This is a genomic window from Pontibacter amylolyticus, from assembly GCF_014638845.1.
In the GTDB taxonomy this organism is placed as follows: Bacteria; Bacteroidota; Bacteroidia; order Cytophagales; family Hymenobacteraceae; genus Pontibacter; species Pontibacter amylolyticus.
Genome location: NZ_BMFP01000001.1, coordinates 57,672 through 115,342, shown reverse-complemented (window position 1 = coordinate 115,342; position 57,671 = coordinate 57,672). Strand labels below are relative to the sequence as shown.

The 57,671-nt window shown below is 51.7% G+C and carries 51 protein-coding genes and 2 tRNA genes (1 of these 53 only partly in view); 25 read left to right on the top strand and 28 right to left on the bottom strand.

The window, feature by feature from the left end:
- Positions 1-32: 32 nt before the first annotated feature.
- Complete coding sequence (locus tag IEV97_RS00485; protein WP_188499557.1) at positions 33-719, bottom strand: MCP four helix bundle domain-containing protein; 687 nt, start codon at positions 717-719, stop codon at positions 33-35.
- A 197-nt stretch (positions 720-916) separates the two neighbouring features.
- Here IEV97_RS00485 and IEV97_RS00480 point away from each other — a divergent pair, with 197 nt between their 5' ends.
- The 7 genes from IEV97_RS00480 to IEV97_RS00450 all read left to right on the top strand — a co-directional run bounded on the left by IEV97_RS00480 (position 917) and on the right by IEV97_RS00450 (position 7,274).
- The gene (locus tag IEV97_RS00480; RefSeq protein ID WP_188499556.1) at positions 917-1,639 is read left to right on the top strand and encodes a C39 family peptidase; all 723 of its coding nucleotides are present in this window, start codon (positions 917-919) and stop codon (positions 1,637-1,639) included.
- A gap of 3 nt (positions 1,640-1,642) precedes the next feature.
- Positions 1,643-3,118 (top strand): RimK family ATP-grasp domain-containing protein, encoded by a 1,476-nt coding sequence (locus IEV97_RS00475; RefSeq protein ID WP_188499555.1) that lies wholly within the window; start codon positions 1,643-1,645, stop codon positions 3,116-3,118.
- Positions 3,108-4,364 (top strand): carboxylate-amine ligase, encoded by a 1,257-nt coding sequence (locus tag IEV97_RS00470; protein WP_188499554.1) that lies wholly within the window; start codon positions 3,108-3,110, stop codon positions 4,362-4,364. Before IEV97_RS00475 ends, IEV97_RS00470 begins: the two co-directional genes overlap by 11 nt.
- Positions 4,358-5,083, top strand: a complete 726-nt coding sequence (locus IEV97_RS00465) for an N-formylglutamate amidohydrolase (protein WP_188499553.1) — start codon at positions 4,358-4,360, stop codon at positions 5,081-5,083. Before IEV97_RS00470 ends, IEV97_RS00465 begins: the two co-directional genes overlap by 7 nt.
- A gap of 141 nt (positions 5,084-5,224) precedes the next feature.
- Positions 5,225-5,827 (top strand): YqaE/Pmp3 family membrane protein, encoded by a 603-nt coding sequence (locus tag IEV97_RS19990; protein ID WP_229733722.1) that lies wholly within the window; start codon positions 5,225-5,227, stop codon positions 5,825-5,827.
- Positions 5,828-5,955: 128 nt separating this feature from the next.
- Positions 5,956-6,888, top strand: coding sequence for a DnaJ C-terminal domain-containing protein (locus tag IEV97_RS00455; RefSeq protein ID WP_188499552.1), 933 nt, complete (start codon positions 5,956-5,958; stop codon positions 6,886-6,888).
- A gap of 29 nt (positions 6,889-6,917) precedes the next feature.
- Positions 6,918-7,274, top strand: coding sequence for a hypothetical protein (locus IEV97_RS00450; protein ID WP_229733721.1), 357 nt, complete (start codon positions 6,918-6,920; stop codon positions 7,272-7,274).
- Here the strand turns inward: IEV97_RS00450 and IEV97_RS00445 are convergent.
- A complete protein-coding gene (locus IEV97_RS00445) occupies positions 7,260-8,003 on the bottom strand; it encodes a pseudouridine synthase (protein WP_188499551.1) in 744 nt (247 codons plus the stop codon). The genes IEV97_RS00450 and IEV97_RS00445 overlap by 15 nt on opposite strands.
- 92 nt (positions 8,004-8,095) lie before the next feature.
- Between IEV97_RS00445 and IEV97_RS00440 the strand changes: the two genes are divergently transcribed.
- Entirely contained in the window at positions 8,096-8,296 is a 201-nt protein-coding gene (locus IEV97_RS00440; protein WP_188499550.1) for a hypothetical protein, read from the top strand.
- Between the two features lie 2 nt (positions 8,297-8,298).
- Here the strand turns inward: IEV97_RS00440 and IEV97_RS00435 are convergent, their stop codons facing one another.
- Entirely contained in the window at positions 8,299-8,562 is a 264-nt protein-coding gene (locus IEV97_RS00435; protein ID WP_188499549.1) for a hypothetical protein, read from the bottom strand.
- Positions 8,563-8,595: 33 nt separating this feature from the next.
- Positions 8,596-9,015: a hypothetical protein gene (locus tag IEV97_RS00430; protein WP_188499548.1), complete on the bottom strand. Its 420-nt coding sequence runs from the start codon at positions 9,013-9,015 to the stop codon at positions 8,596-8,598.
- A 180-nt stretch (positions 9,016-9,195) separates the two neighbouring features.
- On the opposite strand from IEV97_RS00430, the gene IEV97_RS00425 reads away from it, so the two are divergent.
- From IEV97_RS00425 to IEV97_RS00405, 5 genes are all read left to right on the top strand, one after another.
- Positions 9,196-9,606: a hypothetical protein gene (locus tag IEV97_RS00425; RefSeq protein ID WP_188499547.1), complete on the top strand. Its 411-nt coding sequence runs from the start codon at positions 9,196-9,198 to the stop codon at positions 9,604-9,606.
- A gap of 47 nt (positions 9,607-9,653) precedes the next feature.
- Entirely contained in the window at positions 9,654-9,935 is a 282-nt protein-coding gene (locus tag IEV97_RS00420) for a GIY-YIG nuclease family protein (protein ID WP_188499546.1), read from the top strand.
- Between the two features lie 120 nt (positions 9,936-10,055).
- A complete protein-coding gene (locus IEV97_RS00415) occupies positions 10,056-11,069 on the top strand; it encodes a cation diffusion facilitator family transporter (RefSeq protein ID WP_188499545.1) in 1,014 nt (337 codons plus the stop codon).
- 142 nt (positions 11,070-11,211) lie between these two features.
- On the top strand, positions 11,212-11,847 hold the full coding sequence (gene msrA, locus IEV97_RS00410) for a peptide-methionine (S)-S-oxide reductase MsrA (protein WP_229733720.1): 636 nt from the start codon (positions 11,212-11,214) through the stop codon (positions 11,845-11,847).
- A gap of 89 nt (positions 11,848-11,936) precedes the next feature.
- Positions 11,937-12,371 carry a phage holin family protein gene (locus tag IEV97_RS00405; RefSeq protein WP_188499543.1) on the top strand — a complete coding sequence of 145 codons (435 nt, stop codon included), beginning with the start codon at positions 11,937-11,939 and terminating at the stop codon, positions 12,369-12,371.
- Between the two features lie 468 nt (positions 12,372-12,839).
- On the opposite strand, the gene IEV97_RS00400 is transcribed toward IEV97_RS00405, so the two are convergent.
- The 10 genes from IEV97_RS00400 to IEV97_RS00355 all read right to left on the bottom strand — a co-directional run bounded on the left by IEV97_RS00400 (position 12,840) and on the right by IEV97_RS00355 (position 23,235).
- Positions 12,840-13,973, bottom strand: coding sequence for a tetratricopeptide repeat protein (locus IEV97_RS00400; RefSeq protein WP_188499542.1), 1,134 nt, complete (start codon positions 13,971-13,973; stop codon positions 12,840-12,842).
- Between the two features lie 69 nt (positions 13,974-14,042).
- The gene (gene gyrA, locus IEV97_RS00395; RefSeq protein WP_188500352.1) at positions 14,043-16,595 is read right to left on the bottom strand and encodes a DNA gyrase subunit A; all 2,553 of its coding nucleotides are present in this window, start codon (positions 16,593-16,595) and stop codon (positions 14,043-14,045) included.
- A gap of 67 nt (positions 16,596-16,662) precedes the next feature.
- Positions 16,663-16,905: a hypothetical protein gene (locus tag IEV97_RS00390; RefSeq protein ID WP_188499541.1), complete on the bottom strand. Its 243-nt coding sequence runs from the start codon at positions 16,903-16,905 to the stop codon at positions 16,663-16,665.
- A 147-nt stretch (positions 16,906-17,052) separates the two neighbouring features.
- The gene (locus IEV97_RS00385; protein WP_188499540.1) at positions 17,053-17,823 is read right to left on the bottom strand and encodes an SDR family oxidoreductase; all 771 of its coding nucleotides are present in this window, start codon (positions 17,821-17,823) and stop codon (positions 17,053-17,055) included.
- Positions 17,824-17,833: 10 nt separating this feature from the next.
- Complete coding sequence (locus IEV97_RS00380) at positions 17,834-18,853, bottom strand: metal-dependent hydrolase (RefSeq protein ID WP_188499539.1); 1,020 nt, start codon at positions 18,851-18,853, stop codon at positions 17,834-17,836.
- A gap of 2 nt (positions 18,854-18,855) precedes the next feature.
- The gene (locus IEV97_RS00375; RefSeq protein WP_188499538.1) at positions 18,856-20,022 is read right to left on the bottom strand and encodes a hypothetical protein; all 1,167 of its coding nucleotides are present in this window, start codon (positions 20,020-20,022) and stop codon (positions 18,856-18,858) included.
- A 167-nt stretch (positions 20,023-20,189) separates the two neighbouring features.
- Positions 20,190-20,262 (bottom strand) — tRNA-Thr (locus IEV97_RS00370).
- Between the two features lie 22 nt (positions 20,263-20,284).
- Positions 20,285-20,357: transfer RNA gene (locus IEV97_RS00365), tRNA-Thr, on the bottom strand.
- A gap of 131 nt (positions 20,358-20,488) precedes the next feature.
- The gene (locus IEV97_RS00360) at positions 20,489-22,639 is read right to left on the bottom strand and encodes a DUF349 domain-containing protein (protein WP_188499537.1); all 2,151 of its coding nucleotides are present in this window, start codon (positions 22,637-22,639) and stop codon (positions 20,489-20,491) included.
- Between the two features lie 26 nt (positions 22,640-22,665).
- A complete protein-coding gene (locus IEV97_RS00355; protein WP_188499536.1) occupies positions 22,666-23,235 on the bottom strand; it encodes a YqgE/AlgH family protein in 570 nt (189 codons plus the stop codon).
- 277 nt (positions 23,236-23,512) lie between these two features.
- On the opposite strand from IEV97_RS00355, the gene pdxH reads away from it, so the two are divergent.
- From pdxH to IEV97_RS00335, 4 genes are all read left to right on the top strand, one after another.
- Positions 23,513-24,163, top strand: a complete 651-nt coding sequence (pdxH, locus tag IEV97_RS00350) for a pyridoxamine 5'-phosphate oxidase (RefSeq protein WP_188499535.1) — start codon at positions 23,513-23,515, stop codon at positions 24,161-24,163.
- A 59-nt stretch (positions 24,164-24,222) separates the two neighbouring features.
- Positions 24,223-25,521, top strand: a complete 1,299-nt coding sequence (locus IEV97_RS00345; protein WP_188499534.1) for a DUF1015 domain-containing protein — start codon at positions 24,223-24,225, stop codon at positions 25,519-25,521.
- Positions 25,487-26,068, top strand: coding sequence for a Maf-like protein (locus IEV97_RS00340; protein ID WP_188499533.1), 582 nt, complete (start codon positions 25,487-25,489; stop codon positions 26,066-26,068). Before IEV97_RS00345 ends, IEV97_RS00340 begins: the two co-directional genes overlap by 35 nt.
- Before the next feature lie 166 nt (positions 26,069-26,234).
- On the top strand, positions 26,235-27,422 hold the full coding sequence (locus IEV97_RS00335) for a class I SAM-dependent rRNA methyltransferase (RefSeq protein WP_188499532.1): 1,188 nt from the start codon (positions 26,235-26,237) through the stop codon (positions 27,420-27,422).
- Positions 27,423-27,696: 274 nt separating this feature from the next.
- On the opposite strand, the gene IEV97_RS00330 is transcribed toward IEV97_RS00335, so the two are convergent.
- The 7 genes from IEV97_RS00330 to sdaAB form a co-directional block, all read right to left on the bottom strand.
- Positions 27,697-29,112 carry a methyltransferase RsmF C-terminal domain-like protein gene (locus IEV97_RS00330; protein WP_188499531.1) on the bottom strand — a complete coding sequence of 472 codons (1,416 nt, stop codon included), beginning with the start codon at positions 29,110-29,112 and terminating at the stop codon, positions 27,697-27,699.
- A gap of 63 nt (positions 29,113-29,175) precedes the next feature.
- Positions 29,176-29,568, bottom strand: coding sequence for a (deoxy)nucleoside triphosphate pyrophosphohydrolase (locus IEV97_RS00325; protein WP_188499530.1), 393 nt, complete (start codon positions 29,566-29,568; stop codon positions 29,176-29,178).
- Positions 29,569-29,605: 37 nt separating this feature from the next.
- Positions 29,606-30,595: an acyltransferase family protein gene (locus IEV97_RS00320; protein ID WP_188499529.1), complete on the bottom strand. Its 990-nt coding sequence runs from the start codon at positions 30,593-30,595 to the stop codon at positions 29,606-29,608.
- An 85-nt stretch (positions 30,596-30,680) separates the two neighbouring features.
- Positions 30,681-31,670 (bottom strand): NAD(P)H-dependent glycerol-3-phosphate dehydrogenase, encoded by a 990-nt coding sequence (locus tag IEV97_RS00315; protein ID WP_188499528.1) that lies wholly within the window; start codon positions 31,668-31,670, stop codon positions 30,681-30,683.
- Positions 31,671-31,679: 9 nt separating this feature from the next.
- Positions 31,680-33,071: an efflux RND transporter periplasmic adaptor subunit gene (locus IEV97_RS00310; protein ID WP_188499527.1), complete on the bottom strand. Its 1,392-nt coding sequence runs from the start codon at positions 33,069-33,071 to the stop codon at positions 31,680-31,682.
- A gap of 9 nt (positions 33,072-33,080) precedes the next feature.
- Entirely contained in the window at positions 33,081-34,547 is a 1,467-nt protein-coding gene (locus tag IEV97_RS00305; RefSeq protein ID WP_188499526.1) for a TolC family protein, read from the bottom strand.
- A gap of 14 nt (positions 34,548-34,561) precedes the next feature.
- Positions 34,562-35,239, bottom strand: coding sequence for an L-serine ammonia-lyase, iron-sulfur-dependent subunit beta (gene sdaAB / locus IEV97_RS00300; protein ID WP_188499525.1), 678 nt, complete (start codon positions 35,237-35,239; stop codon positions 34,562-34,564).
- Positions 35,240-35,605: 366 nt separating this feature from the next.
- On the opposite strand from sdaAB, the gene IEV97_RS00295 reads away from it, so the two are divergent.
- The 3 genes from IEV97_RS00295 to IEV97_RS00285 all read left to right on the top strand — a co-directional run bounded on the left by IEV97_RS00295 (position 35,606) and on the right by IEV97_RS00285 (position 38,827).
- Complete coding sequence (locus IEV97_RS00295; protein WP_188499524.1) at positions 35,606-36,574, top strand: tryptophan 2,3-dioxygenase family protein; 969 nt, start codon at positions 35,606-35,608, stop codon at positions 36,572-36,574.
- 222 nt (positions 36,575-36,796) lie between these two features.
- Positions 36,797-38,374, top strand: coding sequence for an NAD(P)/FAD-dependent oxidoreductase (locus IEV97_RS00290; RefSeq protein WP_188499523.1), 1,578 nt, complete (start codon positions 36,797-36,799; stop codon positions 38,372-38,374).
- 90 nt (positions 38,375-38,464) lie between these two features.
- Positions 38,465-38,827: a CoA-binding protein gene (locus IEV97_RS00285; protein ID WP_188499522.1), complete on the top strand. Its 363-nt coding sequence runs from the start codon at positions 38,465-38,467 to the stop codon at positions 38,825-38,827.
- 142 nt (positions 38,828-38,969) lie between these two features.
- Here the strand turns inward: IEV97_RS00285 and IEV97_RS00280 are convergent, their stop codons facing one another.
- Positions 38,970-41,480 (bottom strand): ABC transporter permease, encoded by a 2,511-nt coding sequence (locus tag IEV97_RS00280; protein WP_229733798.1) that lies wholly within the window; start codon positions 41,478-41,480, stop codon positions 38,970-38,972.
- 231 nt (positions 41,481-41,711) lie between these two features.
- Positions 41,712-42,428, bottom strand: coding sequence for an ABC transporter ATP-binding protein (locus tag IEV97_RS00275; protein WP_188499521.1), 717 nt, complete (start codon positions 42,426-42,428; stop codon positions 41,712-41,714).
- Positions 42,429-42,573: 145 nt separating this feature from the next.
- Here IEV97_RS00275 and IEV97_RS00270 point away from each other — a divergent pair, with 145 nt between their 5' ends.
- On the top strand, positions 42,574-43,293 hold the full coding sequence (locus IEV97_RS00270) for an arylesterase (RefSeq protein WP_188499520.1): 720 nt from the start codon (positions 42,574-42,576) through the stop codon (positions 43,291-43,293).
- A 183-nt stretch (positions 43,294-43,476) separates the two neighbouring features.
- Here the strand turns inward: IEV97_RS00270 and IEV97_RS00265 are convergent, their stop codons facing one another.
- The 3 genes from IEV97_RS00265 to IEV97_RS00255 all read right to left on the bottom strand — a co-directional run bounded on the left by IEV97_RS00265 (position 43,477) and on the right by IEV97_RS00255 (position 49,467).
- Positions 43,477-44,649 carry an efflux RND transporter periplasmic adaptor subunit gene (locus IEV97_RS00265; protein ID WP_188499519.1) on the bottom strand — a complete coding sequence of 391 codons (1,173 nt, stop codon included), beginning with the start codon at positions 44,647-44,649 and terminating at the stop codon, positions 43,477-43,479.
- A gap of 1 nt (position 44,650) precedes the next feature.
- Positions 44,651-49,048, bottom strand: coding sequence for a CusA/CzcA family heavy metal efflux RND transporter (locus tag IEV97_RS00260; protein ID WP_188499518.1), 4,398 nt, complete (start codon positions 49,046-49,048; stop codon positions 44,651-44,653).
- Positions 49,049-49,152: 104 nt separating this feature from the next.
- The gene (locus tag IEV97_RS00255; RefSeq protein ID WP_188499517.1) at positions 49,153-49,467 is read right to left on the bottom strand and encodes a DUF6660 family protein; all 315 of its coding nucleotides are present in this window, start codon (positions 49,465-49,467) and stop codon (positions 49,153-49,155) included.
- A 321-nt stretch (positions 49,468-49,788) separates the two neighbouring features.
- Here IEV97_RS00255 and IEV97_RS00250 point away from each other — a divergent pair, with 321 nt between their 5' ends.
- Genes IEV97_RS00250 through IEV97_RS00240 form a run of 3 tightly spaced genes read left to right on the top strand, consistent with a single transcriptional unit; the run spans position 49,789 to position 52,365 of the window.
- Complete coding sequence (locus tag IEV97_RS00250; RefSeq protein ID WP_188499516.1) at positions 49,789-50,322, top strand: RNA polymerase sigma factor; 534 nt, start codon at positions 49,789-49,791, stop codon at positions 50,320-50,322.
- Between the two features lie 18 nt (positions 50,323-50,340).
- The gene (locus tag IEV97_RS00245; RefSeq protein WP_188499515.1) at positions 50,341-51,225 is read left to right on the top strand and encodes a ribonuclease E domain-containing protein; all 885 of its coding nucleotides are present in this window, start codon (positions 50,341-50,343) and stop codon (positions 51,223-51,225) included.
- Positions 51,226-51,237: 12 nt separating this feature from the next.
- Complete coding sequence (locus tag IEV97_RS00240; protein ID WP_188499514.1) at positions 51,238-52,365, top strand: outer membrane beta-barrel protein; 1,128 nt, start codon at positions 51,238-51,240, stop codon at positions 52,363-52,365.
- A 65-nt stretch (positions 52,366-52,430) separates the two neighbouring features.
- Here IEV97_RS00240 and IEV97_RS00235 read toward each other — a convergent pair whose 3' ends face one another.
- Entirely contained in the window at positions 52,431-53,183 is a 753-nt protein-coding gene (locus tag IEV97_RS00235) for a TrmH family RNA methyltransferase (RefSeq protein ID WP_188499513.1), read from the bottom strand.
- Here IEV97_RS00235 and tamL point away from each other — a divergent pair.
- Positions 53,142-55,628, top strand: a complete 2,487-nt coding sequence (tamL, locus tag IEV97_RS00230) for a translocation and assembly module lipoprotein TamL (RefSeq protein WP_444543907.1) — start codon at positions 53,142-53,144, stop codon at positions 55,626-55,628. The two genes, IEV97_RS00235 and tamL, sit on opposite strands and share 42 nt — an antisense overlap.
- Positions 55,629-55,694: 66 nt before the next feature.
- Here the strand turns inward: tamL and IEV97_RS00225 are convergent, their stop codons facing one another.
- A protein-coding gene (locus tag IEV97_RS00225) for an alpha-ketoacid dehydrogenase subunit alpha/beta (RefSeq protein WP_188499511.1) crosses the window boundary here: on the bottom strand, positions 55,695-57,671 show its 3' portion. The gene runs 102 nt beyond the window's last position; only the last 1,977 of its 2,079 coding nucleotides appear in the window; its start codon lies off the right edge, out of view — the gene reads right to left on this strand; the stop codon is at positions 55,695-55,697.

Sequence of the window (57,671 nt, the reverse complement as noted above, 5' to 3'; positions counted from 1 at the left end):
TTTCTAACTTTCTGCCTTTTTAACTTCACACCTTAATTCATTCTGAAATTCTGGGGTTTGATATTGTTTAATTTGCGGGTTGCCTGCAGGAGCGTGGCCACCAGCAGGGCGATAAATACTGACATACCGATCACCAGGTATGAGAGCACCTTCAGGGTTTTCACTTGTCTATCAGCTGACTGGTACAATTCCTTTCCTACTTCCCCCTGCAATTTGATCAGTTCGTGCAGCGGCTCCAGCAAGTGCAGGAAGGCCTGATGCCCTTCTGTCCGGTACAGGTGCTCCGCCTGTGCTTTTTCTCCTTCGCTGCTCAGTTTTAAGATGCGGTCCTGCACCGCCACCAGCTTTCCGAACTCTTTATTATAGGTAGCAAGCCCGGCACTTTCGCGCTCGATCAAATACGTTTTCTCAAACTGGCTGATTAGTGCTTCGATCTCCATTGTATTCGCTTCCACGAGCTGTTGCAGACTGTCTTGCTGGGCGGCAGAGCCTGAAAGAATATGGTCCTCCAGCGTCAGGCGGTTCTGGTAGTAGCGTTCCATCACATCCGATATCACCAGCGAAGGCACCAAACGGTCGTGGTATACCTCACTGAACTGGTTGCTCACCCGCCCGATGCTGTAGCTGGCAAACCAGTTCGCCAGAATAATGATAGCAAACACTGACCCCAGCGCAAATGCCACTTTATCACGTTTTGTAATCCGATAGGCCCAGTTCATTCTAAACAAGCGTTATGTAAAAGACAAGATACGTTTTCGACTTATATTCCCCAATATAAACCGGAATTATTAAGCGCAGAAATGGCACTGATCCTGCGGCATACTGTTACTTCTTCTTTCTAAAATACAGATAACTTCTTTCATAGTCCGCGTATAACAGGCACACTGATATAAAGTGCAACACAAAATAGCTGCCTGTGATTCCAATCAAGATCCATACGCAACCTGACGACTCCACTTGCGGACCTACCAGTTTGCATGCGGTGTATCGTTATTTCAAAGATACCATCTCGCTCAGCGAGGTCATCAAAGAAGTGCCGTATCTGGACGAAGGGGGTACTTTGGAGGTTTTGCTGGCCTGCCATGCCCTGAAGCGGGGTTATAAGGCCCGCATCTATACCTACAACCTGCATATTTTTGATCCTACCTGGTTCCAACTCACCAACGAGGAGATTATCGTGAAACTGGAGGAACAGCTGGCTTTTAAGAAGGGCTCTAAGTTTAAAAGAGCCACACTGGCTTACATTGATTTTCTGGAAAGAGGCGGCGAGCTGCGCTGCACCGACCTGACCAAAGGCCTGCTGCGCGAGTATTTTGAGAAAGGCATTCCGCTGCTTACTGGACTCAGCGCTACTTACCTGTACCAGAGCGCCCGGGAAACGAGTGATGAAGCCGGCAACTCCATGTACGACGATGTGCGCGGCTACCCGATGGGGCACTTTGTGGTGCTGTGTGGCTTTGCAGATGATCAGAAACAGATTGTGGTGGCCGACCCTTATCAGGAGAATCCTTTTTTTCAAAACAATTACTACGAGGTGAAAGCATCGCACCTGCTCAACTCCATTATGCTGGGCATGGCTACTTTTGATGCCAACCTGCTGGCCATCAAGCCAGTGGACTCTGAACCCATCGACGAATAAACCATGCGAAAAATAGTTGTAGTGGATTATCCCAAAGACTGGGATGTGGCGATAGAAGACGTGGAAGTGGTGGATGTGCAAACCTACCTCACAGATACCGCCTATACGGACATAAAGAATGCCCGAATTTTTAACCTGTGCCGCTCTTACAAATACCAGAGCGCCGGTTACTACGTGTCCCTGCTGGCCGAGGCGCGGGGTCACAAGCCAATACCCAGTGTGGCCACCATGCAGGACCTCAAAAGCCCGACCATCGTACGGGCTATTACCGTGGAGCTTAACGACCTGATCCAGAAAACCCTCGGGAGTCTGCGGTCCAAGTCTTTTACCCTAAGCATTTACTTCGGGCAGAATGTGGCGCAGAAGTACGAGAAGCTGTGCAAGCAATTGCATGACCTGTTCCAGGCGCCCCTGCTGCGGGCGCAGTTTGTCTATAAGGATGAGTGGGTGCTGCAGAGCATTTCGGCCATACCTATCAACGACGTACCGGAGCACCACTGGCGCTACCTGCTGCGTTTTGCGAAGTCCTATTTCGCGAGGCACCGCTTTTCAGGCGCTAAAATCGGGCGCAACAAAATTTACGACCTGGCCATACTGGTTGATCCGGATGAAAAGGAACCGCCCTCTAACAAAAAGGCCCTGCAGCACTTTGTGGAGGCCGGTGAGAGCATGGGCTTCTACGTCGAGATGATCACGAAAGACGATTACCGCAGACTGGCTGAGTTTGATGCGCTCTTTATCCGCGAGACCACTTCGGTGAACCACCATACCTACAAATTCGCCCGCAAAGCGTATGCTGATGGATTGGTGGTGATCGACGATCCGATCTCGATCCTGCGCTGCACCAACAAGGTATACCTGGCGGAACTGCTTACAAAAGCCAAAGTACCTATACCTAAAACGATGATCATCCACAAAGACAACCGCGATCTGGTGGAGCAGGAGCTGGGTATACCTTGCGTGCTCAAGAAACCGGATAGTTCCTTTTCACAGGGCGTGGTGAAGGCCAAAGACAGTGAAGGGCTGCAGCGGGAACTGGATGCAATGCTGGTTGATTCGGAGCTGATTATCGGGCAGGAGTTCACCCCAACGGACTTCGACTGGCGCATCGGCATCATGGACAAGCAGCCGCTCTATGCCTGCAAGTACTTCATGGCCAAAGGGCACTGGCAGATCTATAACTGGGACGGTAAAAAGAATGATACCGAAGGTGATGCCGAAACGGTGCCTTTTGAAGAGGTACCCTTTGCGGTGCTGCACACGGCCATCAAGGCGGCGAACCTGATCGGCAATGGGCTATATGGAGTGGATATTAAGGAGATTGACGGAAAGGCCTACGTGATTGAAGTAAACGACAACCCCAGCATCGACGCCGGTTGTGAGGACCAGATACTCAAAAAAGAGCTTTATACCGCTATCCTTAAATCCATAAAGAAACGCATAGATGACAACAAGAACGTTAGAACAGATGAGTACTAAACCCGCGACACTGCACCTGTTTGAAGGCTATGGTGTGGAGATGGAATACATGATCGTGGACCGGGACACGCTGCAGGTGCGGCCCATCACTGACCAGCTGATCTATGACGAGGTAGGCGCCTACGTGTCGGATGTGGAGTTTGGCAAAATGGCCTGGTCCAATGAACTGGTGCTGCATGTGGTGGAACTGAAAACACAGTCCCCCGCCCATACCCTGGAAGGGCTGGAAAATGATTTCCAGGAGCATGTCCGGAAGATAAACCAGCTGCTCGCAAAGCACAACGCCATGCTGCTGCCGACAGGCGCCCACCCATTGATGGATCCCTTCAGGGAAACCAAACTATGGCCCCACGAGCACAATGCCGTGTACGAAGCCTACAACCGCATTTTTGACTGCCGCGGACATGGCTGGGCCAATTTGCAGAGTACGCACCTGAACCTGCCCTTTGGCAACGACGAGGAGTTCGGAAAGCTGCACGCTGCCATCCGGATGGTGCTGCCGCTTATACCTGCCCTGGCTGCCTCTTCGCCTGTTTTGGACGGTAAGGTGTCCGGTTTGCTGGACACCCGCCTGGAGGTATACCGCCACAACCAGAGCAAGATTCCGGCGATTGCAGGGAAGGTGGTACCAGAGGCCGTGTTCACACAAAAAGATTATCAGGAGCAGATCCTGAACCGGATGTATGAAGCCGTGGCACCCTACGATCCGGAGGGCGTACTGCAAGAGGAATTCCTGAACTCGCGCGGTGCCATCGCCCGCTTCGACCGCAGTGCCATCGAGATCCGCATCATCGATATTCAGGAGAGTCCGGTAGCCGACATGGCCGTGCTGCAGGCTGTGGTAGCCGCTATACAGGCGCTGGTTGGTGAGCGTTGGGTAGGTATAGACAAACTGAAGCAGTGGGACGAAAACCGATTGTCGGACCTGTTCCTGCAGGTGGTACGCAGTGGACAGGAAGTTGTGATCAACGACCGTGACTTTATCGACTGCTTTGGCTTCGACTGCCAGGATAACTGCACGGTAGGCGAACTGTGGAAGCACATCGTAGCCGAAACACTCAACCTCGAAGAGCAGCCCCATGTCGCCTATGCCCTGAATGTGATTTTGTCGCGCGGCTGTCTTTCCAAGCGCATCGTGGAGGCGATGGGCGAAAGCCCCGGAGAGCAGGACATCCGGCGGGTCTACCAAAGCCTTGCGCGTTGCCTGGAGTGGGGCGGCGTTTTTATACCTGAAAAACCATGCTGAGACTACTACTGACTTGTGAACACGGAGGAAACCTGATTCCCGCTGCCTATGCACCACTCTTTCAGGGGCACGAGGAAATACTGAATACGCACCAGGGCTCCGATATTGGCGCACTGGAACTGTATAATACCCTAAAACCAATCGCTGATGTAGGTTTCTATGCTGAGACCAGCCGGCTTCTGGTGGAGCTGAACCGTTCACTGCATCATGCCAAGCTTTTCTCATCCTATACCCAAGTACTGCCACCCGCAGAAAAGGAGCGCCTGCTTGAAAAACACTACAAACCCTACCGGGAGCAGGTAGAGCAAATGGTATCCGATTTCGTATCGGCGGGAAGGGGCGTGCTGCATGTGGCTGTTCATACCTTTACGCCGGTGCTGAACGGAGAGGAGCGCCAGGCTGACATCGGACTGCTCTATGACCCCAAGCGGAAGCACGAGCAGGCTTTCAGCAAAGATTGGAAAGCAGCGCTCAACAAAGCAGACAAAGACCTACTGGTCCGCTTCAACTACCCCTACCTGGGTATATCCGATGGCTTCCCAACCTACCTGCGTCGTAAATTCACAGCCAATGAGTATGTGGGCATCGAACTCGAGGTAAACCAGAAATTCCCGCAGCAGGGAGGTGCCCGCTGGCAGGAATTGCAGATGCTATTGGCCCGAACGCTTCAGGAATTGGTAAGCCGCAACGGGGCTTTGTTTTCGAAGCATACTATTTAGAGAACAAAATATGTTGGAATACAGTACTGTAAGTTATATATGAAGAGTTTTGCATATAACTAGAGCACTATCTCTCCATATAGCACTTGCCCTTAACCTGGGATCAATCTTTTTATTTTAATACCTTAAAATCCTAAAACTATGAAGATTAAAAGTTTACTTAACCTGGTATTTGTTCTGATAGCCGCGCAACTGATGTTCGCCTGTAGCTCAGCCAAGTACTACGAGTTTGCTGGCCACAAGCAGGCACCTTACCATGACTTGAAGAAGCCCGCAGCAAAGCAGGAAGTAGCTCCTGAGCTATCATTGAGTGAAGTTGCCATGGCTGCAGCCGAAGAGAAAGCCGCTGAAAAAGCAGTAGCGGAGCCAATGCTGGAGGCAAGCGCCGCCGTACCTGCCGCCCCTGTGGCGCCAGCTCCTAAAGTTGCCCCGATAGCACCTACCACCGAAGAGGTAACAATGACTGAAGCAGAGGCCCTGGCCATGGCAAAAGAGCGCCTTGCCAGTATGACCAAATTAGAGAAGAAGGAGTTTAAGAAAGAGGTTCGTGAAGCCCTGAAGCAAGACCGCCGCGGTGGTGATCTGAGCATCATTAAGATCATCCTGGCTGTATTACTTCCTCCATTGGCCGTGTTCCTGCACGTAGGTATAGGCACGCAGTTCTGGATCAGCCTTATCCTGACGCTACTCTTCTGGATTCCGGGTGTGATCTACGCACTGCTCGTCGTGACAGACACCATCTAACGTTCAGACATTTTTTAGACACCATAAGCACTGCCTCCCGGGGCGGTGCTTATTTGTTTTATACCTGCTTAACCCCTGGTGCAGGTTTGCGTTTTATACCTGTAGCTGACCTTTATACCTTTACGTGCATGGACTACAAGGACTATTACAAGATACTGGGCGTAGAGAAGTCTGCCTCCCAGGCCGATATCAAAAAGGCCTACCGTGCTTTAGCCAAGAAGTATCACCCGGATAAAACCAAAGGCGACAAAGCAGCCGAAGAGAAGTTCAAGGACATCAGTGAGGCCTACGAAGTGCTGGGAGATGAACAGAAGCGCAAGCAGTACGACGAACTGGGTGCCAACTGGCGGCATTTCCAGCAGCAGGGCGGACCCCACCAGGGAAGACCCGGCGGGGGGGGCGGCACTTACTACGAAGGCGACATGGGGGATATGTTCGGAGGAGGAAGCGGTTTTTCTGATTTCTTCGAGCAGTTCTTCGGAGGAGGTTTCGCGCAGCAGGGCGGTGGTTTCCGCTCCGGCAGGCGGGCGCCCAAAGGCCAGGACTATGAAGCCGAGATGCTCATCACCCTGCAGGAAGCCTACACTGGTACCTCCCGTTTGCTAACCGTCAACGGCCAGCAGCTTCGGATCACGACAAAGCCGGGCGTGGCGGACGGTCAGGTGCTCAAGATCAAGGGCAAAGGAGGCCCTGCCATGGCGGGCGGCACGGCCGGTGACCTGTACATACGGGTGCAGGTGCAGCCTCTTCCGGGCTTTGAGCGACAGGGGGATGATCTGCACACGAAGCTGAGCCTCGACATGTATACCGCCATATTGGGAGGGGAGGAGCACGTCAGTACACTGACCGGTAAGTTGAGGCTTAAAATACCAGCCGGCACACAGAATGGCAAGACCCTGCGCCTGCGCGGAAAGGGGATGTCCGTATACGGCAAAGCAGACCAGCACGGAGATTTGTACGTAAAGATAGAAGTGCAGCTACCAGTTCATCTCTCGGAGGAGGAGCGGGGCCTGATGGAGCGACTCAGGGAACTGCATCAGCGCAAGACAGCCAGCGTATAAAAGTGAAATAGAACTTTAAGCCGAATGCCATGTTAATGACCATCGACCATCTCAGCATCCATAGTCCAATCGATAGCTTTGTTGATAGCCTGGCCGAGAGCAACCTGACCTGCTACGCCAGCGACCTGCTCGAGCAGCAAGGCTGCCAAAATCTGCAGGAGCTAAGTGAGGCGGTAAAGCGGGCCACGGAGGTGTGTAATTGCATGCATGTGCCCCTCCATGAGAACTTCAAAGTAGTTTATCGCTCCAGAAACGGGGAAGTGGTGCAGGACTGGCGCATGTCCCGTATGGCCTATTTACTCACCGTCCTAAACGCCGATTCCCGCAATGCCTTTGTAGCTCAACTGCAGCTCGAAATGGTGAACCAGATGCTACGCCATACCTGAAACCGACACGTCTTCAAACCCCTCTTTTAGCAATGCCTCCTTCCAGCCGAACTGCAGGCACAAGCGCTCAAAGTGTTGTGGTAGTGGCGCTTTTATCTCAATGAAGCCTTTGTGGAAAGGGTGGGCAAATGCCAGCGAGGCCGAGTGCAGCAGCATGAACGGGGACTCGAGTTGTTCCCGGAACATCTGGTTGTGTCGCCAGTCGCCGTGCCGCTTATCGCCCACAATGTAATGCCTGATGTGTGCAAAATGCTTCCGGATCTGGTGCATGCGCCCCGTTTCGGGCTCCACCTTCACCAGCGAGTAGCGGGCCGTGCTGTAGCGGCCGACAGGTATAGGCAGCTCTACCGTAGCCAGGCGCTCGTATTGCGTCACGGCATCCTGAGGAGCCTTGTGCTTGTGGTCTTTATCGGGGCGGATGGGACTGTCGATCGTATCCTTTTCAGGGGTATAGCCGCGCACGATGGCATAGTATGCCTTGTCCACCTGCTTTTCTTCAAAGGCCTTTACCATGGGTGTAACGGCTTCCGGATTTTTTGCAAAGAGGAGCACGCCCGAAGTGCCGCGATCGAGCCGGTGAGCTGCGTATACTTGGTAGCCTAGCTGGTCGCGCAGCATCTGGAGAGCGAACTCTTTTTTCTCTTCTGCAATGCGCGTGCGGTGCACCAGCAAACCATTTGGTTTGTTCACCGCTACATAGCTTTCGTCCTCGTATATGATCTCTAGCACGTTAAATTATTTTTCAGCAAAGATAGCCTATCTGGTAAGAATTGAACGGAAAGCTGCCTATACTTGCCGAAAATCTTAGGAGAAGACACAGCATGGCCATATCGTTTGACAACCTTCGGAAAGGGAAAAAGTATGTGATGGAGAATTACGGCGAGCGCTTCGAGTTTCAGGTGCTGGACATCCCCGAAGAAGGCAGCTTTCTGGTGAAAGACCTGCATACGCTGGACGTGTTCATGCTGAACGACCTGATCCGGTATGGCCGCGGGAAAGATTTTGACATGCAGGAACTGTAGAATCAGGTGCTTCTGGTGACTTTTCCCTTCAGGTCCCAGTGGCTGCGCACTACTTTGCCGGTTTTGTTATCGCGCACGATCTTACGCACATAGCGCTCCCCTGAGATCGCACCGTCTTCCAGGCGTTTGCCTATAAACAAGGTAACCGCCTCGCCATTTTCGTTGGTGATAAAAGTCAGGTCCTTCCCATTGTAGTGCTGGTCGAGCTTACTGTCGGGTGCGTACAGTTTGTCAAGCTTTTCGACTAATTTGGGTCCAAGTGTCATGTGTTCAGCTTTGGTTTGCTTTAGTTTCGGAATTCAATTTACGCATAAATGACTTGCCAGCGTACCCCAGGTCTGGGCGTCTTTCGGGTCATGAAAAACCTCGAATTCGATTCGCTTTGTGCTCAAGTCGTTGATGTGATTGCATATTTTGTGCGTGACAATTTCCTGGAATACATCAATGGGCGTAACACGTGCAAACCGCTTCAGCGAAGTTTGCTGTAACCGGCTGGCTGCCAGTTGGGCCAGGGCGTGCTGCATCGATATATCTACCTGAAACCCAATGCTGCTATCAGTCACCCAACTCGCAGCCTGATTCGAAATGGCCATATCAAGGCCCTTTTCGTAGCTGCACAGGAGTGCCTGCTCATCTGGAGGAAGGAGCCATTTCAGGTATACCTGATTGGAGTTAGGGTCGTAGCTGATTTGGCAATAATTGTCTCTATATTGCTTCATGTATGTTTTCAAGTGAAGAGGCTGTATCAGTACAATGAAAATTAGAGGTGCTATAGTTCAATAAGCTTTACATTTAAAGATTTATAAGTAGGATAATTAAATGAATAGCCCGGCATAAGTAACTTTAAGTCAATCGATTGTGTAGAAAAATACAAGAAAAGGATAATCCAAACGATCGCTATGTTCCATGTACATGAAAATAAAGAACAATTGGTGCACAGCAGCGATTACCTTGAAATCAGGGTGAATGCAGGAGAAAAACTGTTGCTATCTGACTGGCAGGGCTGGCTGGACTCAGCAAAAGGGCATGCGGGGTGTATGAAAATCCTTGATTATGTGCATGAATATAAGATCACCAAAATCCTGAATGACAACTCGAAGGTGACAGGCCATTCGGGGGACACCAAATGGATGGGCAAGGTATGGATACCCGGTTTGCGAGAAGCAGGCGTGCAGTCTTTTGCCTGGGTGTATTCCTATGAATTCTTCACGCAGCTTGAGATTGACAACACGGTGGACAGTAGCTCCGGTATTGCCATGCGTACTTTCTTCCTTCCAGAGGATGCCCGCCAGTGGCTGCAGGCTTCCTAACCAGGTATATCTTCTTTCGTATACCTTGTTACAAACTCACCTTTGCTATGCAGCCAAACCAGCACATCAATCACTTCTATGTATACATCATGGGCGATCAGTCCCTGCCACAGCTGTTCATTGGCGTCTCTGAGGACCTGCTCCGGCAAATGGCTGCCAAAGATGGCCCTTCCAGTCAGGCCAAACTGGTGTATTACGAGCACTACGATCTGGAAGAAATAGCACGGGTGCGTGAACAGCGCATCAAATCGTCCGGCCCCGAGGAACATCTGCGTCTGGTGGAGTCCATGAATCCAAATTGGCTTGATCTGACAGACACACTGAGCTAGGTTAACTGGCCGCCTTTCTACCCACTATTTTACATTAAGTTTGTCTCAGGCGCCTGTACCTTGTATCTTGTAAGGTATAGGACGGTGTGCCATGCACCTGCCGGAATCCAGTTATCTGCAATGAATAAAATGCCGCCGCAGCAAAGCGAGAACGTACGCATGCAACTACTTGTGCTGGTAGTGGGTGTGTTGCTGCTTTTTGCCAAGTTCCTGGCCTATTATCTGACCAACTCCAATGCGATTCTCACCGATGCCTTAGAGTCCATTATCAATGTGGTGGCCGGTGGGTTTTCACTTTACAGCCTGGTGCTTTCTGCGCGACCGAAAGATCTCAACCACCCCTATGGGCACGGCAAGATAGAGTTTGTTGCCGCCACCCTGGAGGGCTCTTTGATTCTGGTGGCAGGAGGGGCCATTATTCTTAAATCCTTTTACAACCTGTTTGAGCCACAGGTCATTTCCAGGCTCGATTCAGGTATATACCTGATCGCCATTTCGGGTATCATCAATTTCATAGTTGGTTACGTAACTGAGCGCCGAGGCAACAGCGCCAATTCCATGGTACTGGTGGCCGGTGGCAAGCACCTCAAAACCGATGCCTATTCTACGGCAGGTATACTGATCGGCCTGCTACTGCTATACCTGACCGGACAGGTATGGCTGGACAGTGCGGTGGCCATTCTATTCGGTGCCTTCATCTGTTACACAGGCTATCGTATCCTGCGGGCCTCGCTGGCAGGGATTATGGATGAGGCTGACTATGAATTACTGAAGCGCATTGTACGGGTACTGAACGATAACCGGCGCGAAAACTGGATCGATATTCACAACCTGCGCGTGATCAAGTACGGCAACACATTGCACATAGACTGTCACCTGACTGTGCCCTGGTACCTCACCGTGCTGGAGGCGCACGAAGAAGTGGAGGCCGTTGGGGCGCTTGTGCGGGAACAGATCGATCCTGATATTGAGCTCTTTATTCATACCGACCCTTGTGTGGAAGTATCCTGTCCGATCTGCACCAAATCAGACTGTAACGTGCGGCGGGCGCCTCTCAAAAAGCGGGTGGAATGGGACCTGGACAAAGTGATCGCCGATAAAAAGCATGCGATTCAGGCACCGGATAACGGGTAAATGATAACCCGGGAGGGGATTGCTGAATTTTTTCAACAAAACCCATCCAACGCGGTTAAATTAGCGTAGCCAATAATAAGGCTTGTGGCGTATGGTTCGGAAATATACCTTTCTTTTGTTCCCTCTTTTACTCCTGCTTTGGATGTGCACAGAATCCGGAGGAGAGCAGCGAACTTATTTACAGCAAAGCGCCTACAGTTACGGTGACAGTCCGGATACTGTTGGGCTCAGCAAAGCTACTTTTGCCGGTGGATGTTTCTGGTGTACGGAGGCTTATTTCGAAAGACTAAAGGGAGTGGACCGCGTAGAGTCCGGCTATACCGGTGGGAGAGAGGAGCAACCTACCTATGAGCAGGTAAGCAACGGTAGAACGGGTCATGCCGAGGCGGTGCGCATCTGGTACAGGCCAAACGTCATTTCTTACAAGGAGTTGCTGGAGGTGTTCTTCGCCACGCACGATCCGACTACATTGAATCGCCAGGGCCCCGATGTAGGCAAGCAGTACCGATCCGCCATTTACTATCATGATGAGAAGCAGCGGAGTCAGGCCACTAATTACATTCGCGCACTGGAGGATGCGGGTACATTCCGCAACAAGATTGTGACTGAAATCAAACCGGCAGGCAAATTTTGGATTGCCGAAGATTACCACCAGGATTATTACCGCAACAATCCCGACGACCCCTATGTCGTATCCATTGCCAGGCCTAAGGTTTTAAAGTTCGAGGATTCTTTCCGTAACAAGCTGAAAGACGGCTATTTAAAACAGCAACCCTAGGCTAAACAACTTCGAAATTCCACCGCCGAATATCCATTAAAGTTTGTATGCGTATTAGGACAAAAAAATGTCACTAAAACAAACAAACTATGGACTTTTTACTCAACTTATTAGTAAGCGCCGGTGTCATTCTCTTATTGTCATACGCGCTGCCGCAGGTGCACGTGAAGAGCTTTCTGACAGCGCTTTGGGTGGCTTTTCTGATCGGTCTGTTCAATGCAACGATCGGCTGGTTGCTGCGCGGCGTGCTTAACCTGGTGTCTTTTTTTCTGCTTGAAGCCATTATCGGCCTGATCGTTACGGCACTGATGATCAAACTGGTAGACATGCTGGTGCGTAATTTCAAGGTAGACGGCTGGTGGCCTGCTTTCGTTATAGCCATCGCAACGGCCATCGCCCTGGCGGTGCTGGGCTGGGCAAGAGGTGGAGACGAAGAGTACGCCAGCCTTGATAATCAGCCGAAACTCGAGCAGTATTTTGCTCAGTCCACGATAGTCGAAGCAAATACGATTGTGATCGTTTAAGACCCATAACAGGTATAGAGGAAATAGCCAGGTGATACATCTGGCTACTTTTTTTATGTTAAGTAAGAATTTTCATACTGGTTTACTGGCCCGAGATAGCCAGAGGCGTACCCAGACAGCTGCGTGAACAGATGATAGAATCAGGGCTTAACCATTCGGAAGTGACAGAGGCGTTCAACAGACAGTTTGTTAACTTCAAAGTCCCTTATAGATACTAAAGTAGGTTACCGTGTAGCCACCATGTACAATATCCTGTCATTTCCGACATTCTGTAATCGATTTCTGGTTTAGAATTAAAAATACATCTACTTAACATAAAGTATATTATCAGTGACACTTATTGTAGAGTATAAATACTCGTATATAATCAGTCTTATAATTTATATTATGTTAAATAACACAGATGGCAATAAGAAAGGGAGTCTATTTTGGACTCCCTTTCTCTTCTCTTAAGCTTATGCTATCAGATTAGTTCTTCAGTTTCTTGCCGATTCTCTCCGCATCAGCCGTACGCTTCAGGCGCGTATATACACGCTGCAGGTTGGCAAGTGTGGCCTGATCTTCTGGCTGAATCTCAAGGGCTTTCTCAAAGTATGGCAATGAAGCTTCGTAGTGCTTTATGGCCTGCTTCTCCAATGCCGGACCTTTCTTCTTGTAAGTAGCGTAGTCCATCTTAGCAGCTTTGTTGTTGAACTCGCTGCCCTTGTTATACTCCAGTACGCCCAGGTTAAAGAATCCGTCGAAGTTGTTTGGATCTACCTCTACAGCTTTCTTGTAGTTATTGTAAGCCTCGTCGATGTTTCCTTTGCGCTCTTGCAGGTTACCACGAACGGCATACAGGCTGGCATTTTTAGGGTCGGCTTCGATCGCTTTGTCAAGCTTAGCCATCGCTTCGTCAGCACGGTCGTTTTTCAGGTAGTAACGCAGTTCTTCCTGCATCAGGTATACGCTGTTCGGATGCTTCTCCAGACCAGCAGCGATAGACGCCATTACCACATCATCCGGTGCTTCAATGGCCTGCTGCAACTGAATTTTGTTTTTGTATACATCTTCCGTTGTGTGACCAATGCTGATCAACTTATCATAATACTTCACCGCTGAGGCATAGTCCTGCTTGGCAGTCGAAGCGTAAGCAGCATAAAGCACGGCTGTTGTATCCTTAGGATTCACCATAGAAGCCATGTCATACTTGGCGATGGCGTTGTCCCAGTCCTGGCTGTTGTGGAATTCCACCGCCTGGTTCAGGATCTGGCCATACAGCATCTCCATACGCTCAGGCACCATTTTACCGAACTGACCGTTTTCACCGTCAATTTCCAGCGTTTTGTTAAATGAGGCAAGCGCCACTTCCGGCGTTTTCTCAGTAGCCAGTTTGCCATAGATCGGGTGACCGATCAGGTCCTGATTGATCACACCGTGGTAGAACCAGGTCTTTGCTTTATCCTGTGTCTTTTTGTGCTCAGTTGCCTTGTTAATGTCAGCCAGCGCTTTGTCCAGCGTGCCGTTCTTGTGGTTTAGCACGGCACTGTTCACGGCCGAGTTCTGAGCGACAGCAACCTGAACGCTTACGGCTGCCATGGCTGTCATCAATATTTTTTTCATACTGTTCAGAGATTGGTTTTTGTTTGTTTGTTAAACGATTAATAAATAAAATAAAATTCCATTTACAGCTTAAACTTCATCTTCAGCAACCTCAGGATCTATCTGAGTATCAGGCTGTAGAGAATCTTCCGGTTTCAGTTCTGACTGCTCCATCAGGGCTTCAGCTACTTCTTCCTCGTTCTCCATCTCTACTTTTGCCACAGATGAAATCTGGTCGCCTTCCGTCAGTTTGATCAGTCGTACCCCTTGCGTGGCACGGCCTATGACACGAATGTCAGCTACACGAAGACGGATCGTAATGCCCGAACGGTTAATGATCATCAGGTCATCGGTATCGACCACTCCTTTGATCGCCACCAGGTTACCGGTCTTTTCAGTCACGTTCAGGGTTTTTACGCCTTTTCCGCCACGGTTCGTGATGCGGTACTCTTCCAAGAGGGAGCGCTTTCCGTATCCGTTTTCAGAAACTACCAGCAGTTCTGTGCTTGCGTTTTCTACACAAACCATACCAACTACTTTATCGTCCGGTCCGGCTAGTGTTACGGCACGCACGCCCGCTGCGTTACGACCCATCGGTCGAACCTGTGTTTCGTTGAAGCGAATGGCGCGACCAGAGCTAAGGGCTATGATGATCTCACTGTTGCCGGTCGTCAGCTGCACATCCAGCAAACGGTCGCCCTCGTTGATCGTAATCGCGTTGATGCCGTTAGTACGAGGTCTGGAGTAAGCTTCCAGCACGGTCTTCTTGATGGTGCCTTTTTCTGTACAGAAGACCAGGTTGTGGTTCAGTACGAAATCCTGGTTCTTGAGGTCACGCACATTGATGACGGCACGGATCTTGTCGTCTTTCTCAATGTTGATCAGGTTCTGAATGGCGCGTCCTTTGGTGGTCTTCCCTCCTTCCGGAATCTCGTATACCTTCATCCAGAACACACGGCCAAACTCCGTGAAGAACAGCATGTGGTGGTGCGTGCTGGCCACGAAAAGGTGCTCTGTGAAATCGCTCTCCTTAGAAGCGGCCACGCCTCTTGAGCCTACACCGCCACGGCTCTGGCTTCGGTACTCACTGAGTGAGGTGCGCTTGATGTAGCCTTCATGCGAAATGGTGATCACCATGCTCTCTTCCGGAATCATGTCCTCATAAGAGATGTCGCCGGTGGAGGCTTCGATACTGGTGCGGCGCCCGTCACCGTAGCGCTCTTTTATTTCGTTTAACTCGTCTTTGATGATCTGCATACGCAGGCCTTCGTCGTTCAGAACAGAAGTCAGGTAGTCGATCAGTTTCATGATCTCCGCATACTCAGCCTGAATCTTGTCGCGCTCGAGGCCGGTCAGGCGCTGCAGACGCATATCAAGAATAGCACGCGCCTGGATCTCTGACAGCGCAAAGCGCTCCATCAAGCCATTGCGGGCAATCTCCGGGTCGCGTGACGAACGGATCAGGTTGATCACTTCGTCCAGGTTGTCGAGGGCGATCAGCAAGCCTTCCAAGATGTGGGCACGCTTCCTGGCTTCGTCCAGTTCAAACTGTGTTCTGCGTATCACCACTTCGTGTCTGTGCTCAACGAAATAATGAATCAGCTCTTTCAGGTTCAGCGTCATCGGGCGGCCTTTTACCAGAGCCACGTTGTTGACACCAAAAGAAGATTGCAGCGCTGTGTACTTGTATAAGTTGTTGAGTACTACGTTAGGTATAGCATCGCGCTTCAAGTCATACACGATGCGCATGCCGTCACGGTCCGACTCGTCTCGCAGGTCCGATATACCTTCTATTTTCTTGTCGTTGATCAGGGCGGCGGTCTTCTCGATCAGAGAAGCCTTATTCACCATGTAAGGGATTTCCGTTACAATGATCTGCTCCTTGCCAGCGGAATTCGTTTCAAAATTGGCGCGCGCGCGCATCAGCACCCGACCGCGCCCGGTCTCGAACGCAGCTTTCACACCGTCGTAACCATGGATGATACCACCTGTCGGGAAGTCAGGGGCCGTCACGTAGTGCATCAGTTCAGCTACGGTGATCTCTCTGTTGTCGATGTAAGCGATCGTTCCGTTGATCACCTCTGTCAGGTTGTGAGGCGCCATGTTGGTGGCCATACCTACCGCGATACCGGACGTGCCGTTCACGAGCAGGTTCGGGAACTTGGCCGGCATGACAGACGGCTCTTTCAGGGAGTCGTCGAAGTTTGGCACAAAGTCCACCGTGTTTTTCTCCAGGTCAGCCAGGATCTCGTCGGCAATGCGCTTGAGGCGGGCCTCCGTGTAACGCATCGCAGCCGGCGAGTCGCCGTCTATCGAGCCGTAGTTACCCTGGCCGTCTACCAATGGGTAGCGCAGCGACCACTCCTGTGCCATACGCACCATGGTCTCGTATACCGAGGAGTCACCGTGCGGGTGGTACTTACCCAGCACCTCTCCTACGATACGGGCTGACTTCTTATAGGCTTTGTTATAAGATACCCCCAGTTCGGACATACCGTACAGCACACGACGGTGTACGGGCTTCAGGCCGTCTCTCACGTCGGGTAAGGCTCTGGAAATGATAACAGACATTGAGTAGTCGATGTATGCACCGCGCATCTCGTCTTCAATGTTGATCGGTATTATTCGTTCGCCTTCGTTCATGTTCAAGGTCTAAATAATAGTTTTGTGTTGGATAATATACTGATCAGGCAACAGCCTGTACTATTCGTTAATTCTTGCGCTGGCTCTTGTCGTTGCTGCGCTTGCGCACCTCCCCTGTCTGCTTCGGCAGCTTTTCGCCTATCTTAGGGTTCTGCTTTTTGTAAATGGGTTGGCCGCGAAACTCCTGTTCGCCATGCAAGTGCTCCATGCGCACCTGGCAGGAAGAGATTGGACACATCGGTTTGCAGGATGAAACAGTCAGAAGCAGCAGAGCAGCGCTAAAGAGTAAAAGCAATCTAATTTTTGCCATGCATGTCGGGTTAAAAAGAGCACTGGGAACAGGTGTTTCGCTCTTGTATCCTTATCATACAAAAGTAGTGAAATTTGGATTAATAAACCAGCGTTTCAGGGGATAGTTTAGCTATCCTAAAAGCTGGAATTATACCTGTTTTGCAGCTTAGAGCGGGTGAAAACCATTTATGGTAAAACCGCCGTCAACTGCCAGTGTCTGCCCCGTGATATAGGCTGCCGCCGGCATGCAAAGAAAGGCCACGGCACCTGCCACATCCTCGGGCTTGCCGATCACACGCATCGGTGTTCTGACAAGTACTTCGTGCAGGTACTGTTCGTTCTGCAGCACCGCCTGGGCTAGCGGCGTGCTGATGTACCAGGGCGCGACGGCGTTCACGCGAATCCCATCCGCGGCCCACTCCCCTGCCAGGTTTTTGGTGAGTTGCACCAGTGCGGCTTTGGTCATGCCGTAAATAGCACCGGTGCGCACATGCGTCAGCCCTGCCACGGAAGTCATCTGGATGATATTGCCCTGTCCGGATGCTTTGAGCAAAGGGTAGAAACTACGGCTCAGTTCGAAGGCAGAGCGCAGGTTGGTGCTCATCACAAAATCGTATTCTGCCTCTGTGTAGTCGGTGGTTGGCTTCCGGATGTTAGTGCCTACGTTGTTCACCAGTATATCCAGCGCTCCCCAGTGGCAGTGCACTTTGTCAAGCAGCGCCTGTCGGCCTGCTGCAGTGCTAACATCGGCTACCAGTACCTCCAACCCGTCCGTAAAATTCGTCTTCAACTGTTGCAGGTCCTCTTCTTTGCGCGCCACCGCCAGCACTTCGGCGCCCAATCCGATAAATTCTTCCACTACGGCGGCGCCTATACCTTTGGAGCCACCCGTTACCACGGCTTTTTTGCCGCTAAGCAACCATCTCGCTGATGTCATACGCCTGACTTTAATTTTTATTACCCAGTATCCGGTGCAAATAAGCTTTCAGATAATTACCGTCTATTTTCGGACGGTTGTTGATCTCTTCGAATTGGAGGGAGCCATCCTGCTTGCGCCACACGTGGTATACGAACACATACTGCCCCTTGCCTTCCTGCCAGCCGTCAAACTGACCAAAACGCAGGTCTTTGATGTGAATGCCTTCAGGTGCCTCCTCTACCGCACGGTAGCCCTTGGTGATCTGCAGCAGACGCTCCATTTTCGGATCGCCCCGGTACGTGTCCAGCAATTGTTCCTGGCGGGGTTCGAAGCTATACCTGATGTTTTGGTCCTGGTCCAGCAAGGAGTAGAAGCCGTTGTAATAGCCGTCCTCCGTTGCCGCTGTGATAGACCAGAGCAGGGTGTTCATAGGAGTGGCTTTCACGATCTCCGAATCGTAACGTATACCTTGCGCTTCCAGGCTATCCCTGAAAACGCTTTTAGCATAGGCCTGTGCCCCGAACGAGAAAATGATGTAGAGCGAACTGATAAGCAATCCGGCATTGTTCCAGCGCCTCCTTTTGGGATTGCGCCGGTCATAGAACAGCACAGCAATCACGCAGATCAGGAAAGGAACCGTGTAAAATGGATCGATGACGAAGATGTTGTAAAACGCTACGCCATAGTTGCTGAAAGGCCAGAGGAGCTGGGTGCCCCAGGTGGTGAAGCTATCCAGTATGGCATGGGTCGTGAAGCCCAGGAAAAACAGTAGCGTCCAGTCCCGGAAGGTGGCATGCTCGTTTTTGTAGAGCCGCCAGAGCACCCAGCCCAGCAAGGGCGAGGCGATGACGGCAAAGAAGAAAGAGTGCGTAATGGAACGGTGAAAGCTCAGTTGCCCCACCATGTCCAGCAAAGGATTGGCCAGTACGTCCAGATCAGGTATGGTGCCAGCAATAGCGCCCCAAAGCAGGGCCTTGTTGCCCAGTTTACGGCCGGCTACCGCTTCGCCCACGGCGGCACCCAGTACGATCTGCGTCAGTGAATCCATACCTACTTGATGATCGGTGCGCGCTTAAACTCTTTCTCGCGGTCGAAGAGGAAGCGATAGGTGACATACGTTTTGAGGACGCGGCTGCCTACCTGCTCTACCACCTTCATCATTTTTGGGTTAAAGTCGCCGATCCAGTTCATCTGCAGATCATAGTAGGGTATGTTGGGGTTGCCTTGTACCAGTTTGGCTGCTGACACCACCATGGCGGCCTCCACGCCTTTTCCCTGGCACTCCGGCGTAATGCCGAACACAATGCCGTACATTGTCTTGCAAGACCCTCTCCAGCGGTGGTAGATAAATTTGATCTTGCCCCATGTGTCCAGTTTTCCGTTCACGTATTTGAAGAGTTGGTTCAGCTCAGGTATAGCGATGAAGAATCCGGCAGGCTCTCCTTTGTGGTAAGCGAACCAGATGATCTTTTCATCCAGCACAGGCTTCAGCGCTTTCATAATAGACTTAGCTTGCGCTTCGCCCATGGCTTTCACGCCCTCGTGTTTCACCCAGCCTTTGTTATATACGATCCGGAAATCCTCAGCGTATTTGTCCAAGTTGGACTTGTCGATATGCTGAAAGGTATAGTCCGGGTCAGAAAGGATGCGCTGCGCCTTATCATGGTATTCCGGCGTGAGCGGATCGTTTACGGTGCGATAGTAAACGTACTGGTTGAAGTAGAGCTTAAAGCCGTAGTTCTCGAACAGTTGCTGGTAGTAGGGATGATTGTAGTTCATGCAATAAGTGGGCTCCAGGAAGCCGTCAACCAGCAGTCCCCACCATTTATCACGCTCCCCGAAATTGATCGGGCCGTCCATGGCCTCCATACCCCGCTCCTGCAGCCAGTGGCGGCAAGCCTCGAAGAGTGTGTTGGCAGCTTGCTGATCGTTGATACAGTCAAAGAAACCCATGCCGCCGGTTGGCTGCTCAAAGGAGTTCGCAGTTTTCTTGTTGATGAAAGCGGCCACCCGGCCAATAGATTCCCCTTCTTCGTCCTTTAAAATCCAGCGGATCGCTTCACCGTCGCGCAGGAGTTTATTTTTCTTAGGGTCGAACACCTGGTTTACATCCTTGTCAAGCGGGCGGATATAATTCGGGTCTTTGCGATAAAGCCTTACTTGTACTTTAAGAAACTCTTCGGCCAGTTCGGGGGTGTTTACTTCAATCAGTCGCATAGGATGTGTTCGGAGCTTGGATGATTCCCCAAAATAAGTCATAAAACTTGATAAAGCATATATAGCCCGGAACCTTAAGGACCAAAAACGTTGAGAGGAGCAGTTAGGCGGGAATAAGGGGGGTATAAAAACAAAAAAGGCTTCAGATTTCTCTGAAGCCTTTTAAGAGCCCCCAGTCGGAATCGAACCAACGACCTACTGATTACAAGTCAGTTGCTCTACCAGCTGAGCTATGGAGGCGGTAAAAGTACAAATAAAGTTGAGCCCCCTGCCGGGATCGAACCAGCGACCTACTGATTACAAGTCAGTTGCTCTACCAGCTGAGCTAAGGAGGCGATACTTTATTTATGTTGCCCTATCGTTCTAAAGCGTTGCAAAGGTATAATAAGGTTTTTAATATACAAATACCCGTAACAGGATTTTTCGCGCTTTTACGATAAGCTTTTGAGTATCAAACAGAAATTTTTTATCTTCTGAAAGCGGCCAGCTGCCGCTGCAGGATGTCGATGCGTTTCTGCGTGTCTTCTATACGGCCTTCATATTCCTCGCGCAGCTTATCGGCGTTCTTGGAACGGGCAAAGAAGTCGAGGTTGGTGCGCAGGGTCTGTATGTCGTTCTGCAACTGGCCAATCTCGCGACGAATTGTCTGTTCTTTCTGGTATAGCTTCTGCGAGGCATCCGGACTGTTTTTCAGGCGGTCTACCTGCAGCTGAGCCACAATGGTCATACGCTCATCATAAGGCAGGTCAGGAACGCGCTCCAGGTACCGCTCCATCAGAGACAGGAATCGCTCCTCTACCCTTGTGTTCACACGCTTGTTGCCAGTATCCAGGGTGTCCCATTCCGCTACGATCCTGTTGAAATCATCCAGCGAAGTCGTCGTGTTGGGTTGTGTCAGCTCTTCTGTTATACGGTCGCAAAGGGCCAGTTTTTCTGAAGAGAGTTTTTCCATTTCGGCTCCCTTCTGCTGTTCCTGGGCCTGCTTGCGGTCGAAGAACTCGTTGCAAGCCGCTCTGAAGCGCTGCCAGATCTTATCGGAATGCTTATCCGGCACGCGGCCTATGGTCTTCCACTTCTTCTGAAGCTGGATCATCTTCTCTTTGGTCGTATTCCAGTCTGTGCTCTCCTTCAGACTCTCGGCCTGTTCGCACAGCTCCGTCTTCAGGCGCAAGTTCTGTGTTTTCTGCTCATCCAGGCCTTTAAAGAACTGGTTCTTGTGCTGGAAGAACGCCTTGTAATTGCCCCAGAAGTTTTTGTTGACCTCCTCGGCGTACTCTTTCGGTACAAGACCGGCGCTGTCCCACTCTTCCTTGAGTTTCTGGATCTCGTCTGTCTTGTCACGCCATTCGTTTATGCGGTCAGTGTTAAAGGTCTGGAACTCCTGCAAACGAGCCAATAGCCCGCGCTTCTTCTCCAGGTTGGCCATCTCGATGGTCTTGCGCTCCTCCATGTACGAACGGCGCTGCTCATGCACTTTTTCAGAAGCCTGAATAAAGCGCTCCCAGATCGCGTCACGCTGCTCGTTCGGAACAGGCCCAATGTTCTTCCATTCTTCATGCAAATGGCGCAGCTCCTGCAAGGCTTTGTTGATGGAAGGCTCGTTCTGAAGTGCTTCTGCACGTTCTATCAACTGCACTTTGGCATCCAGGTTACGGCGCCTGTCCAGCTCCTTCATTTCGAAGAACATGCTGCGGTTGTTGTAGAAGATGTCTAGCAGGGCATGGTACGAATCCCACAGTTCCTGCGCTTCTCCCGGTGGTACGGGTCCGATGCTCTTCCATTCTCCCTGCAGCTTCTTCAGTTCGTCGCTGCTGTTTTTGGTTTCGGCTGATTCTACCAGGGTACGCAACTGCTGCAGTAGCTCACGCTTGCGCTCCAGGTTGCGAACACGCTGTTCTTCACTGTGCTGTCGGTCCTGGTAGCGAGCCTCGCGGTAAGCGGCGTAGAGCTGCTCGAGCTCTGTGTGCGCTACGGGCGCATGGTAGTCAAAGTCTTCTTCGGTGCCTCCCTCCTGTCGGAAACGGTCAAGTGCCTGGCCCTTCTCAATCTGAAACTTATCCTCGTACTGGCGATGGATTTCCTGGATCTTTTTATACTTGCGTTTTGCGTCGGGCACTTTGAGAAGCTGGGTCAGATGATTGCGCAGATCCTCCAGGGGCATCTGGCTGTAGTCCGTGTGGTCATCCTCATCCAATTCTTCTTCGTCGTGGTGCTCATCAGCAGCGGCTACTGGTGTGTTCGGTTCAGTTGCCTCAGGTGTCGTGGTGGCAGACGAAGAGGTATCCGTTGTTTCTGTTGGAGTGGCTGCTTCTGTGGCAGGTGCTTCAGCCTCAGGGAGGTTGGCTTCTGCAAAAGCTTCAGTTATTTCTTCTGTCTCTGACGTCTCTGCTTCGGAAGCCAGTGCTGGGTTTATTTCAGGCTGGTCTTCTTTGGGCACACCTGTTTCGGATGGCTTGTCCTGTGCGCTTTCTTTCTGTGCGTTGATCTCGGCGAGGCGCTGTTCTACAATATCCATCGGAGACGAGGCCTGCTGCCCGTTGGCTTGTGCTTCGTCTTGTGGCCGGGGCTTGTTGGCCTCAGCTCCGTTTGCGTCGGTGTGCTGTTTATCAGTTGTCATGACTTCAGTTTTTAGTCCACTTATTGTCAGTTCAGGCGGGGATCTACCGGGTAGTTTGAAAGTACCTTGTATTTTCCGCCCATTTGGCGCAGAATGTTACGCCAAAGTGTATCTGCTTCCAAATTAAATAATTTATTCGCAGCATTGTTGTTTACGATCCAAACATTTTTGTCGATCTCCTCCTGCAGTTGGCCGGGTGTCCATCCGGAGTAGCCAAGAAAAAACTTGATATCCGCCGGTGTTACCTCGCCGGTGCCAATCAAAGTACGCAGGGATTCGAAGTCGCCTCCCCAATACAGGTTGTCGTTCAATTGCACTGCCTGGGGCAAGTCCGCTATCTGGTGCACGTAGTGCAGGGTGTTGTACTGCACCGGTCCCCCTATACCTAGCTCGGCCTCAAAGGTATCGTTATATACATCAACCACATCAGACAGCTTAAGGTTTGACAAACGGTTGAGTACCAGCCCAAACGTTCCCTCCCCCTCCACGTGGCTGCAGATCAAAACCACGGTGCGCTCAAAATTGGGATCGCCCAGGTATGGCTCCGATATCAGGATACTGCCGTTTTGTGGCTTATTTTCGCTTTCTTCCTCCATTGTTCTCCAGGGTTTAATTGCTATACCTTACATAAACTTCTGGCCTGGCAGGCCTGGCAATCGCTGTTTATACCTTCTTACGGAAACAACACATTAGGGTACAAATCCTGTAGAACGCCTTAGCTGGACAAAAACAACCAGCGGCCACACAAAGCCTGCCAACACTGGAAATAAGTCTTCTAATTTTATAAAATATTTTTAAATTATTGCAATATTAATTAAAATTTAAGCCTCAGCCGATTATTTTATAATTTTGGGGCAAATCATCGCATTCGCTATGGCGCTCCAACACGACATTGCCTCTATCCGGAAGAACTACTCCCGGCAGGCGCTTACAGAAGAGTCCGTCTCCAACGACCCGCTCGACCAGTTTAAGGTATGGCTCAACGAAGCCATTCTTTCAGAAGTGCTGGAGCCGACGGCGCTGGTGCTGTCCACCGTGTCGGCCGACTGCCGGCCTTCGGCGCGGGTAGTGCTTTTAAAAGAGGTCTCTTCGGATGGCTTTGTGTTCTTCACCAATTACGACAGCCGCAAAGGACAGCAGCTGGCTGAGAACCCATACGCTTCTATCACCTTTTTCTGGGCTGAATTGGAACGGCAGGTGCGTATAGAGGGAACGATCGGGAAAGTGGCAGCCGATGTGTCGGATGTATATTTTCACAGTCGGCCGCGCGGCAGCCAGATCGGGGCCTGGGCCTCGCCTCAGAGCCGTGAGATAAACAGTCGCGTAGAACTGGAGCAGGCGGAGGCAAGATTTGAAAAGGACTTTGCCAACCTGGACGTAGTGCCGCGCCCGCAGCACTGGGGAGGCTACGTACTGAAGCCCGAGCGCATCGAGTTCTGGCAGGGCCGCCCGAACCGTTTGCACGACCGCATTGTGTTTGAGCAGGCCGATACCCAATGGACCCGCAAACGACTTGCGCCCTGATCCTATACCTGATTAACCTATACCTCTAAGAGCTGTACCTATACCTGTAAGCAAACCTGATGGCCGAAATATTACCCATTAAAGCGTGGCGTTACAAAGAAGAGCTGAGCCAGTCGATCGAAGAACTGACCTCTCCCCTTTTCGATGTAGTGTCAGCAAAACAGCGGGAGGCGCTGTACCAGAACCCGATCAACAGCATCCACCTCTCGGTTCCTCGCGGCGACAAGCCAGCTGATACTGCAGCCGACATGCTGCAGGAATGGAAAGCCACCGGTACGATCGTTCAGGACCCGCTTCCCGGCATTTATGTGTATTACCAGTATTTCAGGCTGCCCGGCAACGAGCGCGAATACTGCCGCAAGGGTTTCATTTGCCACATCAAAGCCTACGACTGGAACGAAGGCGTGCTCCTGCGCCACGAAAACACGATTCCCAGTGCGGTGAACGATCGCATCGATCTCCTGGACAAGACGCTGATGAACACCAGCGCTACCCACGGCCTCTATACCGATCCTGATTTTGTACTGGAGCGCTACATGGACGAGAGCATCCAGTCGCCGCTTTATGTGACCGAAGACTACCAGGGTGTGCGCGACGTGCTGGCCGTGATTCACGACCACGACGTGATCAGGCACTTCCTGGAGGTGCTGGAATCACGTCAGGTGCTGCTGGCCGATGGGCACCATCGCTATGAGGGCTCGCTGGAGTACCGCAAAAAGCGCATGGCCGACAATCCGAACCACACCGGCAAGGAGGCCTACAACTACCACCTGATGTACCTCACCAACACCGAGGCCGACGACCTGCGCATCCTGCCAACACACCGGGTGCTGGAGAATATTGATCTCTCGGACGAGGAGTTTCTGGAGCGCCTGCGTGCCTACTTTGTGGTGACACCCAAAGAGGATGCTTACGAACTCAACGAGGTGATCGTGGGTAAGAACTGGGCCTTCGGGCTATACCTGTCGGGCAACGCCTATAAACTGCGCCTCAAGCCGGAAGTGCACCACCTGATCGATTGGCCGGTGCCCCAGGAAGTGAAAGACCTCGACCTGACCGTGATGCATTTTTTCGTTTTCGAGAAGGTGCTGGGAATTGGCCGCGAAGCGCAGCGTGACTACCCGGGCCTGAGCTATGTGCGCAACTTCACGGCCTGTGTCAGCCAGGTGGACTCCGGCAAAGCGCGCCTGGCCCTGATCACCAACGAGGTGTCGATGGAACAGGTGAAGCGGGTATGCTACAGCGGGGCCATCATGCCTCAGAAATCGACCTTCTTTTACCCGAAAACAATCTGCGGATTCTTATTCAGCTCAATCAAAGAAAATGAATTTATCTCGTCCGATACTGCTTGCCTCTAATTCCCCGCGCCGCAAAGAACTCTTAGCCGGGCTTGGAATCCATTTCGAGGTGCGGGTGAAGGAAGTGAACGAGGACTTTCCGGAGCACCTGCAACGCGCGCAGGTAGCCGAGTTTCTGGCCTCCCACAAAGCAGATGCCTATACCGCAGACTTGCAGAACGAAGTACTGATCACGGCCGATACGATCGTTTGCCTGGGTGAGCGCATCCTGAACAAGCCTGCCGATGCTTCGGAAGCCTTTGCCATGCTGCGCGCCTTATCCGGAACCCATCACGAAGTGATCACTGGTGTTTGTATCCTGACAAAGAATTCCAAGACCATCTTCCATGATGCGACCAGGGTATACTTTAAGAAGCTGAGTGACGAGGAAATCAACTATTACATCGAGCACTACCAGCCCTTCGACAAAGCGGGTGCCTATGGCATACAGGAATGGATCGGAAAGATCGGGATCGAGAAGATCGAAGGTTCCTATTTTAATGTAGTCGGCCTGCCTGTTCAAAAACTATATACCTATCTCAAAGACTTGCAGGTAATTACATTATAACTCTCTGATACATATATTTTTATAATTCTGCAGGTATGGCAAACTTAAAATTCCGGTCTTATACGGAACAAATTGCCTGGTCTCCAGCCTTTCATACTACCATACTGCTTTAGCACAAGCATCATTTCAACAACAGCTCGTTAAATAATCATCATATTTATATTGGATGCCATACACCAAATTATACCTGGCCAAAGGAAAAGAACACTCATTGAAGCGTTTTCACCCGTGGGTTTTCTCCGGCGCTATTAAAAGAATTGAAGGAACGGAGCCGGAAGAAGGCGACACCGTAGAGGTATACTCCAACCAGCGTGAGTTCCTGGGCATAGGCCATTGGGCGCCTGGCTCCATTGCGGTGCGCGTGTTCTCTTTTGAGCAGGTCGAGCCGGACTATACCTTCTGGAAAAGCAAGGTGCAGCAAGCCTACGACTACCGCAAACGACTTGGTTTGGTTGACAATCCGCACACCGATGTCTACCGCCTGGTATACGCCGAAGGTGACGGCGTGCCCGGCCTGATTGTGGATGTGTACAAGGATACGGCTGTGATCCAAACCCACTCTGTGGGCATGTATTCGGTGCGTGAGCACGTTGCCAAAGGCCTGCAGGAAATCTATGGTCCGCATTTGAAAGCAGTTTATGACAAGAGCGCAGAGTCACTTCCGGCCAAGTCGCCGGTGCAGGCTGTGAATGGCTACCTGTTTGGTGAATCTAGTGGCGGTGTGATTGCTACTGAGAACGAGCACCAGTTCTTTGTGGACTGGGAAAGCGGTCAGAAAACGGGCTTCTTCATCGACCAACGCGAAAACCGTGAATTGCTGGCCCGCTACGTGAAAGACAAAACAGTGCTGAACACCTTCTGCTATACCGGTGGCTTCTCCGTATACGCCCTCAACGCGGGCGCCAAAGAAGTGCATTCGGTTGACGTGTCGAAGAAGGCAATTGAGCTAACGATCAAAAACGGCCAACTGAGTCAGGCACCGGATCGACACGAGGCTTTCGCAGTTGATACGTTTGAATTCCTGAAAGGCAAGGAAGACCGCTACGATGTGATCATCCTGGACCCTCCTGCCTTTGCCAAGAGCCAGAAAGTGCGCCACAATGCCGTGATGGGCTACAAGCGTCTGAATGCCGAGGCCATGAAACGCATCAAGCCGGGCGGCATCCTGTTCACCTTTTCGTGCTCTCAGGTGGTAGACAAGTACCTGTTCAACAACACGGTAATGGCAGCTGCTATCGAGGCTGGTCGCAGTATCAAGATCATGCACCACCTCTCCCAGCCCGCCGATCATCCTATCTCCATCTTCCACCCCGAAGGTGAATATTTGAAGGGGTTGGTGCTGTTTGTAGAGTAAGTTGATGTAGTGACAGGTCTCGACCTGCCCGCTCAATAGCCAATCGGATGTCAATAACAATAAAACCATGTTAAGCGGATTCAATCGTCTTGCATAGCATGGTTTTTTTATCGAAATAATCAGGGTTGATTGCCTGTGAACGATCAGGACAGGTATAACTCGAGGTATGTCTGTGCAAGATTCGGACAGGTCGCGACCTGTCCCTACAAGGAAATGGTAATGTTGCGTAACGACGCGACGCTGAAACGTCGCTACATTTTACCTTTCTACCTTTCTACCTTTCTAACTTTCTAACTTCCCGAACTCCCCAACTCTTAAACTCCAAAACTCCTGGCAGTTCCATGCGGATGCGCCACTCTTTTGGGTAGTAGTTGTTGAGGCGGCTGCCGACCTGTTTGGCCCAGCCAAGCGGCAGACCTTCAAATTGCAGCAGGATCCAGTCGTTGCTGTTGCCGCTGATGCCGATGTCTTCTTTGCGGAGGTAACGCAGGGCCGATTCCAGGACGAGCTCTTCGGTGCGGAAAGCGGCCTTGTTAAAGTGCTGTGACAGCGCCAGGGCCTGCAGTGGTTTCAGCTTTTTGCCATTCACTTCGGCTATCTCGGTGCCAGCGTAGATTACGTGCATGTTCTGGTAAAGCTCGTCTAGTTCTTCAAACAGATTTTCAGGTATAGCGGAGATCACCTCCCCATGCTGTACCCAGGCGAACCGGTAGGGCTCCACTAGCCAGTCATTGACCAGGGCCTGTTCTTTTTTGCCGGCCAGTGCCAGCTTATACTTCTTCTTTTTCGTGGATCGCTGTGGTGCCTCATACTCCCCGGTTTTGCGAAGTGCTGCCAAAAAGAATCCTTCGCCCTGCACCTGGTGCGGATAGAAGCGATAGCCGGAAACTCCGTTGAGCGAAGTGGCTTCTACGCGCCATGCCGGATCCAGCGTGAGGGAAAGCGGCTGTGCTTTTTCCTGATCGGCCAACCAGGCGATGTTCTGCTCGTTCTCAGCCAGATTCCAGGTGCAGGTACTGTAGATCAGGAGGCCGCCTGGCCGCAGGGAGTCCCATACGTCCATCAGGATGCGCTGCTGGCGCTGGGCGCAGAGGTTCACATTCTCGTCTGACCATTCGTTCACGGCCTGCGGGTCTTTGCGGAACATGCCTTCGCCACTGCAGGGCGCGTCCACCACCATCACGTCAAAAAACTCCGGTAGTCGGCTAAAGTCGCGGGGATCGTTGTTTGTCACCACCACATTGCCGCTTCCCCATTTGGTCACGTTCTCGGCCAGAATACTGGCGCGGCTGCGGATCACTTCGTTGGCGACCAACAGACTATCGGGTGAGATCAGGCTGGCGATGTGAGTCGACTTGCCGCCGGGCGCTCCGCAGAGGTCCAGTACATGGAGCGGTTGACTGAGGTCTGTGTGTTGGCGGAGTGCCTGCTCTAAAAACATGGAACTGGCCTCCTGCACATAGTATGCCCCGGCATGCAGGCGCGGGTCCAGCGTAAACTGCGGACGCTCAGGTAAATAAAAGCCCGTTTCCGTCCAGGGTATACGAGGCAGGCTGGGCTGTCCCGGCAACTTGTTTCTGTTTAGCCGGATACTGGTGGGTGCGGGTTGATGCAAAGCCTCCTCGAATCGGGTATAGTCAAGACCCAGCTGCCCTTTCATGCGCTGCGCAAATGATTGTGGTAATTCCATCCCCAAAGGTACGGCAATTTGACCTTTTCGTGAAAAGGTTGGCTTTACTTGTTATGCAGAAAATTATTTTTCTGCCAGTGCCACAAACTCCTGCATGATGGGGATGTCGGCCGGGCACCACTCGTAATTGGCCAGATCCTGCGGCACAACCCATTGGTAAGACCGGTGCTCTTGGGGTTCAATCGTTCCTTTGTTGTATTGGCAGATGTAAGGTATAAGCTCAATGGTTTTGTCGCCGTAGGTATGCACCACAGGCGTAAGCCGCTGCACCGGGGTGATGCTGAGGTTCAGCTCTTCCTGTATTTCTCGTATCAGGCAGGCCTCTTCTGTTTCTCCTTCTTCTATTTTTCCGCCCGGGAATTCCCAAAGCAAGGCTTGCGGCATGGTTTTGCTGCGCTGGGTTATCAGTACGCGACCAAACTGCTCGATCAGGGCACAGGTTACTTTTGTAATCATAGCTTAAGGTATAAAGATTGTGCGGATGTATGGGCTTTTACTTTGATATTATTTTGCTTAAGTAGGATTCTGACCAGTAGAAGACAAAACCCGCGGCGAGGCATATTGCCAGATTCAGCGCAATGTTCGTATCGTCCTGCACCAGACCAAAGTAAAGCACCTGCACCAGAAAGATGTGATATGATGCTTTGCCAAGGGTCGCCATGGCCCGGAAAGCTAAAAAGTCCGACTGCTGCGGGAAAGCCAGGATGCCCAGGTAGATCAGCAAGGCAGCGTAGGGGAAAGTAAGAAACACCTGCGCCTGCCATTCCGGTTTGAAGTAAGGAAGACTGATGCCCTGATATTGATAAAAGTACAGGTATACCCCACTGGCAATTCCAGCCAGGAACAGGAGCCAGCTATACCTATTGTCCGGTCTGGTGATCAGGTGGGAGAGCCACAGGCCCAAGGCAATGGCCGAGAAATACCGGAACAGAGCGGCATCGTATAGGTAGCGATCTTCTTGGAAATAGCCGATCTGATAGGCAACCAGCTGAAAGGCAACTTCCGTGAGCACCAACACCAAGGTCGTGCGCACTGGCCAGCGATTGAAGGTATAGCCGATCAGCGGAAGCACAAACAGGGACTGCAGCAAAAGTGTGATAAAGTAATTGCCTTTGCCCGAAACTGGCAGTACCCCGATCAGGTTCTTCCAATCCAGGGTATAGACATTCCAAGCGTATACCTGTTCCCAGACATAGCCCGCCACCAGCGAGATGCCATACATGATCAAAAGCGGAAAGATGATGCGCAGGGCTTTCTTTTGGAAATAATGCCAGGTATAGAGCTGATCGAAGTGTAAGGTCTTGCTACCGTAGGATAACCCCAGGTTCATACCCATCAGCACCATGAAGATCGGAACCGCCTGCCATATGTGAAAGACCGCGTAACTGGTCTCCAACTGCTCACGCGAGAGCGAGTGCAACAGAAGCACGGCAATGATGGCCAGTCCCTTTAGGATGTCAATTTGCTGGAAATGCTGTTTCATGCGTCAGGCCCCGCTGAATGGCTTGGGCTTTAAACGCGAAAGGCACACCACCGGGTATGCCTTTCGCGCTATTTGGCAGCTCAACTTAGGTGAGCTTTTCTTTCAAAATCTCAAACTCGACAGCCGGCGCGATGCGCTCATACAAAATCAGGTAGACCGCTTTGGTGATCGGCATATCCACTTTCAGCTTTTTGTTCAGCTCGTAAATGCTCTGCACGGCATAGTATCCCTCCGCCACCATGTTCATCTCGATCTGCGCCGATTTTACGGTATAGCCGTGACCGATCATGTTACCGAAGGTACGGTTGCGGCTGAACTGCGAGTAAGCCGTTACCAGCAAGTCGCCCAGGTAGGCCGATCCGTTCAAGTCACGGTGGATCGGCATGACGGCATGCAGAAAACGCTCGATCTCCTGCATGGCATTCGATACGAGTACTGCCTGAAAGTTGTCACCATAGTTCAGACCGCGGGCTATACCGCAGGCCAGCGCGATGATGTTCTTGATCACAGCGCAGTACTCCACGCCGTCCAGGTCTTCGAGTGGATTGGCTTTCGTGTAGCGGTTACGCAACAGTTCGCAGAAGCGCTCCGCTGTGGGCATATCGTACGAGCCAATGGTCAGGTATGACTGCTTCTCCATGGCTACCTCCTCGGCATGGCAGGGACCTGCAATGACCAATTGGTGACTGTTCGGTACGCCGTATTGCTGGCCCAGGTAGTCGGTGATCAGGATGTTCTGCTTCGGGATCATTCCCTTGATGGCAGATATCAGCACTTTGCCCTTTAGGGCATGCTGCTCCAGTCCGCTCAGGGCCTCCTGTATAAAAGCTGCAGGAACAGCCAGAATAACCCAGTCCGCCACAGCCACGACGTTGCGCAGGTCCGTTGAGGGCTTCACGTAGTTCAGGTCGTAGGTCACGCCACTGAGGTAGCGCGGGTTGTGGCGGTAATTGATCAGGTGCTGCACATCGTTTTCATTGCGCATCCACCAGTGTACCTGCGATTTATTCTCTGAGAGGATTTTCACCAGCGCCGAAGCCCAGCTTCCCCCTCCTATTACTGCAATTTTTTCCAAACCGGATGTTTATTTTTCTTCACCATTCGCATCAGCCAAAACTGATTTGTTTAGTGACTTCTCGTCTTTCACGGCCACTTTGGCACCGTCTTTCAGGGTTTTCGACACAGCTCTGAAAGGACCGGAAACTACCTTTTGTCCTTCTTTCAGGCCGCTCAGAATTTCGATGTTATCGAAGTCGCTGATGCCGGTTTTCACTTTCACAGATTTAACCGTGTTGTTGGCATCATGCACAAATACTACTTCTTCGATCGGGCCGGCAGGAGCTGCAGGAGCTGCTTCTGCATTTTTATCGACATCCTTTTCGTCACCGTTTTCGCCCTCTACCTTGGCTGGCTTGTTAGAACGAGTTGTCACTGCCGACAAAGGTACAGATAAAACATTATTTTTGCGTTCTGTGATGATGTCAACCGAAGCGGTCATACCCGGACGGAAAGGACGGGCGTTCTTGTCTGCCAGGTGGCTGTAAGAGTCGTTCAGCAAGCGGATGCGCACCTCAAACTCGGTCACAGCCTCTAGCGAAGCGGCGTCTTTCGCCGTGTTGGCAATCGAGGTTACGATGCCTTTGAACTTCTCGTCGCGGCTGGTATATGAGTCTACTTCCACAATTACGGAGTCACCCATACCTACCCGGATGATGTCGTTCTCGTTCACGTTCACGCGCACTTCCATGTTGTTGAGGTTGGCGATGCGCATGATTTCGGTGCCAGCCATTTGGGAGGTACCCACCACGCGTTCTCCTCTCTCCACATTAAGTTTTGACACGGTGCCACTTACCGGCGCGTAGATGGTTGTTTTGTTCAGGTTCTCGCGGGCATCGTTCAAAGAGGCCTGCGCATTCTGTATACCAAACTCAGCGGCACGAACGCTCTGCGCCAGCGACTCTATCTCTTGCTTACCGGCTTCGTACTGCGCTTTGATCTGCTGATACTCGGCCTCGGAGATTACTTTCTGGTCAAACAAGCTTTTATTACGGTTGTAGTTCTGCTCTACCTGCGCAAAATTAGCACGTGATTGTGCCAGGCGCGCTTTCGACTGTGACAGGTTAGCACGGGCCTGGTTTACACCAGCCGTCTGCATATCTACCAGCGATTTGTAGTTATCAGGGCGTATACGCACCAGCAACTGCCCTTTTACTACGGAGTCGCCTTCCTGCACGGTCAGCTCGATGATCTCGCCCGATACGTCGGGGCTGATCTTTACTTCTGTCTCAGGTTGCACTTTGCCTGAGGCGCTTACTTTTTCAACGATTTCGGTGCGCTTGACATCTGCCAGCACGACCTCCGTTCCTTCTTCTTTACCGATCCAACCTGCCTTTTTAGCTACAAGAGCCAGTACAAGAATCAGAACCAGTCCGCCTATCAGGGTATAGATAAGCTTATTCGATTTTTTTGCAGCCATAATTTTATATTAGAAAGAGAGGTCTTTGCCCTGGTAGAAGTCCAGAACTTTTAGTTTAAAGGTATATTCGTATTTAGCTTGTATCAAGCTAGATTGGGCAGAACGATAGGTGTTCGCTATCACGTTGAAATCCACCGTGTTGATGACGCCACTATTGAGCCTAAGCTCTGCATTACGATAGTTTTTTTCAGCAGCTGTGATTTGTCCTTTGGCGGCGATGTAGCGTCTTTGAGCTGCAATTGCATCAACATAAGCCTGCTCAATGGTCTGTCGCAAGTTATTGCGGGCTAAATCAGCATTTAGCTTTGCATTCATTTGCGAAAGTTTGGCTCGTTGTACGCTGTTGCGTATCTGCAATCCATTCAGGATAGGTATCTGCAATGAAAAGCCAAAGTTCTTGCCTACACCATCTTTAAGTTGATCCATAAATGAATAAGTTTCCCTTCTGAAGGTAGTGGTTGGAGTGTATATTATAAAAGGATTGGTTCCTTCTATGTCAGTAAAGCCCAATGGGGTAGCCTGCAATTTGCCTTGCTCTGCAAAGCGAAAGTCCCTTGCACTGGAGTAGAACGTATTCAATCCTCCATTAAGCGACAACCTTGGATAATAGGCTCCCCTAGCTACTTCCACGCCCTTTTCAGCACTTAAAAGACGAATTTCGGCACTTCGTATGGCAGGGAGTGTTTGTAAAGCTACATCATAAACCTGTACAGCATCTACTAACACCGGATTCTGGTCTGGTTCAGGAATTTCAGGTATGGCAATCTGAAAGTTGTCTGTTCTTTCAAGGTTAAGTAGCTGAATCAGGTTAAGGCGGGCTATATCACGCTGGTTCTGCGCATTAATCAGATTCAGCTCGTCTGTCGCTAACTGTGATTCCAGTTCCAGAACGGAGTTCTCGGCAAGACTTCCAGCTTTGAAAAGTATACGTGTGCGGTCTAGCTGTAGCTTTGTAACATTACTCTGCAACTCTGATGTTTTGATTAATTCATCAGCAAATAGAATGTTAAGGTACGATGTTACGATCTGTATTGTAATATCGTTCTGAGCAGAGAGGACGTCCTGTTCATCGGCCTGCAGATCCAGCTCGTTCCGTTTAATACTATTGACCTGCTGGAAGCCCATGAACAAAGGCAAGGAAGCATTTACCTGATAGCTATTTGTGCGGCTCTGTTCGCTACGGAGTTCGGATGTCGTTGGATCGACGTAAGTACCATAGTTGAAATTGAAAGAAGAGCCTCCATTTATACTTGGTAATCGACCAGCCCTGGATTGGCTAAGATTTGTCTGTGTTACCTCTTTGTTTATCTGGCTTCTTTTTACCTGCAGGTTGTTTGCTTTAGCATATTCAACTGCTTCCTGCAGCGACCAGATGCCGTCGCCCCCTGCGCCCTGCTGCTGCGCCATGGCCGAACCAAATCCGCCCACAGTTAAGCCAAGAGCCAGCAACAGCACTTTGTTTGACATTTTTTTCATAGTGTGATTTCTTCTTAAAGATCGATATTGGGAATGTAGATCACATGCTTCACCCAGCTCAGTTGCTTCAGGTACTCAAGCGTGATCGGCTTAATACCCGAGTCCATTTCGATGAACTGGCGGGCCATTTCGTTTCTGCCCTTGCGCGATACGTTCATCGTAGCAATGTTGCAGTCATCGTGGGCGATCACGGTAGCAATAAAGGCAATGCTGCCCTTCACGTCATCCGCATCGATGATGAGTGTATGCAGGTTGGCCGAGAAACTGGCCGTAAAACCGTCTACTTCCACAATGTTGATCACGCCACCTCCCCGGCTCTGCCCGATCACTTCTACCTGGCGATCTCCTGCCTTCAGGTTCAGCTTGATGGTGTTGGGGTGCATGGTAGAGGCATTGCCAACAGAACGGAAGGTATATTTCAGGCCACGCTCTTTGGCATGGTCAAAAGCCTCCTTAATGCGCTTGTCATCCGTTTTGAAGTCCAGCAGGCCGGCCACGATGGCCCGGTCAGAGCCGTGGCCCTCGTAAGTTTGGGCAAAGGAATTATAGAAAGTGATGATGGCCTCCTCGGGAGCAGCTCCTAATACCCGTATCGCAGCGCGCGCAATGCGCACAACACCAGCGGTATGGGAGCTTGAAGGCCCGATCATGATAGGACCTATCATATCAAAAACACTGCTTTTTTCTGCCATGGAGATGGAGCGGGTAAATATCGTAAAACCCAAATTTAACAAATAAGGCTAATGATAACATTTTTTCACCGTTATATTCTTTGGTTTTCTACCAACAGTCGGATTTACTCTATCAAAAGAGGCATTAGGACCATTAACTTTCGTCCTTACTAGCTTGATTCACAGAATTCCTGTACACAGGATGTTAATAACAGACAGAAGGTTGCCTGCAAGTCGTGGATTTATTTCCACTGATTTATGTTTTGAAGATAGCGTGTATGTTTTGGATACAGCTTGTGATAAAAAATTGCCTTTTGCCGGAATCTATGCGATTGTTTTAGTTTATTTGTAGGCTAATGGCGACTCACCAACCCCCATCTGTATACCATGGAGCAACAACCTTTTAAGCCGGAAGTGCTGGAGCAGCTCAGAAGACTGGAAGCCAAGTACGTGCCGCTCGGTCAGGACCTGGCTGCCTATCTGGAAGGTCTCTACTACACGGACTACCTCAACTACTGGGATTATATTCACCTGGATACCCTGTTGAGTCTGCAGAACCCGCGCACTTCTATACCTGATGAAAAGATTTTCATCATGTATCACCAGATCACAGAGCTATACTTCAAGCTCTGCCTGGAAGAGTACAGGCAAATAGGTGAAGACAAGGAGCTTACAGGTGATGTACTCCTGAAACGCTTGAAGCGCATCAACCGCTATTTCGAAAACCTGATCGACTCGTTTGATGTGATGGTGGACGGCATGGATCCGAAGCAGTTCCTGCAGTTCAGGATGGCGCTGATGCCGGCCAGTGGATTCCAGTCGGTGCAGTACCGCATGATCGAAATTGCCTCTACAGAACTGCGTAACCTGACCGATAAAGAGAAACGCAAGGCGCTGGGTTTGCAGAGCACACATGAAGAAATGATGGGATGCATCTATTGGAAAGAAGGCGCTACCGAGGTTTCGTCAGGATCCAAAACTCTGACATTAATCCGGTTTGAAGAAAAGTATACCCAGCAGCTGATACAGTTTGCCAGGCAGTATGAGCAAATGAACGTCTGGTCTGCCTACAAGCGTTTGTCTGAGGAAGAGCAGCAAAACCCGCGTCTGATCCGCCAGCTGCGTGAACTGGACAGCAACGTGAACGTCAACTGGCCACTGATGCATTACAAATCGGCAGTGCGCTACCTGCAGCGCGATCCGGAAGTGATCGCCGCCACCGGAGGCACGAACTGGCAAAAATACCTGCCTCCCAAGTTCCAGAAGCGCATCTTTTACCCTGAGATATGGAATGAAGAAGAACTCGAAAATTGGGGCAAAGGCTGGGTGGAAAAAGTGCTGAATGGGGATTTATAATATTGTTAAATTGTTGATGGTTAAATTGTTGTTTTGGGCTGTTTAGACTTGTTGTTGATTAAGGTATAGCAAGCTTTTATGCGTTGATGGCATAACCAGTTTTGCTATAGCTGTTGAATGAGACTGATCCGGTTTGATTCTAATTCAAGTATAAACAATTTAACCATTAACAATTTAACAATTGAATTAAGAATTTAAGGATAACTACCTTACTAACTGTAAATGAATAAGAAAGAAGTTGAAGTCGTGTTGTCGCCGGAAGTGGCGTACAACGACGAACTGTTGGAGCGTGAGCTTATTGTAAGTGCCGGTCTCAAGCCGGATGATGTGAAGCATATCCACCGCATTAAGCGCTCTATTGACGCGCGCGGTCGCCAGGTGTTGCTCCGCGTGCGGGCTGATCTATACCTGGACACCCCTCCTGCCGATATCCTTTCAGCCAGGTATAGCTACCCTAATGTCAGCAACGCCAGGAAAGTGATTATAGTGGGCGCTGGCCCGGCCGGACTCTTTGCCGCTTTGCGCTGCATTGAGCTGGAGCTAAAGCCAATCGTGCTGGAGCGCGGAAAAGACGTCCGTGCCCGACGACGTGACCTAGCCGCCATCAACAAAGACCATGTAGTAAACCCAGACTCAAACTATTGTTTCGGGGAAGGCGGTGCCGGTACCTACTCGGATGGCAAGCTCTATACCCGCTCCAAAAAGCGGGGCGATCTGCAGCGTATTCTCGAGATTTTCGTGCAGCACGGCGCCACCCGCGACATCCTGTTCGACGCCCACCCACATATTGGCACAAATAAACTGCCCCGTATCATCTCCGCCATCCGCGAGAGCATAGAGGCCGCCGGCGGTGAAGTACTGTTTGACAAGCGCGTGACTGACTTTATCCTGGAGCAGGACGAAATGAAAGGCGTCGTGACCCAGGATGGTCAGGAATATACTGGCGAGGCTGTGATTCTGGCAACCGGCCACAGCGCCCGCGACATCTTTGAGTTACTGCACCACAAAGGCATCACCATCGAGGCAAAGCCCTTTGCAATGGGTGTGCGTGTGGAGCATCAGCAGAAACTGATCGACAGCATCCAGTATAAATGCGAAGACCGCGGTTGCTGGCTGCCGGCTTCTTCTTATGCCCTGGTGCACCAGACAGTATACGATAACAAACAGCGTGGCATTTTCTCATTCTGTATGTGTCCGGGCGGGTTTATCGTGCCATCTGCTACGGCTCCAGGCGAAGTGGTCGTGAATGGCATGTCGCCTAGCCGCCGCGATTCTAAATTTGCCAATTCAGGTATAGTCGTAGCAATCGAACTGGAAGATATGGAGCTCGAAAAGTACGGTCCGCTTGCCGGATTGCGTATGCAGGAAGCGCTGGAGCGCAAAGCCTGCGAAATGGCGGGTGGTACCCAGAAAGCCCCTGCCCAACTCCTCCTCGACTTCACACGCCAGAAAACCGGTGGTACTTTGCTGGAAACGTCTTACCAACCTGGCCTGACGCCAGTGGATATGAACGAACTGTTCTCACCAGCCATGGCTTATCGTTTGCGGGAAGGTTTTAAAACTTTCGGAAACAAAATGCGCGGCTATCTGAGCAACGATGCCCAGATCATCGGGGTTGAAAGCCGTACCTCCTCCCCGGTTCGCATTCCGCGTGACCGTGAGACAATGGAGCACGTGCAGATCAAAAACCTATACCCTTGCGCAGAAGGCGCGGGCTATGCAGGTGGAATCGCGTCGGCGGCCATGGACGGGGAGCGTTGCGCCGAGAAGATTGCTGCCAAAGTGCTGCGTCAGGTATAGCCGATTGTATTGTATTCGGTTTATACCGGCTTGCCCTGTAACGTTTCGGTGCGTAAAGCGGTTAAATAGAGAGATCAAAATATCTGAGCCATGAAAAAGACACTTGTACTGGGTGCTACCGATAATCCTTCCCGCTTTGCCTACAAGGCCATTCACCGACTACAGCAACACGGACACGAAGTGGTGCCGGTGGGGATTCGCAAAGGAGAAGTTGGCGGACAGCCCATTATCACGGATAAAGAACAGAAAATTGAAGGAGTTGACACGGTAACGCTTTACGTGGGACCACAGAATCAGCCGACCTGGTACGATTACATTATTTCGCTGCAGCCGAAGCGCATCATCTTCAACCCGGGTACCGAAAACCGCGAATTAGAGCAAATGGCCGAGGATGCAGGTATAGAGACCATGCATCACTGCACGTTGGTGATGCTGGCTTCCAGCACCTATTAAATTTTTTCGGAATTTTATTTGGGAGCTGTAACCTCTTAAAAAGCCGGGCGTATAAACCAATATAATCAAAGTTTGCAGATGGCATTTGTTGTCTATGGAAACTTTAGAAAAAGGGATCTTTCAAGAGATCCCTTTTTTGTTTTTACGCCTCCCGCCGTAACACTTCCAACGGCGGCCTGTTCAGCACCCCACGGCTATTGAGCAAGCCCACCGCCACGGTCAAAAGTGTAACCACCACGAATATCACCAGCAAAGGCCAGAGCACGGGCACAAATTCCATCTCGAAGCTGAATACCGCCAAGGCCCAGGCAGCCCCGAAGGCTATCACACAACCCACAGCAGCGGCCAGTATGCCAAGCATAGCGTACTCCATCAGTGTTATACCCAGGATCTGCTTCTTGTTAGCGCCCAGGGTACGTAACAGCACACTCTCCTGCACCCGCTGAAATTTACTGACATTGACAGAGCCCACCAGTACCAGCAGTCCCGTGATAATACTAAAGAGCGCCATGAACTGAATCACAAAGGAGATCTGGCTGACAACTTCCTCCAGGGTGCGCAGGATCAGGTCAAGCCCGATAGCCGATACGTTCGGAAACGTTTCCACCATACGGCGCTGGAATTGCGCGGCCTGTTGCTCGTTGTCGCTGCGAGTCATCAGCACATGGAACTGTGGCGCTTCTTCCAATACTCCTTTCGGGAAAAGCACCTGGAAATTGGTTTGCACCCGGTTCCAGTCTACGCGGCGCAGATGAGCTACACGCGCAGGTATAGTCGCTCCCTGTACATTGTAAATCAGGGAGTCCCCCACTTTCACCTTGATGCGCTCCGCATACCCTTCTTCGAGCGAGACAGGCACCCTGCCACCAGCTTTATACTGTCCTTCGCTCCACTCACCGGCTTCCGTTTTCTCAGAATCACTGAGGTGATCGCGGTAAGTTACCCGGTATTCCCGTGTGAAGTTCCGCGGTTTGATCTCCAGCGTCGTGTCCTTGCGCACATCGGCCAGGGTCAGGTTATTGATCTGCTCCAGCCTAACCGTCACGATCGGATCGAAGTATAAGATCGGCAGTCCTTCTGCCTTGGTCAGGTCAGCTACCTGTTCCCGCTGGCTGTTCTGGATGTCGAAGAGCACCAGGTTGGGCTGGTTCTCAGTGCCTGAAAGCGACACCTCGCTCAGCAAAGTGCGCTGCACCATGAAGAGCGTACCGATCAACGCTGTGCCCAGGCCAATCGATACCATCAGCAACAGGGTTTGGTTATTGGGTCGGTAGAGGTTTGCCAAGCCCTGACGCCAGACATAGCCCCAGTGCGTCGGGAAGAAGCGTTTGACGGTCCAGGATAGGCCTTTTGCAAGCAAGGCCAGCACCAGGAAGGCCGCAATGACACCTCCTGTAAAATAGAGCGCCTGCCACCAGGTGCCCATCTGCCAGCGCGAGAATACCACAATAAAGCCCAGCAACAAACCGTATACCACCCAGCGGAGCGGGTCTTTCTGATTGGTTAAATGTTCGACGGTGGCCCGCAGTGTAATCAATGGCGATACCTGCCGGATGCTTAGCAACGGCAAGAGCGCAAAGAGCACCGACACCGCTACACCCATGAGCACGCCTTGTGCCGCAGCAGTTACAGAGAAATGCGCATCCACACTAACAGGCAGGAAGGTTTTGAACAGTTTCGGCAGAATCAGTTGCACGACGCTGCCCAATGCCGCACCGGCTATGCCGCCTACCAAGCCCATGCCCATCACCTGAAACAGGTATACTAGAAAGGCCTGCTTGCCGCTCATACCCAGACAACGTAGAATGCCGATGGTTGCCAGCTTGTCGCGCATGTAAACGTGTACGGCGCTGGCCACGCCCACGCAGCCCAATAGCAAGGCTACAAAGCCTACGAGCGCCAGGAAACGGGCCAGTTCATCGTAAGAGCGACCCATGCTCGCTTTCCGTGTTTCCACCGTGTCGTAGAACATGCCGAGTTCTTCAAATCGTGGATCCAGTTTACTGCCCAGTGTGTCCGGTTGCACGGCTTCGTTCAGATCGTAGTAATAGTAGTAAGAAACCCGGCTGCCGCGCTGAATAAGGCCGGTTTCAGGCAAGTACTGTCTGGGAATGTATACCACAGGCGCAACGGCAGCGGTCATGGCCGTTTGCCCCGGTATGCGGTGCAGGGCCCCTTCAATGGCGAAGGTCACAGCGCCAACCCGGATCGAGTCGCCTACCTGGGCATCGTACTGCAGCATCAGGTTATAATCAACGAGGGCACGTTTGTCTTCCCGAAAACTGCGGCTGGCCTCTACTGGATTTGTCTCAATGGCTCCGAAGTAAGGAAACTCGCCTTCCAGCGCGCGTACCTGTACCAGGCGGGTATCATTGCTCTTCACAAAGTACACCATCGACATCATGCGGTTCTCGTCTGAGCGCTTGCCCAATGTGCTTACGGAGTCGATGATGGCCAGCGAAAGTGAGTCGGGCTCTTTGTTCATGCCCATCACCAGATCAGCCCCGATCAGGGTCCTGGCTTTTTCGTCGATGGCTAACTGCAGACTGTCCCGAAACGAGTTGATGGCTACCAGGGCGGCTATACCCAGCACGATAGAAGACAGGAACAGCAACAGTCTACCCCTGCTGCGACGTGTGTCGCGCCAGGCCATTTTGAGAAGCCAGGGTATATTCAGTTTTGGTTTATCCGGATTTGGCTTGTTGTCAGACAAGGTATAGGTGCTGTTTAGTGAGGTAATTTTTATATTCGACAAAGGAGTTTTTGACAAAGGTCGAGGGACGAGAGGGGTCTAAAACCTGTCATTACATTTACTGTAAACTTTTGCCTCTTTTGTCTTTTGTCAAAAAGTTCTTTTGTCAAGAGTCTGCTGTCAGTAATCTCCTTAGAGATTGGAGCCTTCAGGCTGATGAACCCTCTCAGAAGTTCTCGTATCAGACACCACATGCCCACCCTTGATACGGATGATGCGCTGTGTTTTTTCTGCCAGTTCCAGGTCGTGGGTCACGAGCACCAGCGTGGTTCCCGCCTCACGGTTCAGCTCAAACAGGAGTTTCTCCACCTTATCGCCGGTTTCCTCATCGAGGTTACCGGTGGGCTCATCTGCAAACAATATTGTTGGCCGGTTGGAGAAAGCCCTTGCCAGCGACACCCGCTGTTGCTCCCCTCCTGACAGTTGCGTTGGATAGTGATCGTGGCGCTCGGCCAGTCCCACGCGGGCCAACAAATCCATGGCCTCACGTTGCACATTGCGCTCCCCGCGCAGTTCCAGTGGCACCATCACGTTCTCCAAAGCCGTGAGCGTCGGTATAAGCTGAAAGTTCTGGAAGATAAAGCCCACGTACTGGTTGCGAACTTGCGCCCGGGCGTCTTCGCTCAGGTTGTCGAGCTGCACACCGTTGAGGACAACAGAACCGCTACTGGCCCGGTCAAGTCCGGCGCAAAGGCCCAACAGGGTCGTTTTGCCGCTTCCGGACGGCCCCACGATCGCGCAGGTGTCACCAGCCTGCAGTGTAAAGTTGATACCCTCGAGCACGGTGAGGTGACGGTCGCCGCTGTCGTAGGTTTTCTTCAGGTTCTTGATTTCTAGTATAGTAGACACGTAGCTTGTGTTTTAAAGAAAGATAAACGACAGGTATAGCATTGCAGGTATAGGTATACGTGGTACTAACCTGAACCTAATAACTAATACCGGTCGTTATAGGTTTTAAGATTGATAAAACTAAATTTAGGAAAAAATCAGCTACATGAATAATAAGAGTAAGTATATCCCCCTTTTTCTAGCTTTCTTCCTCACCCTGTCAGGCTGCGAACAGGCAACCACCACAGAGCAGGTGGCAACGGAGCAACAGGTACAAAACGACACCACCACCACTGCCCAAACCCCGAAAAACGAGCGCACCAAGACCATCGTGTTTTTCGGGAACAGCCTCACCGCCGGGTATGGACTGGAGCCCGACCAGGCCTTCCCTGCCCTGCTTCAGGAGCGCATCGACTCGCTGGGGCTGCCTTACAAAGCTGTTAACGCCGGCCTGAGTGGCGAAACCTCCGCAGGCGGCAAAAGCCGTATCGACTGGCTGCTGAAACAACCGATCGATGTGTTTGTGCTGGAACTCGGCGCTAATGACGGCCTGAGAGGTATAGACCCTGCTTCGACTTACGATAACCTCGGGACGATCATCGACAAGGTACGGGAGCAGAACCCGGAAGCGGAGATCATTCTGGCAGGTATGCAGATGCCGCCAAGCATGGGGCAGCGCTTTACAAAAGAGTTCGAACAGGTATACACCCGACTGGCGAAAGACAAAGATGTGGCGCTTATACCTTTCCTGCTGGAAGGCGTGGCCGGTGAGCAGGCACTGAACCAGGGCGATGGCATACACCCGACCATAGAGGGGCAGCGCATCCTGGCAGACAATGTATGGACGGTGCTGGAACCGATTTTAGTGGCCAATAGAGCCTCCTAGGGCACTTTTTGAAAAATAATTAATTTATTTTCAAAGATTTGTAACCAAACACATCCTTTGCCACGTATAAAAGCATGGCTAAAAGTTGAAAGTTTAATTAATAATTAATCCTTTCAAAAAATAACAGCGCTGGTCCCTTCATTGGAGCCAGCGCTGTATTTTTTTAGATCAGTGCTATACCTGTTACTCTTCGGCTACTTCGGATTTCATCTTCTCGGCCAGTACATAATAGGCACCTTTCGTGATGACCTGTGCTGTTTCAGGTAGCTCTTTCAAAGGTTTCACTTCCATAAACCCATTTTCGGCTATACCTGTCTCCACTTCCTGCATCCGGAAGGTGGTAGGCCCCTCTTTCACAAAAACGTAGTGTTTGCCCTTATAGCGAACCACCGACTCTTCCGGTAGTGCAGGCAGCTCCTGTTTTCCAGCCAGTATCTGTGCATTGACATACATACCCGGCAACAGGTTAGTGTTTTGGTTATTCTCCAGATCGGCGTGTACGGTTACCATGCGGGAATCTCCCTCAAACGCCCTTCCCAAGGCAAATATCTCCGCCTCCAGGGGCTCTCCTGCCACGTTTGGCAACGTGAACAGCACCTTCTGCCCTTCTTTCATCTTGTTGAAGTCGCGCTCAAACACGCTTAACTCCAGGTGCAGGTGACGGTTGTCCACGATCTCAAACATTTGCTGTCCCGGCTGCGCATAGGAGCCCATGTTCACGTTGATGACCCGCACATATCCGCTGATTGGCGAAGTAATGGCGAAGGACGAGGTGATCTGCCCTGCTTCCACGTTCTTCGGGGAAACGCCCATCGCAGCCAGATGCGTGGCCAGTGCCTTGAGGCGGGCCCGCTGTACCTGCACATCCGACTCAGCCTGCTCGAAGCGCTTGCGGGAGCCCACCTGTTCCTGGCTGAGCGTGCGCTGGCGTTCGTAGTCCTGCTCCGCAAAGCGCAGCTGGTTGCGGGTGGTCAGGTACTCTTCCTGCAGCTTGATCAGCTCCGGGTTCTGTATGGTGGCCAGCACTTTCCCTTTCTGAATATACGCTCCTTCTTTGACCGGTATACTGCGCACCACGCCGCCCATTAAAGGGTTGATACTGGCGATGTTTTGCGGTGGCAGCTGAAGTTGACCGTTGGCTGTGATACGGGCCGATAGCGGCTTATTCTCGATCGATCCCAGTTCAATGCTGCCTACTTTCTGCTGCTCTTCCGAAAAGGTAACAACAAAGGGTGATGCGCTGACGGTCGCTTCCGTTGTGGCGGCCTCCGGTTCTTCGGCAGGCGCCTGCTGGGAGCACGCTGCCAGACTGATAAGTCCGCAAAGAGTGATGATTCTGATTTTATATGCTGTCATGTTATTCGATTCCTGCTGTGAATTCTAAACTAATAATGGTTTGATTGTAGTCGCGGAGCGCGTTGAGGTAATTGCTGCGCAGCTGGTAAGCCTGGTCGAGGGCCTGCACATACTCCACGTAGTCGATGTCGCCTGTCTGGAAGCTGAGCTCGGCCGCCTTGTTCATCTGGTTTGCCTGGCGCAAGGCGCCCTGCTCAAAGAAAGCCAATGTGTTGCTGTGCTTCTGAAGTTCCTGCGCCAGATTCTGCAGTTCCGTCAAAAGCAATTGCTGCTGGTAGCGTGCCTGGCTTTTCACCGCCTCCTCGTTCATCTTGGCCGCCTTGATGCGCGATCGCTGCGCGCCGAACCAAAGCGGAACGGCTATACCTACTTCATACCCCATGAAGCGGTCGCCAGCGCCATACACTCTGTTGGGGTTGTCACGCGGAGCCTCTCCTCTAAAGGTTTGGTTGAAGTAGCCTACCGTAAAGTCCGGCAGGATACGCGATTGCTCCAGTTGCTTCTGTCGTTCGGCTACCTGCGTGGTGCTTTGTAAAAAGGCCAGGTATGGATTAGCCGCTAAGGCCGAGCTATCAGCTTGCAGGAGCAGTTCCCGCTTGCTTAGCCGTTCTTCTGCAAACTGTAGCGGCTCCTGCGCCTGCAGGAGTTGTTGAAGACGCCGCTCGGCAATTTGCTGGTCTGCCTGTGCCTGCTGCAGCTCTGTTTTTATACCTAAGCTGCGGGTCTCGGCGGTGGCCTGCTCCAGGTATCCCGTTTCCCCTGTTTGGAAGCGAATGGTGGCAGCCCTGGTGAAACGACCGTAGAGGCTATCCTGCTGTTGGAGCAGGCGCATGCGTTCATTCTGGTATTGTAGCAGGTACCAGGCCTGTTTCACATCCCGGATCAGCTCCCGCTCCACGATCTGCTTTTGCGCCTCTGCCTGTTGGATGGTGGCGTCTGCCAGTTTGGCCTGGTCGCGGTATACCGTCGGGAAGGCAAATTGCTGGGAGGCGGATATGTACTCGTCCTGGTTGGTGGTGCTGATCTGCCCGCGACTGTAGGAAAGGTTGGTCTTCGGGAGGTCGGTGGCTGCGCCGCGTAACGCTTGTTCGCGCTCCACACTGTAGGCAGCGCTCTTCAGACCCAAGTTGTGCTCACGGGCATAATTGATACTCTGCTCCAGGTTCAAAGGGCCCTGTACCGATTGCGCCATACCTTGTCCGGCGAACAATACGCCGCCCGCAAGCAGCAACAACGTGATGAAGTGTGCTGGTACTGCTTTGCGGTGTACTTCCTCTTCGGTTGGTTTTTCATTGGAAGAGAAAACATAGTAAAGCACTGGTAGCACCACAAGCGTCAGCAAGGTGGAGGTAAACAAGCCACCGATCACTACCGTTGCCAGCGGGCGCTGCACCTCTGCTCCGGCCGAACCGGAAAGCGCCATCGGTAGGAAGCCTAGCGCCGCTACGGAAGCCGTCATGAGCACGGGTCGAAGGCGTACGCTGGTGCCTAGCAGCACGCGTTCGTAGGCATCCGTCATCCCTTCCCGCTTGAGTTGGTTAAAGTAACCGATCAGTACGATGCCGTTCAGTACCGCCACGCCAAACAGGGCAATAAAGCCTACGCCAGCCGAGATACTGAAAGGCATATCGCGCAACCAGAGTGCAAAGATGCCGCCAATGGCTGACAGAGGTATTGCGGTGAAAATGAGCAGACTTTGCTTCACGGACTTAAAGGCAAAGTATAAGAGCAACAGGATGAGCAGCAGAGCGGCCGGAACGGCTACAGACAGACGCTCTTTGGCGTGCACCAGATTCTCAAACTGTCCGCCATACGTGATATAGTAGCCAGCCGGAAGCGGCAGTTCGCGGTCCAGCTTCTCCTGGATCTCAGACACGATCGACTCCACATCGCGCTCGCGCACGTTAAAGCCTACCACGATGCGGCGACGGCCATCCTCGCGCGAAATCTGCATCGGTCCTTCCTCAAACTTAATGTCGGCTACTTGTTGCAGCGGTATTTGTCCGCCCTGCGGCAGCGACACAAACAGGTCTTCGATATCATTCAGGTCGTTGCGGGAGCCGCCTTCCATGCGCACCACCAGGTCGAAACGGCGGTCGCCTTCGTAGATGGCCCCTGCTGTCTGTCCGGCAAAGGCCGTGCGTAGCACCGCGTTCACGTCTGCCACCTGCAGACCGTACTGCGACATGCGGGCCCGGTTGTAGCTTACCACAATCTGCGGCAGACCGGTCACCTCCTCCACGTAGATATCCTGCACACCTTCCACGGGAGCAATCAGTTTGTCAACCTGACCCGCCAGATCGGAAAGCTGGTCCAGGTCCTCCCCGAATATTTTAATGGCTACGTCCTGTCGGGCACCCGTCATCAGTTCGTTGAAACGCAGCTGGATCGGTTGCTGGAAGCCGTAGTTAACGCCCGGCAGCACTTTCAGGGCCTCGTCCATTTTGGCAGCAAGTTCCTGACGGGTGCTGGCGCTGGTCCACTCGTCTTTGTCTTTGAGCAGGATCATCACGTCGGCCGCCTCAATTGGCATCGGGTCGGTTGGGATCTCGGCCGTTCCTATTTTGCCGATCACCTCAGTAACCTCCGGAAACTGGGTCAACAGGATTTCGCTGGCTTTGGTCGTGGTCTCGATGGTCTGGCTGAGCGAGGCGCCCGGCACCAGTCTTAGGTCCATGGCGAAGTCGCCTTCCTCCAGATCAGGCAAAAACTCGCCTCCCATTCGGCTGAACACGAATAAACTGAAAGCAAAAAGAATTAAAGCCGCTCCGATGACGATTGCCTTGCTGCGCAGGGCGAACGTGATAACCGGGCGGTATAGACGCTCCAGAAAACCCATCAGTCTGTCAGAAATGTTCGGTTTGTGCTTGGTGGTCTTGCTCAACAAGAGCGTTGACACCATGGGCACGTAAGTCAATGAAAGGATGAAAGCACCCAGGATGGCAAAGCTTACGGTCTGGGCCATGGGCTTAAACATCTTGCCTTCTATACCTACCAGGGCCATGATCGGCAGGTATACGATCAGGATGATGAGCATCCCGAAAGCGGCGGAGTTCATGATGTTGGAGGCGGCGTCTTTCACTTCCAGGTCCATTTCACGCTGTGTCAAGCGGCGGAGTGGCAGGTCTTTGTTTTTGACCACAATAAAGTGAAGCACGCCCTCCACGATGATCACAGCCCCGTCCACGATCAGACCGAAGTCAATGGCGCCAAGACTCATCAGGTTGCCCGACACGCCAAACACATGCATCATGCCCAGCGCAAAAAGCATGGACAAAGGTATAACAGACGCCACCACGAGTCCGGCCCGCAGGTTGCCAAGCAGGAGCACCAGCACGAAAATCACGATCAGGCCGCCTTCGATCAGGTTCGTGGCCACCGTGTTGATCGCTTTGCTTACCAAGTCACTTCGGTCCAGGTACGCTTCGATCACCACACCTTCCGGCAAAGAGGACTGGATGCTGGCTACTTTGTCCTGCACGTTTTTGATCACCTCCGATGAACTGGCGCCTTTCAGCATCAACACGATACCGCCCACCACTTCACCTTCGGTGTTACGCGTCAGGGCACCGTAGCGCACCGGATGGCCGTACTGTACTTTGGCTACATCGCGGATCAGCACAGGCATACCGTTACGGTTGGACACGACGATTTGCTCGATATCCTCCAGCGAACTAACCAGCCCGAGGCCACGGATGAAGAAAGCGTTTTGGTTTTTCTCGATGTAAGCCGCGCCGGTGTTTTCGTTGTTCTGCTCCAGCGCCCCGATCACATCGGTCACGGTCAGGTTCATGCTGCGGAGGCTTGCCGGGTTCACGGCCACTTCATACTCCTTCAGAAAGCCGCCATAGCTACTTACATCGGCCACGCCGGGCGTTCCCAGCAGCTGACGTCGCACGATCCAGTCCTGAATGGTGCGCAGTTCGGTGGGGCTGTATTTTTTATCGCTTTCCGGATCGGTTACCAGCACATACTGGTATATCTCGCCAAGACCAGTTGTAACGGGTGCCAGTTCGGGCGTGCCCATTTCCTCGGGTATCTGCCTGGCCGCATCGCCCAGGCGCTCTGTTATCATTTGCCTGGCCAGGTACTGGTCCACCTCGTCCTTGAACACGACCGTGATGACAGATAGCCCGAAGCGCGATACGGAGCGCATCTCCACTACGTCCGGCACATTAGCGAGCGCCATTTCAATGGGGGTGGTAATAAAGCGCTCCACTTCCTGAGCGGCTAGTGTAGGCGAAGAGGTGACCACCTGCACCTGGTTGTTGGTGATGTCGGGAACGGCGTCTACGGGGAGTTGCGTCAGAGAGTAGGTTCCCCAAACAATCAATGCCAGCACCATCAGCCCGATCACCAGTTTGTTATTTATCGAAAAATCGATGATCTTATTAAACATGGTAAACTTGATTTTGAATCAATGGAATAGATATGCAGCTGCGCCGCAAGCACCGTTTCGGGCCTGTGGTTAAGTCAAAGCTGCATTATAATCGGATAGTTGGATCAGGCTGCCAGCCGTGGCGGGTGCCACCAGGCGGAGGCGATCTTGATTTCGCCTAACTCCGGGTAGATGAGCGGTTTGGTCTGCGGAATGACAGGTATACGAAACACAATATGCTCCGGCTCTACAGCCACCGTGAACGTAGCGCAACAGCCGCAGCTGCAAAACAAAGGGCAAGTGTCTTCGTGAAAGGGCGACTCGCCAGTCGTATCGGCGACATCGATCAGGTTGGGATGATGCTCGTGGCTGTCCATGATCTTATCTGTGCACGGCAGGCAGGCCGTCCAGAACAGGAACAGGGAAAAAAGTATCGCCACGAATTTCATTGATACAAATATAAGGTATTCCGAAAGAAAAGCCCCTTTTAACAGCAATTCAGAATGGTTCTTAAAACAAATTGCTGGTGTGATGGATCGCCACACATCCTACGTTTGCTGATGCATGGCAGAAAAGTGAAATAAAATCTGGTTGACAGCCAGTATTTTATAGCCAACAACACCACTATTCCAAAAAAATATCAGAAATTTATTTTTGCTTAAGCAACCTCCGGACGAGTATCCACATCTAAGAGGTAAAGAGCAGAACAACAGTTCAGAAAAGCCAGATAAGCGACATCATTTGATAAAATTTTACCCAGCGTGACGGAACAGGAGTTAATAGCAGGTTGCCAAAAGGCCGAAAGTAAAGCGCAGAAATGCCTTTACGAGCGCTTTGCCTCGCCAATGTACGGTGTGTGCCTGCGTTACCTCAAAAACCAGATGGACGCGGAGGACGCTTTGTTGAACGGATTTATGAAGGTATACCAGAACATAGATAAGTTTGAGGGCAAAGGCAGCTTCGAAGGCTGGGTAAGACGCATCATGGTGAATGAAGCGCTTGGTTTTTTGAGAAAAAAAGAGTCGCTATACCTGTCGATCGAAGACGACCACGTACAAGTGGCGGGCGGTATGGGAGCCGACCACGATCTGGCGGAAGGCGAACTGCTGGAGTTGTTGCGCACTTTACCTGCCGGCTACAGGGCAGTTTTTAACCTGTATGCAATTGAGGGATATTCCCACAAAGAAATAGCCGACATGCTGAATATCACGGAAGGCACTTCGAAATCGCAGCTAAGCAAAGCCCGTGCTATGCTGCAAAGAAGACTAACCGGACAGGAAGCAGTCGCCAGCTGATAAAAAGGAGGTTCAATCATGAAACCAGAAGACATAGACAAACTATTCAAGGATCGTTTGGGCCACACATCGCCCACGCCCCCTGCCGACCTTTGGAACAGACTGCAGGACCGGATAGAAACCGAGATGCCTGCCGCCAGCAAAGGCGAGTCGAAACCGCGCGGATTTATGTGGCTCTCCTACTCTATCGCGGCCGCTATTACACTGCTGCTCTCTGTGGGCATCGTGTTCTACAACGTGCAGAACGGCACCGTGCCTGTTGACAGAGACGGCCTGGCTGATGTGAACGGTCTGAAACCTGAACAGCCGTTCATTATTGAAGAACCTGAAAATACCCATCAGCATCTGGCACAAGTAGCTGAGCAGCCAGCCACCAACTCCTCTTCAGATGAAGTATTGGTTGAGCCTGCCACACCAGCCGCTACTACTGCCTCGGTAACCAAGCAGACTGAAGCGGTTACGAAGCAAGCGATCGCGAAAGCAGTACCAAAAGCAGATGTGAAAAAGGACAGCCCGAAAAACAGTACAATAAATTCGGTGTCTGCTCAACAGTTGGCGGCGCTGGTTGAGAAGCCCTCTATACCTGAAACGCTCGAGAAAGCAAACTTCGATAACACAGGAGAAACAACGCCGGTTGTTTTAGCAGCTAATACGGTGGACATGAACGCGCAACCCGTTGAAATTATAATAAAGCGTGCTGTCGCGGTGCAGGAAGTGGAAACTGATGAAGAGCTAAGTGGCTTTGAGAAGAAGCAGAAACTGGCCAAGAACATCTTCAAGCAGGTTCGCAACCTCTCGAACGGGGAACGGGTGGAGCTGTCGGAGCTCGGTATCAACGCCGACAGAATTGCACTGGAAACGCAAATAGGAAAACAGAAAATATCAAAAGTCATTCAACTCTAATCTTTTAAAACCATGAAAAAGTTACTACTTCTCGTAACAGCCATCATCATGGCTGCAGCCACCGGTGCGTCTGCCAAAGGCGGTCAAACCATAGGCGAGCGACTCGGCCAGCAGGATACGATCGTTGTGAAAATGGCCAATGGCGCTAAAATGGTGCTATACCTGCAGAACATGGAGCAGCTCAAAGCTTTCGAAAACTACAGCCTCGACTCCCTGATGCGCGTCCTGAATAAGTATGTAGACCAGGTGGACCGTATGGACGGCGCCAACAAGGAACTGAAGTCGCAGGAAACGACGGTAGTGTTTGGCAAAGATGACAACAACCCTGAAACGGTCACCATCACCGTGCAGGAAACTGATCAGGATGGCAAGGTGACAAAAGAAAAGCATGAGATCCGCATCAATAAGAATATCAAGATTGATGTAGAGATAGAAGAAAAGGACGGCAACACCAAAGTCGACGTGAACGTGCCGAACCGGGCCGAACGTGACAGCATCCGTGCCCACAATGAAGAGAAGAAGTACAAAGCCACCCGTTACAATTTTGACCTGGACCTGGGCCTGAACACGTTTCTGAACACGGACAACCAGCAGGTACCCGACCTGAAGCCGCTTGGGTCTCGCTACGTGAGCCTCAACTGGCACCTCAACTCTCAGATCGGTGGTCGCAAGAGCCCCTTCTACCTGATGTCCGGTATGGAGTTCGCTTTCAACAACTATATGTTCGACCGCAACTTTGTGATCGAAGAGGATGTGAATGACGTGACTTACTTCAGACGTGAAACGGAGATCAACTACGACAAGTCCAAACTGACGCACTCTTCTGTAAACGTACCGCTGATGCCGATGCTGAAGTTCAAGCGCCAGAACGGAAAAGAAGGATTTAAGATCGGGGTTGGTCCGTTTGCAGGCTACCGCCTGGGCGCCCACTCTAAGTTCAAGTTTGAAGACGGCGGCAAGACGCAGAAGGAAAAGATACGAAGCAGCTATAACCTGAGTGATTTTCAGTATGGTCTGACTGGGGTGGTAGGCTACGGCAACCTGGACCTGTTTGTGAAATACAACATGAACGACCTGTTCAAAGACAATCGTGGCCCGGATGCCAACGTGATCAGCTTTGGTTTAAGACTACTTAATTAAGAATCTGTTTGTTTGTTGATTATGCTGTTAACAGAAGAGGCCTCTTATCGGAGGCCTCTTTTGTTTTAGATATCTGCGTGACGCATAAAGTTGTCGATGATGATGGCCGTGGCCGTGGCTACGTTCAACGACTCTGCCTTGCCGAATGCCGGGATCTTGATCAGGTGGTTTACTTCATTGGCGACTTCCGGGCGTATGCCATTGGCTTCGTTTCCCATCACTACGACGCCGTGGGGCTGCAATTGCATGTGGTGCAGGTTCTCGCCGTCCAGCGAGGCCCCGTAGATGGGGATACCCTCTGGAAGTTCGTGCAGCCATTCACCCAGGTTGAGATAATAGGCCTTGACCCGGGTAAACGATCCCATGGTGGCTGAAATGGTTTTGGGGTTGTAAAAGTCAGCACAGGTCTCGGAGCACACGATCGTCTGGATGCCGTACCAGTCTGCTATGCGGATGATGGTGCCCAGGTTGCCCGGATCACGTATGTCGTCCAGCGCGATCGTAAAATCACCGGATTTGAACGCTAAATTTGGGAGTTGCCGCATGTGGGCCACAGCCAGTCCGGCATTATTGCTGGAAAAAGTGCCCGCCTTTGTCAAATCCTGTTCCGTAACAAGTTCGTATCGTGTACCTTTGCTTAGTCTGTTGCCGTGCTCCTGCAGGAACTCCTCCGTGATGAACAGGTGCTGGAGCTCAAAGTCTGAGTTCAGCAGTTCCAGTACACTTTTGGCTCCCTCCACCACAAAGGCTTGGTGTTGGTTGCGGTATTTTTTTACTTGCAGGGCATTAACGTACTTTACAATTGCTTTCGACAACATAGAGCAGAGAATCGTTTGAGAACACGATGTTACATATTCGGGCTGGTAATTACAATTATTAGTTTAGCTGCCTGTGTGCCCACCAAAAATCTGGGCGAGAACGAGCAACTCCTGCTAGGTATAGAGCCCAAAGGGATAAACCATGTGAGCCAGACTGATATTGAGGCGGTTTACCAGCAGCAGCCAAACCGTACTTTCCTGGGCTCTACTCCTTATCTGGCCATTTATAATTTCGGGAAAAAGTTTTACAGTCCCTCCCGCATTGACGAGCGGATTGAGGAACTACGCACGAAGCGGGCCAGCAAAGTAGCCGAAGCCGGAGACTCCACAAAATCCCGCCGCATACAGGACCGCTTTGACCGCCGCATTGCCCGTCAGCGTGACCGCAAGGAAGAAGGCAACCTGCTGATGCAGATCGGCGAGCCCCCCGCCATTTACGACTCCCTGCTGATGGAGCGCACCATGGACCAGGTGGAGATCTACATGAACACCAAAGGCTTCTTTAATCACGAACTGAGCTACGAGAAGCAGGAAAAGGGCAAGAAGGTATACATCACGCTCAACATTGAAGAAAACGAACCCTACCGCTACAGCGAGTTCAGCTATACTATTCCGGACGATTCGCTGTTGAAGGTCGTGAAGCGGTACGAAGACCGGTCTTTGCTCAAAGTTGGCGACGTGTACGACGAGCAGCTGATCAGTGACGAGCGTGACCGCCTCTACGAGATGGTGCGCCACAACGGGTATTTTGACTTTGTCCGCGCCTACATCGAGTTCGACGTGGACACCAGCTTTGGGGGTAATACGGTCAGGGTGAACACCATTATCCAGAACCCTGAGGATCAGCAGTCGCACAAGGCCTATACTCTCCGGAATGTATACTTTAAGACGGATGCCGACCGCTTTGGCCTGGTGCGTGACACGCTACAGTACAACAATGTGCAATACCTGGCCTATCACCAGAAATTTTCGCCCAACATACTGGACAAAAAGGTTTCCATTTACCCAGGGCAGCGTTACAGCCAGTTCAGGACTTCGCTTACGCAAAGGCGGCTCTCCGAAATGGATGTGTTTCAGTTCAGCAACGTCAGCTACAGCAAGATCACAGATCTCACGGATTCACTATCGGGCAATCAACTCAATGCCTTCATCAATGCCGTTCCTTCGAAGAAGTTTCAGGAAACGACCGAACTGGGCATGAACTTTACGGAACGCCGCCCCGGACCATTTTCAAGTGTCAGGCTAAAGGTGCGCAATGTGTTTGGTGGCGCTGAGAACCTGGATTTTGGAATACGTGGTGGCCTGGAAGGGCAGATAAACATTTCGGATCCCAACGAAACGGTCATGATCCGGGAGTTTGGTGGTGATGCGGCATTAACTTTTCCGACATTCAAGCTGCCTTTTGGCGGCGGGAACATACTGGAGGAATATAACCCCAGAACAAGAATCTATACGGGTTACACTAATGTAAGCCGTTCTGAGTTTTCCCGCTCTATCTACGAAGCCTCGCTAGACTACATCTGGTTTAAGTACCCGCGCCCACTGCAGACACCGACGGTACAGTATATATTTTCTCCTGTCAATGTGAACATCATTCAGGTGGGCCGTATCAACCCTGATTTTGACAGTACCTTTTTACAGAATCCGAGTATCCGGTCCTTCAGCGAAAGTTTCAGAAGCGGGTTTATTTCCTTTGTCAGCTTCAGCCTCATCTACAACACCAACGACTTCATACAGTCCCGTAATGCCCGGTATCTGCGCGTGCTGACCGAGGTGGGTGGCATTACTTCCAAACTTGGTATTATGCCTGAGACGGGCAATTTGCGTCAGTTTCAATACGCCAGACTCAACCCGGACTATCGTCGTTACATCCCGTTGGGTGGACAGCGCTATTTTGTTTACAGAGTCAATGCGGGGGTGGGTGCTCCGCTCTTCGGCTCCACCGCCCTGCCTTATGATAAGTATTTTTTTGCCGGAGGCGCTTCGAGTGTTCGCGCCTGGACAGCCCGACGTTTGGGGCCTGGCTCCTACGCTACACCTCGTTCCGATGTAAAAGACGGGACATTGGTGCCAGAGCAGCCGGGCGAGGTATTGCTGGAAGCCAGTGCCGAGTACCGCTTCAATATGGTTGGGTTCCTGAACGGGGCGCTGTTTGTTGATGCCGGCAACGTATGGATGCTCAAGCCTGATAACCGCCCGGGCTCGGATTTTCAGTTCAACCGCTTCTACAAAGAACTGGCGGTCGGGACTGGCTTTGGTTTGCGTCTTAACTTCTCGGTTGTGATTTTGCGCTTCGACTTTGCCACGCAGGTATACGATCCGGCCGGCGACATCAACGGCAACAAATTCGTGATCCGCGACTTCCGGTTCTCCGACCTGTTCCGCCAGACGGACCCCGCAGAGCGCCGAACCAACCTCAACATCGGCATTGGCTATCCTTTCTAATTCCTGATTCACAAAAAAGCCCCACCATGAACCTGGCGGGGCTTTTCAATTATTTTATACCTGAGATTAGTAGTTCAGCAACTCTTCCATGGCTGCCGCTACTTTCTCCGGATTCGGCAACATCATCTTCTCCAATTCCACATTCAAAGGTATAGCCGGCAGGTTGGCGGCACCCAAGGTATAGACAGGGGCATCCAATTGCTGGAAGCACTCTTTGGAGATGCGACCGGCCAGTGACTCGGCAAAGGAGTTCATCAGTGGCTCTTCGGTCAGCACCAGCGCCTTGCCATGGCGACGAACCGAAGCTACTACTGCCTCGAAATCAAGCGGGTTGAGGGTGCGCAGGTCCAGGATCTCTACGCTGCCTTTGAACTGTTTGGCAGCTGTTTTAGCCCAGTACACACCCATGCCATAGGTGATCACGGTCATGGAGTTGCCCAAGCGGACTTCTTCATCGTCGGCATACTGCACCACGTTGGCCTTTCCGAGTGGCAGGATGTAGTTTTCATCCGGTTCAACGGTTTTGGCGTCTTCGGTGCCCGCTACTTTTGACCAGTAAAGGCCTTTGTGCTCGAGCATGATCACCGGGTTCGGGTCCAGGAAAGCAGCTTTCATCAAGCCTTTCATGTCGGCTGCGTTGCTAGGGTATACTACCTTGATGCCACGGATGGTCAGCAAAGTAGATTCAATACTGCCAGAGTGGTAAGGTCCGCCGCCGCCATAAGCGCCAATCGGCACCCGGATGAGCGACTGCACCGGGAATTTGCCCATGGACAGGTAGCAGCTCTTCGAAAGCTCTTCTACTAGTTGGTTCATACCTGGCCAGATGTAGTCGGCGAACTGGATCTCCACTATGGCCTTGGCTCCTACGGCCGACATACCTGCGGTGGAGCCTACAATGTAAGCTTCCTGGATCGGGGTGTTGAACACGCGGGCATCGCCGTATTTCTTAGCCAGCAGGGCCGCTTCACGGAATACACCGCCGAGCTCCCCTCCTACGTCCTGGCCATAAAATAAGGCTTCCGGGTAAGTGCGCAAAATATCATCCACGGCATGCAAAGCAGCGTCCACCATGATGGTCTTTTCAGCACCAGCCGGACTGCGCTCGCCTTTTTCTTCTGTTACGGGTGTCGGGGCAAACTCGTGCTGGTCAAAGGTAGCAGGATCAGGTACAGGGGCATCCAGGGCACGCTGGTAGTCCTGGGCCACCGCTTTCTGAGCCTCCTGCTCCAGCCATTGTATTTCTTCGGTCGTCACGTCTGACTCTAAAAGCACCTGACGCAGCTTTGGGATCGGGTCGTTCACGCCGTGCTCCTGCAAGTTGTTTCCGCGGTACCATTCCCGGCGCACGCCGGAGGTGTGGTGGCCCAGCAAAGGAACCTTGGCATGCACCAGAATCGGCTTGCGCACCTCCCGCACATACTCAAATGCTACCCGCATCCCTTCATAAGACTCCGTAAATTCAGAGCCGTTCACGCGCAGGCGTTCCATCCCTTTAAATCCGGCTGCATATTCATAGGCGTCCATGGCACGCATTTCCTTGCCTGTTGCCGAAATGCCCCAGTCATTGTCCTGCACCAGGTATACGATGGGCAGATTCTTGAGCACCGCCATTTGGAATGCCTCTGCTACTTCGCCCTCGGTCACGGAGCCATCGCCCAGCGAGCAGAGCACGACAGGCTTTTCCTCGCCATTGGCCAGTCCCTGCGACTCGAAATAGGAAATGGCGTGTGCCATGCCCGTGGCAGGTATAGCCTGCATGCCGGTGGCCGAGCTTTGATGCGGAATGGTCGGGAAGCCTTCACGGCGCAGCGAGGGGTGTCCGTAATAGGTGCGGCCGCCTGAGAAGGGGTCATCGGCTTTGGCCATCAGTTGCAGCATCAGTTCGTATGGCTGCATGCCTATACCTAACAACATGGAGTCGTCGCGGTAGTAGAGCGCGGCAAAGTCGTAGGGCTTTAGCTGAAAGGCGGCCGCCAATTGAATGGCCTCGTGTCCCCGCGAGGTGCTGTGCACATACTTGCTGCAGATGGTTTTATTTTC

What these genes read in the sequence shown, in the direction of transcription:
- IEV97_RS00485 (WP_188499557.1), bottom strand. Translation starts at nt 719, where the DNA reads ATGAACTGGGCCTATCGGATTACAAAACGTGATAAAGTGGCATTTGCG.
- IEV97_RS00475 (WP_188499555.1), top strand. Translation starts at nt 1,643, where the DNA reads ATGCGAAAAATAGTTGTAGTGGATTATCCCAAAGACTGGGATGTGGCG.
- IEV97_RS00470 (WP_188499554.1), top strand. Translation starts at nt 3,108, where the DNA reads ATGAGTACTAAACCCGCGACACTGCACCTGTTTGAAGGCTATGGTGTG.
- IEV97_RS00465 (WP_188499553.1), top strand. Translation starts at nt 4,358, where the DNA reads ATGCTGAGACTACTACTGACTTGTGAACACGGAGGAAACCTGATTCCC.
- IEV97_RS19990 (WP_229733722.1), top strand. Translation starts at nt 5,225, where the DNA reads ATGAAGATTAAAAGTTTACTTAACCTGGTATTTGTTCTGATAGCCGCG.
- IEV97_RS00455 (WP_188499552.1), top strand. Translation starts at nt 5,956, where the DNA reads ATGGACTACAAGGACTATTACAAGATACTGGGCGTAGAGAAGTCTGCC.
- IEV97_RS00450 (WP_229733721.1), top strand. Translation starts at nt 6,918, where the DNA reads ATGTTAATGACCATCGACCATCTCAGCATCCATAGTCCAATCGATAGC.
- IEV97_RS00440 (WP_188499550.1), top strand. Translation starts at nt 8,096, where the DNA reads ATGGCCATATCGTTTGACAACCTTCGGAAAGGGAAAAAGTATGTGATG.
- IEV97_RS00435 (WP_188499549.1), bottom strand. Translation starts at nt 8,562, where the DNA reads ATGACACTTGGACCCAAATTAGTCGAAAAGCTTGACAAACTGTACGCA.
- IEV97_RS00430 (WP_188499548.1), bottom strand. Translation starts at nt 9,015, where the DNA reads ATGAAGCAATATAGAGACAATTATTGCCAAATCAGCTACGACCCTAAC.
- IEV97_RS00425 (WP_188499547.1), top strand. Translation starts at nt 9,196, where the DNA reads ATGTTCCATGTACATGAAAATAAAGAACAATTGGTGCACAGCAGCGAT.
- IEV97_RS00420 (WP_188499546.1), top strand. Translation starts at nt 9,654, where the DNA reads ATGCAGCCAAACCAGCACATCAATCACTTCTATGTATACATCATGGGC.
- IEV97_RS00415 (WP_188499545.1), top strand. Translation starts at nt 10,056, where the DNA reads ATGAATAAAATGCCGCCGCAGCAAAGCGAGAACGTACGCATGCAACTA.
- msrA (WP_229733720.1), top strand. Translation starts at nt 11,212, where the DNA reads ATGTGCACAGAATCCGGAGGAGAGCAGCGAACTTATTTACAGCAAAGC.
- IEV97_RS00405 (WP_188499543.1), top strand. Translation starts at nt 11,937, where the DNA reads ATGGACTTTTTACTCAACTTATTAGTAAGCGCCGGTGTCATTCTCTTA.
- IEV97_RS00400 (WP_188499542.1), bottom strand. Translation starts at nt 13,973, where the DNA reads ATGAAAAAAATATTGATGACAGCCATGGCAGCCGTAAGCGTTCAGGTT.
- gyrA (WP_188500352.1), bottom strand. Translation starts at nt 16,595, where the DNA reads ATGAACGAAGGCGAACGAATAATACCGATCAACATTGAAGACGAGATG.
- IEV97_RS00390 (WP_188499541.1), bottom strand. Translation starts at nt 16,905, where the DNA reads ATGGCAAAAATTAGATTGCTTTTACTCTTTAGCGCTGCTCTGCTGCTT.
- IEV97_RS00385 (WP_188499540.1), bottom strand. Translation starts at nt 17,823, where the DNA reads ATGACATCAGCGAGATGGTTGCTTAGCGGCAAAAAAGCCGTGGTAACG.
- IEV97_RS00380 (WP_188499539.1), bottom strand. Translation starts at nt 18,853, where the DNA reads ATGGATTCACTGACGCAGATCGTACTGGGTGCCGCCGTGGGCGAAGCG.
- IEV97_RS00375 (WP_188499538.1), bottom strand. Translation starts at nt 20,022, where the DNA reads ATGCGACTGATTGAAGTAAACACCCCCGAACTGGCCGAAGAGTTTCTT.
- IEV97_RS00360 (WP_188499537.1), bottom strand. Translation starts at nt 22,639, where the DNA reads ATGACAACTGATAAACAGCACACCGACGCAAACGGAGCTGAGGCCAAC.
- IEV97_RS00355 (WP_188499536.1), bottom strand. Translation starts at nt 23,235, where the DNA reads ATGGAGGAAGAAAGCGAAAATAAGCCACAAAACGGCAGTATCCTGATA.
- pdxH (WP_188499535.1), top strand. Translation starts at nt 23,513, where the DNA reads ATGGCGCTCCAACACGACATTGCCTCTATCCGGAAGAACTACTCCCGG.
- IEV97_RS00345 (WP_188499534.1), top strand. Translation starts at nt 24,223, where the DNA reads ATGGCCGAAATATTACCCATTAAAGCGTGGCGTTACAAAGAAGAGCTG.
- IEV97_RS00340 (WP_188499533.1), top strand. Translation starts at nt 25,487, where the DNA reads ATGAATTTATCTCGTCCGATACTGCTTGCCTCTAATTCCCCGCGCCGC.
- IEV97_RS00335 (WP_188499532.1), top strand. Translation starts at nt 26,235, where the DNA reads ATGCCATACACCAAATTATACCTGGCCAAAGGAAAAGAACACTCATTG.
- IEV97_RS00330 (WP_188499531.1), bottom strand. Translation starts at nt 29,112, where the DNA reads ATGGAATTACCACAATCATTTGCGCAGCGCATGAAAGGGCAGCTGGGT.
- IEV97_RS00325 (WP_188499530.1), bottom strand. Translation starts at nt 29,568, where the DNA reads ATGATTACAAAAGTAACCTGTGCCCTGATCGAGCAGTTTGGTCGCGTA.
- IEV97_RS00320 (WP_188499529.1), bottom strand. Translation starts at nt 30,595, where the DNA reads ATGAAACAGCATTTCCAGCAAATTGACATCCTAAAGGGACTGGCCATC.
- IEV97_RS00310 (WP_188499527.1), bottom strand. Translation starts at nt 33,071, where the DNA reads ATGGCTGCAAAAAAATCGAATAAGCTTATCTATACCCTGATAGGCGGA.
- IEV97_RS00305 (WP_188499526.1), bottom strand. Translation starts at nt 34,547, where the DNA reads ATGAAAAAAATGTCAAACAAAGTGCTGTTGCTGGCTCTTGGCTTAACT.
- sdaAB (WP_188499525.1), bottom strand. Translation starts at nt 35,239, where the DNA reads ATGGCAGAAAAAAGCAGTGTTTTTGATATGATAGGTCCTATCATGATC.
- IEV97_RS00295 (WP_188499524.1), top strand. Translation starts at nt 35,606, where the DNA reads ATGGAGCAACAACCTTTTAAGCCGGAAGTGCTGGAGCAGCTCAGAAGA.
- IEV97_RS00290 (WP_188499523.1), top strand. Translation starts at nt 36,797, where the DNA reads ATGAATAAGAAAGAAGTTGAAGTCGTGTTGTCGCCGGAAGTGGCGTAC.
- IEV97_RS00285 (WP_188499522.1), top strand. Translation starts at nt 38,465, where the DNA reads ATGAAAAAGACACTTGTACTGGGTGCTACCGATAATCCTTCCCGCTTT.
- IEV97_RS00280 (WP_229733798.1), bottom strand. Translation starts at nt 41,480, where the DNA reads ATGGCCTGGCGCGACACACGTCGCAGCAGGGGTAGACTGTTGCTGTTC.
- IEV97_RS00270 (WP_188499520.1), top strand. Translation starts at nt 42,574, where the DNA reads ATGAATAATAAGAGTAAGTATATCCCCCTTTTTCTAGCTTTCTTCCTC.
- IEV97_RS00265 (WP_188499519.1), bottom strand. Translation starts at nt 44,649, where the DNA reads ATGACAGCATATAAAATCAGAATCATCACTCTTTGCGGACTTATCAGT.
- IEV97_RS00260 (WP_188499518.1), bottom strand. Translation starts at nt 49,048, where the DNA reads ATGTTTAATAAGATCATCGATTTTTCGATAAATAACAAACTGGTGATC.
- IEV97_RS00245 (WP_188499515.1), top strand. Translation starts at nt 50,341, where the DNA reads ATGAAACCAGAAGACATAGACAAACTATTCAAGGATCGTTTGGGCCAC.
- IEV97_RS00240 (WP_188499514.1), top strand. Translation starts at nt 51,238, where the DNA reads ATGAAAAAGTTACTACTTCTCGTAACAGCCATCATCATGGCTGCAGCC.
- IEV97_RS00235 (WP_188499513.1), bottom strand. Translation starts at nt 53,183, where the DNA reads ATGTTGTCGAAAGCAATTGTAAAGTACGTTAATGCCCTGCAAGTAAAA.